The sequence below is a fragment of the Nocardioides sp. genome (assembly GCF_044226765.1).
Taxonomy (GTDB): domain Bacteria; phylum Actinomycetota; class Actinomycetes; order Propionibacteriales; family Nocardioidaceae; genus Nocardioides.
In genome coordinates this window covers 227,386-268,364 of sequence record NZ_JBGAGJ010000006.1, presented here as the reverse complement: position 1 = coordinate 268,364, position 40,979 = coordinate 227,386, and the positions used below count along the sequence as shown (strand labels likewise).

General features: G+C 72.1%; 40 protein-coding genes and 2 tRNA genes (1 of these 42 running past the window's edge). 33 read left to right on the top strand and 9 right to left on the bottom strand.

The genetic code is table 11. The annotated features are described in order from the left end of the window. Positions 1–249: 249 nt before the first annotated feature. From ACILRH_RS14925 to ACILRH_RS14910, 4 genes are all read right to left on the bottom strand, one after another. Positions 250–984: a hypothetical protein gene (locus ACILRH_RS14925; protein ID WP_395694543.1), complete on the bottom strand. Its 735-nt coding sequence runs from the start codon at positions 982–984 to the stop codon at positions 250–252. A gap of 50 nt (positions 985–1,034) precedes the next feature. Beyond that, a complete protein-coding gene (locus tag ACILRH_RS14920) occupies positions 1,035–2,546 on the bottom strand; it encodes a glycosyltransferase family 2 protein (RefSeq protein ID WP_395694541.1) in 1,512 nt (503 codons plus the stop codon). A 137-nt stretch (positions 2,547–2,683) separates the two neighbouring features. Further along, positions 2,684–2,923, bottom strand: coding sequence for an acyl-CoA carboxylase subunit epsilon (locus ACILRH_RS14915; RefSeq protein WP_395694540.1), 240 nt, complete (start codon positions 2,921–2,923; stop codon positions 2,684–2,686). A 90-nt stretch (positions 2,924–3,013) separates the two neighbouring features. After that, on the bottom strand, positions 3,014–4,633 hold the full coding sequence (locus ACILRH_RS14910) for an acyl-CoA carboxylase subunit beta (RefSeq protein ID WP_395694538.1): 1,620 nt from the start codon (positions 4,631–4,633) through the stop codon (positions 3,014–3,016). A gap of 68 nt (positions 4,634–4,701) precedes the next feature. Between ACILRH_RS14910 and ACILRH_RS14905 the strand changes: the two genes are divergently transcribed. From ACILRH_RS14905 to purE, 6 genes are all read left to right on the top strand, one after another. After that, entirely contained in the window at positions 4,702–5,523 is an 822-nt protein-coding gene (locus ACILRH_RS14905; RefSeq protein ID WP_395694536.1) for a biotin--[acetyl-CoA-carboxylase] ligase, read from the top strand. Between the two features lie 48 nt (positions 5,524–5,571). Further along, the gene (locus ACILRH_RS14900) at positions 5,572–6,075 is read left to right on the top strand and encodes a PH domain-containing protein (RefSeq protein WP_395694534.1); all 504 of its coding nucleotides are present in this window, start codon (positions 5,572–5,574) and stop codon (positions 6,073–6,075) included. Continuing rightward, the gene (locus tag ACILRH_RS14895) at positions 6,062–7,069 is read left to right on the top strand and encodes an adenylate/guanylate cyclase domain-containing protein (RefSeq protein ID WP_395694532.1); all 1,008 of its coding nucleotides are present in this window, start codon (positions 6,062–6,064) and stop codon (positions 7,067–7,069) included. Before ACILRH_RS14900 ends, ACILRH_RS14895 begins: the two co-directional genes overlap by 14 nt. A gap of 64 nt (positions 7,070–7,133) precedes the next feature. Further along, positions 7,134–7,445 (top strand): winged helix-turn-helix domain-containing protein, encoded by a 312-nt coding sequence (locus ACILRH_RS14890; RefSeq protein WP_395694531.1) that lies wholly within the window; start codon positions 7,134–7,136, stop codon positions 7,443–7,445. A 49-nt stretch (positions 7,446–7,494) separates the two neighbouring features. Beyond that, complete coding sequence (locus tag ACILRH_RS14885) at positions 7,495–8,649, top strand: 5-(carboxyamino)imidazole ribonucleotide synthase (RefSeq protein ID WP_395694529.1); 1,155 nt, start codon at positions 7,495–7,497, stop codon at positions 8,647–8,649. A gap of 4 nt (positions 8,650–8,653) precedes the next feature. After that, positions 8,654–9,175, top strand: a complete 522-nt coding sequence (purE, locus tag ACILRH_RS14880) for a 5-(carboxyamino)imidazole ribonucleotide mutase (protein ID WP_395694527.1) — start codon at positions 8,654–8,656, stop codon at positions 9,173–9,175. Positions 9,176–9,523: 348 nt separating this feature from the next. Here the strand turns inward: purE and ACILRH_RS14875 are convergent, their stop codons facing one another. Then, positions 9,524–9,898 carry a YrdB family protein gene (locus tag ACILRH_RS14875; RefSeq protein ID WP_395694525.1) on the bottom strand — a complete coding sequence of 125 codons (375 nt, stop codon included), beginning with the start codon at positions 9,896–9,898 and terminating at the stop codon, positions 9,524–9,526. Between the two features lie 135 nt (positions 9,899–10,033). On the opposite strand from ACILRH_RS14875, the gene ACILRH_RS14870 reads away from it, so the two are divergent. The 13 genes from ACILRH_RS14870 (at position 10,034) to ACILRH_RS14810 (ending at position 20,292) form a co-directional block, all read left to right on the top strand. Further along, positions 10,034–10,909, top strand: a complete 876-nt coding sequence (locus ACILRH_RS14870) for an alpha/beta hydrolase (protein WP_395694523.1) — start codon at positions 10,034–10,036, stop codon at positions 10,907–10,909. 26 nt (positions 10,910–10,935) lie between these two features. After that, entirely contained in the window at positions 10,936–11,451 is a 516-nt protein-coding gene (locus ACILRH_RS14865) for a ribose-5-phosphate isomerase (protein ID WP_395694521.1), read from the top strand. Beyond that, positions 11,444–12,292, top strand: coding sequence for an Fpg/Nei family DNA glycosylase (locus ACILRH_RS14860; RefSeq protein WP_395694519.1), 849 nt, complete (start codon positions 11,444–11,446; stop codon positions 12,290–12,292). The genes ACILRH_RS14865 and ACILRH_RS14860 overlap by 8 nt, the downstream gene beginning before the upstream one ends. A gap of 34 nt (positions 12,293–12,326) precedes the next feature. After that, positions 12,327–13,397 (top strand): PP2C family protein-serine/threonine phosphatase, encoded by a 1,071-nt coding sequence (locus ACILRH_RS14855; protein ID WP_395694517.1) that lies wholly within the window; start codon positions 12,327–12,329, stop codon positions 13,395–13,397. Positions 13,398–13,527: 130 nt separating this feature from the next. Continuing rightward, positions 13,528–13,601, top strand: a tRNA-Gly gene (locus ACILRH_RS14850). A gap of 45 nt (positions 13,602–13,646) precedes the next feature. Then, positions 13,647–13,719, top strand: a tRNA-Pro gene (locus tag ACILRH_RS14845). A gap of 35 nt (positions 13,720–13,754) precedes the next feature. Further along, entirely contained in the window at positions 13,755–15,179 is a 1,425-nt protein-coding gene (gene tig / locus ACILRH_RS14840; RefSeq protein ID WP_395694516.1) for a trigger factor, read from the top strand. 55 nt (positions 15,180–15,234) lie between these two features. After that, positions 15,235–16,362: a lipase family alpha/beta hydrolase gene (locus tag ACILRH_RS14835; RefSeq protein ID WP_395694514.1), complete on the top strand. Its 1,128-nt coding sequence runs from the start codon at positions 15,235–15,237 to the stop codon at positions 16,360–16,362. Between the two features lie 5 nt (positions 16,363–16,367). Further along, positions 16,368–16,835: an SRPBCC family protein gene (locus tag ACILRH_RS14830; protein WP_395694512.1), complete on the top strand. Its 468-nt coding sequence runs from the start codon at positions 16,368–16,370 to the stop codon at positions 16,833–16,835. Between the two features lie 121 nt (positions 16,836–16,956). Further along, a complete protein-coding gene (locus ACILRH_RS14825) occupies positions 16,957–17,547 on the top strand; it encodes an ATP-dependent Clp protease proteolytic subunit (protein WP_395694550.1) in 591 nt (196 codons plus the stop codon). Then, a complete protein-coding gene (locus ACILRH_RS14820; RefSeq protein ID WP_395694510.1) occupies positions 17,547–18,179 on the top strand; it encodes an ATP-dependent Clp protease proteolytic subunit in 633 nt (210 codons plus the stop codon). Before ACILRH_RS14825 ends, ACILRH_RS14820 begins: the two co-directional genes overlap by 1 nt. 169 nt (positions 18,180–18,348) lie before the next feature. Then, entirely contained in the window at positions 18,349–19,638 is a 1,290-nt protein-coding gene (gene clpX / locus ACILRH_RS14815) for an ATP-dependent Clp protease ATP-binding subunit ClpX (RefSeq protein ID WP_395694508.1), read from the top strand. Positions 19,639–19,917: 279 nt separating this feature from the next. After that, positions 19,918–20,292 carry a hypothetical protein gene (locus ACILRH_RS14810; RefSeq protein ID WP_395694507.1) on the top strand — a complete coding sequence of 125 codons (375 nt, stop codon included), beginning with the start codon at positions 19,918–19,920 and terminating at the stop codon, positions 20,290–20,292. 134 nt (positions 20,293–20,426) lie between these two features. Here the strand turns inward: ACILRH_RS14810 and valS are convergent, their stop codons facing one another. Next, positions 20,427–23,072 (bottom strand): valine--tRNA ligase, encoded by a 2,646-nt coding sequence (valS, locus tag ACILRH_RS14805; protein WP_395694505.1) that lies wholly within the window; start codon positions 23,070–23,072, stop codon positions 20,427–20,429. 78 nt (positions 23,073–23,150) lie between these two features. Here valS and ACILRH_RS14800 point away from each other — a divergent pair, with 78 nt between their 5' ends. The 4 genes from ACILRH_RS14800 to ACILRH_RS14785 are packed head-to-tail and all read left to right on the top strand — an operon-like array spanning position 23,151 to position 25,848. Beyond that, a complete protein-coding gene (locus ACILRH_RS14800; protein WP_395694503.1) occupies positions 23,151–23,798 on the top strand; it encodes a hypothetical protein in 648 nt (215 codons plus the stop codon). Beyond that, on the top strand, positions 23,789–24,046 hold the full coding sequence (locus ACILRH_RS14795) for a GNAT family N-acetyltransferase (protein ID WP_395694501.1): 258 nt from the start codon (positions 23,789–23,791) through the stop codon (positions 24,044–24,046). The genes ACILRH_RS14800 and ACILRH_RS14795 overlap by 10 nt, the downstream gene beginning before the upstream one ends. A 24-nt stretch (positions 24,047–24,070) precedes the next feature. Then, positions 24,071–25,429 (top strand): bifunctional folylpolyglutamate synthase/dihydrofolate synthase, encoded by a 1,359-nt coding sequence (locus tag ACILRH_RS14790; protein WP_395694500.1) that lies wholly within the window; start codon positions 24,071–24,073, stop codon positions 25,427–25,429. Beyond that, positions 25,426–25,848 (top strand): DUF4233 domain-containing protein, encoded by a 423-nt coding sequence (locus ACILRH_RS14785; RefSeq protein WP_395694498.1) that lies wholly within the window; start codon positions 25,426–25,428, stop codon positions 25,846–25,848. Before ACILRH_RS14790 ends, ACILRH_RS14785 begins: the two co-directional genes overlap by 4 nt. Here ACILRH_RS14785 and ACILRH_RS14780 read toward each other — a convergent pair. Next, positions 25,837–27,162: a PLP-dependent aminotransferase family protein gene (locus tag ACILRH_RS14780; protein WP_395694496.1), complete on the bottom strand. Its 1,326-nt coding sequence runs from the start codon at positions 27,160–27,162 to the stop codon at positions 25,837–25,839. The genes ACILRH_RS14785 and ACILRH_RS14780 overlap by 12 nt on opposite strands. 68 nt (positions 27,163–27,230) lie before the next feature. Between ACILRH_RS14780 and ACILRH_RS14775 the strand changes: the two genes are divergently transcribed. From ACILRH_RS14775 to rodA, 7 genes are all read left to right on the top strand, one after another. Further along, entirely contained in the window at positions 27,231–27,953 is a 723-nt protein-coding gene (locus ACILRH_RS14775; RefSeq protein WP_395694495.1) for a pyridoxamine 5'-phosphate oxidase family protein, read from the top strand. A 9-nt stretch (positions 27,954–27,962) separates the two neighbouring features. Further along, a complete protein-coding gene (ndk, locus tag ACILRH_RS14770; RefSeq protein WP_395694493.1) occupies positions 27,963–28,370 on the top strand; it encodes a nucleoside-diphosphate kinase in 408 nt (135 codons plus the stop codon). A gap of 237 nt (positions 28,371–28,607) precedes the next feature. Continuing rightward, positions 28,608–29,639 carry a rod shape-determining protein gene (locus ACILRH_RS14765; protein WP_395694491.1) on the top strand — a complete coding sequence of 344 codons (1,032 nt, stop codon included), beginning with the start codon at positions 28,608–28,610 and terminating at the stop codon, positions 29,637–29,639. A gap of 10 nt (positions 29,640–29,649) precedes the next feature. Continuing rightward, positions 29,650–30,555 (top strand): rod shape-determining protein MreC, encoded by a 906-nt coding sequence (gene mreC, locus ACILRH_RS14760; RefSeq protein ID WP_395694489.1) that lies wholly within the window; start codon positions 29,650–29,652, stop codon positions 30,553–30,555. Further along, a complete protein-coding gene (gene mreD, locus ACILRH_RS14755) occupies positions 30,552–31,070 on the top strand; it encodes a rod shape-determining protein MreD (protein ID WP_395694488.1) in 519 nt (172 codons plus the stop codon). The genes mreC and mreD overlap by 4 nt, the downstream gene beginning before the upstream one ends. Before the next feature lie 10 nt (positions 31,071–31,080). Then, positions 31,081–33,213 (top strand): penicillin-binding protein 2, encoded by a 2,133-nt coding sequence (mrdA, locus tag ACILRH_RS14750; RefSeq protein WP_395694486.1) that lies wholly within the window; start codon positions 31,081–31,083, stop codon positions 33,211–33,213. A 1-nt stretch (position 33,214) separates the two neighbouring features. Then, complete coding sequence (gene rodA, locus ACILRH_RS14745) at positions 33,215–34,399, top strand: rod shape-determining protein RodA (RefSeq protein WP_395694484.1); 1,185 nt, start codon at positions 33,215–33,217, stop codon at positions 34,397–34,399. Here the strand turns inward: rodA and ACILRH_RS14740 are convergent. Further along, on the bottom strand, positions 34,389–35,513 hold the full coding sequence (locus ACILRH_RS14740; protein ID WP_395694483.1) for a calcium:proton antiporter: 1,125 nt from the start codon (positions 35,511–35,513) through the stop codon (positions 34,389–34,391). The two genes, rodA and ACILRH_RS14740, sit on opposite strands and share 11 nt — an antisense overlap. Positions 35,514–35,576: 63 nt before the next feature. Between ACILRH_RS14740 and ACILRH_RS14735 the strand changes: the two genes are divergently transcribed. Further along, positions 35,577–37,277 carry an MDR family MFS transporter gene (locus ACILRH_RS14735; RefSeq protein ID WP_395694481.1) on the top strand — a complete coding sequence of 567 codons (1,701 nt, stop codon included), beginning with the start codon at positions 35,577–35,579 and terminating at the stop codon, positions 37,275–37,277. 75 nt (positions 37,278–37,352) lie between these two features. Further along, positions 37,353–39,329, top strand: a complete 1,977-nt coding sequence (locus ACILRH_RS14730; protein ID WP_395694479.1) for a TIGR03960 family B12-binding radical SAM protein — start codon at positions 37,353–37,355, stop codon at positions 39,327–39,329. A 95-nt stretch (positions 39,330–39,424) separates the two neighbouring features. Here ACILRH_RS14730 and ACILRH_RS14725 read toward each other — a convergent pair whose 3' ends face one another. Next, positions 39,425–40,612 (bottom strand): MFS transporter, encoded by a 1,188-nt coding sequence (locus ACILRH_RS14725; protein WP_395694477.1) that lies wholly within the window; start codon positions 40,610–40,612, stop codon positions 39,425–39,427. Between the two features lie 61 nt (positions 40,613–40,673). Here ACILRH_RS14725 and ACILRH_RS14720 point away from each other — a divergent pair, with 61 nt between their 5' ends. Beyond that, positions 40,674–40,979, top strand: the beginning of a protein-coding gene (locus tag ACILRH_RS14720; RefSeq protein ID WP_395694476.1) for a winged helix DNA-binding domain-containing protein. The gene runs 879 nt beyond the window's last position; the window shows 306 of its 1,185 coding nt (coding positions 1–306); its start codon is at positions 40,674–40,676; its stop codon lies beyond the right edge, outside the window.

Sequence of the window (40,979 nt, the reverse complement as noted above, 5' to 3'; positions counted from 1 at the left end):
GCAAGCGCCGCGTTCTCGGTCGACAACCCGGCAGCGATCTGCTTCCAGAACTCCCTCTGCTTCTCACGCGGCCAAGGAGGACGACCCATCAAGAACACCTCGATCAGATCAAGGCGTTGCACTCCCGCCTGAGCTCAAGGTCTCACCGCGGTCTCGATACGGCCGTCGCGACCTCCTTCGTCGGTCGCGGGCCTACTCGACCTGGCTGCCGGGTCCCGGCCCTCGCAGGCTCGGCCCGGGGCAGCTCACTCAGTTGGCGTCGACGGGGATCGACTGCGCCTTGGTGGGCTCGTCGCTGGAGAAGATCGCGATCGGCACCTTCTGCTTGATGACCTTCTTGGTGTAGCTGTCCGAGCCCGCGGAGTCCTCGGCGTACACCGTCGCGGTGAAGTGGAGGTCGATGCCCTTCGTGTCCGGCGACGTCGGCCGGATCTTCTGGTTGCGCAGCTCGAAGGCGCCCTTCGGCGAGGTGATCAGCATGCCGTACTTCGTCGACACCGGCTCGGGGTCGAAGGTGACCTTGCGTGCCTCGGCGTCGAGCTTGTAGGGGTGCTCGGTCTTCCCGCCGTCGTAGGTGACGGTGTCGGACTGGACCTGCATCCGGTCGAGGTAGACCTTCCGCTTGGTCGAGAACGGGTCGCGGATCTTCTGGTCCAGGTCGTAGGCCTGGAAGGTGAAGGAGAAGTACTTGTTGCCCTTCGGGTACCACTCGTTCGTCCGCGGCGTCGACTTGGTCGGGTAGAGCGTGTAGACGTAGTCCATCCCGTCGATCTCGATGTGGGACTGGAAGGTGCCGTCCCGGGTGAACTGCGAGGGGTACGGCGTCTCCGACGCGCTCGGGGACGGCGAGGCGCCCTGCGAGGAGCCGTCGGAGCCGGTCAGGCCGTCGATGGCCGAGCAGCCGCTGAGCAGCACGGCGGTCGCGGCCAGGCCGGCGAGGCCCGCTGCTGCCGACGAGAGGCGCGAGCGGGTGCGGGTCGTCATCGGTACTCCTGCGAGAGGTCGGGGCGGGGGACGAGGGGCAGCACGTGGGGTCAGGCCTTGAAGCCGCGGTAGCGCTTCATCGCCTTGATGATCATCCACGCGGTCTGCAGCACGGTGATGACACCGAGGATGGGCCAGCAGACGGCCAGGATGTCGGAGCGCAGGGGGATCGGGAGGAGGAAGACCCAGACGGCGCCGGCCACCACGAAGAAGAGCGCGAAGGACAGGTAGGGGTACATCCAGGCGATGCCCTTGCCGCGCTCCGCCTTGGCCTGGGCGGCCCAGTTGTCGGTCTGCTGCCTGCTGAAGAACTTCAGCCAGGCCCGCACGAAGTGGCCCATCCGGATCACCATGTAGGCCTCGGCCGGGACGACCAGCAGCGCGAACAGGTAGTCGCGTCTGTTCGCGAACTCCATCGACCGCGCGACCCGGTAGTTCAGCCAGACCGCGCCGAGCGGCGGGATCAGCCACCAGGCGCTGAAGACGAAGGCGTGCAGCTGGAGCGAGGCGCAGAGCAGCAGGATGAACATCGAGCGGCTGACGATGTTGATGACCATCGACATGTGCTCGAACCAGCGCAGCCGCAGGTTCGGGTGGAACGGCTGCCCCTTGGTGTCGCCGCGCTGGCCGGGCCACATCAGGTCGATGGCACCGAAGTTCCACTTCACCTGCTGGGCGTCCAGCGAGCGCAGGGTGTCCATGCCGCCGACGTGGGCGCGGGCCCGGGCGCTGATCTTGGTGAGGTAGCCGGCGCTCTTGATCTGCAGCGACAGCAGCGAGTCCTCGACCTCGCTGTCGCTGACCCACGGGGTCCGCTGGTGGCTGTCGCGCAGCACGTCGCGCAGCGCCTGGGTGGAGAAGATCGAGAACTGCCCGCCGAGCACCGCCATGTTGCGACCCTTGAGCAGGTTCTGCATGTTGAACGCCGCGAACTGGGCGCGCTGGCCGGCGATGAGGAACTTGGCCATCCAGCCGTCCAGGGCGCTGTCGTCGATCGAGTAGATCGCCGAGATGCCGCCGATCCGGTCGTCGCTCGCGATCTCGTTGACCAGGTTCTCCACGGCGTCCGGCTCGGGCGTGGTGTCGCCGTCGACGCCGAGGAGGTAGTCCATGTGCTCGACCAGCGAGTAGCCGTAGTTGAGCGCGCCGACCTTCTTCTCGGGGTTCTTGCCGATGTCGTGGACGTAGATGATCGTGCTCTGCTCACCGGTGGGCGTCATCCGCGTGTGCGGCCCGGCGTAGTGGCTGGCGATCTCGACGGAGTCGTCGGAGGTGTTGTTGACGACCAGGTGGATGACGTCGGGCAGCCGGGTCTGCATCAGCAGCGAGTCGAGCACGCCGGCGATGGTCTCGGCCTCGTTGTAGGCCGGGATGATGCAGCCCACGGTGGGTCGGTACGTCGGCAGGTCCTCGACCTCGTCGAGGAACTCGGGCTCGTAGCCTGAGAGGGCCGGGTCCGCGGTGCGGACGTACTGGTTCTCGGCGGCGAGGGCTGGCGCCTGCGGCGGTGCCGCCTGCTGGGCCACCTGGGGGTACCCGTCACCCCACTCGTTCGCGCTCACGACTCTCCCGACTCTGGACTTCCTGCCTCTCCCAGTCTGCGCAAGCGCCCTCAAGGCGCCCATCGAGCAAACTCAAGGTTGGCTCAAGGATAGTGGTCCAGACGGGCCGCGCCGGGATATCGCGGCAATCGCGCCGGTCAGCCGGGCAGGCCGCTGGCCCGCCACCCACCCGGCCCGCGCCGGTGGGTGACCCGCTGGGCTCGGCGCGGGTGGCTCCACTCCGGACGCCGGCGGGGGGGTGCGGGGGCGCCGGCGCGGAGCGAGGCCAGCACCGTCACCAGCGCCGCCACCTCCTCCGGCGTCGCGTCGCCGCGGACGACGCGCAGGAAGGGGGCCTTCGGCTCGACGTCCTCGCTCGGAGTCGGGTTCTCATCCACCTGTCGTCACCCTCGCCTCTCGTGTCACCGTTCGCTGGGCATGCGCCGGGTCGGCGATGTCCCGCTGCTCGAGGGTGCTTCGCACCCCACTCACAGCGGGATGTTCCCGTGCTTCTTCGCCGGCAGGCTCTCGCGCTTGGAGCGCAGCAGCCGGAGCGCCCGGACCACCTCGAGCCGGGTCTGGTGCGGCGCGATGACCGCGTCGATGTACCCGCGCTCGGCGGCGATGTAGGGGTTGGCGAGCGTGGTCTCGTACTCGTCGATCAGCTCGGCGCGCTTCGCCTCGACGTCACCGCCGGCGTCCGCCACCTTCTTCAGGGTCTTGCGGTGCAGGATGTTGGCCGCGCCCTGGGCGCCCATCACCGCGATCTGCGCCGTCGGCCAGGCCAGGTTGATGTCGGCGCCGAGGTGCTTGGACCCCATCACGTCGTACGCGCCGCCGTAGGCCTTGCGGGTGATGACCGTGACCAGCGGGACGGTCGCCTCGGAGTAGGCGTAGATCAGCTTCGCGCCGCGGCGGATGATGCCGTTCCACTCCTGGTCGGTGCCCGGGAGGAAGCCCGGGACGTCGACGAAGGTGAGGACCGGGATGTTGAACGCGTCGCAGAACCGGACGAAGCGGGCGGCCTTCTCGGACGCGTCGATGTCGAGGGTGCCGGCGAACTGCATCGGCTGGTTCGCGACCACCCCGACCGGCTGCCCCTCCACCCGGGCGTAGCCGATCACGAGGTTGGGCGCGAACAGCTCCATGACCTCGAGGAACTCCTCGTCGTCCACGATCGCGGTGATCACGTCGCGCATGTCGTAGGGCTGGTTCGGCGAGTCCGGGATGATGGTGTCGAGCGAGTGGTCGAGGTCGGTCAGCTCCGGCTCGACGACGGTGTCGTAGGACGGCAGCTCGTCGAGGTTGTTCTGCGGCAGGTAGGACAGCAGCGCCTTGACGTACTCGATCGCGTCGTCCTCGTCGGACGCCATGTAGTGGGCGTTGCCGGACTTGGTGTTGTGCGTCCGCGCGCCGCCGAGGTCCTCCATCGTCACGTCCTCGCCGGTGACGGTCTTGATCACGTCGGGCCCGGTGATGAACATGTTGGAGGTCTGGTCGACCATCACAGTGAAGTCGGTGACGGCCGGTGAGTAGACGTGGCCGCCCGCGCACGAGCCCATGATCATGCTGATCTGGGGGATCACGCCGGAGGCGTGCACGTTGCGGCGGAAGATCTCGCCGTAGAGACCCAGGGAGACGACCCCCTCCTGGATCCGCGCGCCGGCGCCCTCGTTGATGCCGATGATCGGGCAGCCGGTCTTGATCGCCAGGTCCATGACCTTGGTGATCTTCTCGCCGTACACCTCGCCGAGGGAGCCGCCGAAGACCGTGAAGTCCTGGGAGAACACGCAGACCTGGCGGCCGTCGACGGTGCCGTAGCCGGTGATGACGCCGTCGCCGTAGGGCCGGTTCTTCTCCAGGCCGAAGGCGGTCGACCGGTGCCGGGCCAGGCCGTCGAGCTCGACGAACGAGCCCTCGTCGAAGAGCAGCTCGATCCGCTCCCGGGCGGTCTTGCGACCCTTCGCGTGCTGCTTCTGGACCGCCTTGGCCGAGCCCGCGTGGAGGGCCTCGTGGTTGCGCCGCTCGAAGTCGGCGAGCTTGCCCTCCGTGGTCCGGACGTCGATGTCCTGCGGCACGTCGGTTCCCTCACCGGGATGGGCACTCATGGTCAACGGCTCCTCACTGGTCCGGGCCTCGTTGGCACTGACGTGGACCGTAGGTCAATCTAGTGCCCGTGACCGCTGCACCGGTGCGACGCCCATCACTCGACGCCGCGAGGCTGTCCGGCCTGGCCCCGGACCTGGTGGTCGAGGTGCTCGACACGGCCACCTCCACCAACGCCGTGGCGGCCGATCGGGCGCGCGCCGGCGCCCCCGAGGGACACGTCGTCGTGGCCGAGCACCAGACCGCCGGACGCGGCCGCCTGGACCGGACCTGGGTCGCCCCGCCGCGCGCCGCCCTCACGTTCTCGATGGTGCTGCGCCCGGGCGTGCCCGCCGCCGCGTGGCCGTGGCTGCCGCTGCTGACCGGCCACACGGTCGCGAAGGTGCTGCGCGCGGCCGGCCACCCGGCGGCCGGGGTGAAGTGGCCCAACGACGTGCTCGTCGGCGAGCGCAAGGTCGCCGGGATCCTGCTGGAGCGGGTCGAGACCCCCGACGGCCCGGCGGCCGTCGTCGGCGTCGGTCTCAACGTCTCCCAGCAGGCCGACGAGATCCCCGTGGACACCGGGACGTCGCTGGCCCTGGAGTCCGGCGAGGAGCCGGACCGCACCCTGCTCCTCGTCGAGCTGCTGACCGGCCTGCGGGAGGCGTACGACGCGTGGCAGGCCGGGGGGGCAGGTGCCGCGGCGCGGCTGCGCTCGTCGTACGCCGCCGCCTGCGTCACCGTCGGCCGCGACGTGCGCGTGCAGCTGCCGTCCGGCGAGACGCTCGAGGGCCGGGCGACGGGCGTCGACGAGTCCGGTCGCCTGGTCGTGGCCGGGCCGGAGGGGGACACCGCCGTCGGTGCGGGCGACGTCGTCCACGTCCGTCCGGCCGCCGGGGACACGTCGTCCTGATGGCGGCGGACCGGCCCCCCGCTGCCGGATCAGTGACATGATCTGCGCGTGGCCATCTCGCAGAAGCTGCTGAACCCGGGTGAGCGGGTCGTCATCGACACCCGGACCCACGTCAAGGCCCTCATCTGGCCGCTGATCGTGCTCGTCGCCCTGCTCGCGCTCGGCACCTACAGCCAGGTCAAGATCTCCAACGGCACGGTGACCCTCGGCGTGTGGGTCGTCCTCCTCGTCGTCATCGTCTGGTTCGTCCTGCGGCCGCTGGCCAACTGGGCGACCGCCACCTACACGTTCACCGACCGGCGGCTGATCACCCGGCACGGCATCGTCGTGCGCCGCGGACACGACATGCCGCTGGCCCGGATCAGCGACATCGCCTACGAGTTCGGGCCGATCGACCGGATGCTCGGCTGCGGGACCCTGGTGATCTCCGACGCGAGCACGCACGGGCAGATCAAGCTGCACGACATCCCCCAGGTCGAGGACGTCCAGCGGACCGTCAACGAGCTGATCGCCGGGCTCCACGGCACCGCGGCGGGACATGACGGCACCTGACCCGTCGGACGGTCCGGGTCCGGCCGGTCCCGTCCCCGAGGACCTCGAGCGGGCCATCCTCGGCGGCCCCCGGTCGTTCAACGCCCCCGAGGTCGCCGAGCAGACCGGGGTGACCCTCGACGAGGTCCGCCGGCTGTGGCGCGCCCTCGGCTTCCCAGAGCACGGCCTGGAGACCGCGTACACCGACGCCGACACCGCGGCGCTCTCGACGTTGATCGACGTCGTGCGCTCCGGCCTCATCGACTTCGACATGGCGGTCAACCTGACTCGTGCCGTGGGGCAGACGATGGCGCGGCTGGCCGACTGGGAGGTGGCCACGCTCGTGCACCGCGTCGAGGAGCTCGAGGCCGGCGACGGCGCCACCGGCAGCCGGCTCGGCTCCGCGCTGCGGCTCATCGAGGAGATCGAGCAGCCCTTCGACGAGCTCCTCGTCTACGTCTGGCGGCGCCACCTCGCGGCCGCGGTCGCCCGGGTCGAGGCGCTCCGGGCGAACGAGGAGGACCTCAACACCGTCCAGCTGACGGTCGGCTTCGCCGACATCGTCAGCTTCACCGCGCTGTCCAACCGCCTGTCGGAGAACCGCATCGGCGACCTGGTCGAGCTCTTCGAGTCGCGGTGCGCCGACGTCGTCGCGGCGCAGGGCGGCCGGGTGATCAAGAGCATCGGCGACTCGGTCCTGTTCGTGAACGACGAGGTGGTCCGCGCCTACGACACGGCCGAGGGCATCATCAACGTCGTCGGGCGCGACAGCCGGATGCCCGACGTGCGGGTCGGCCTCGCGAGCGGACCGGTCGTGATGCGGCTCGGCGACGTGTTCGGGCCGCCGGTCAACCTCGCCTCCCGCCTGACCGCGGTCGCCCGGCGCAACCGGATCATCATCGACGAGGCGACCGCCGAGCTGCTGCCCGAGGACGAGTTCGAGACCCGCGCGCTGCCGGCGCGACCGGTGCGCGGGTTCGGGATCGTCGAGCCCGTCGCCGTACGCCGGAGCTGAGCCGGACGGGGCCTATTTCGTCGTTCCGCGCCCGTCCGCGGTGAGCGGTCCCTACCGTGATCGGATGATCGAGGTGCAAGACGTCCGTCTCGATCCCGTCGCGCGCCGGGCCTGGCACGGCTCGGAGGAGCTGACGCTGTCCCGCAAGGAGTTCGACCTGCTGGCGGCGCTGATGGAGCGCGCGGGGTCGATCGTGTCGCGCGAGGACCTCATGCGCGAGGTGTGGCACACGACGTTCTGGACCTCCTCGAAGACCATCGACGTGCACCTGGGCTGGCTGCGTCGCAAGCTCGGCGACGACGGCCACCACCCGCACCTGATCACCACGATCCGCGGCCGGGGGCTGCGCTTCGAGACCGAGCCCCGGGCGTCCTGACCCCGGGTGCCCGGCCGGGTCGTGGGGGCCCGGGCCCTAGAGTTCGGGTGTGCTCGCCCCGACCCTCGCCGTCATCGGAGGCGGCCAGCTGGCCCGGATGATGGCCGAGCCGGCCGCTGCGCTCGGCCTCCCGCTCCGGCTGCTGGCCGAGGCCGAGGGCGTGTCGGCCGCGCAGGTCATCCCCGACCACCTCGTCGGCGACTACCGCGACCTCGACACGCTGCGGCGCGTCACCGACGGGTGCGCCGTGGTCACCTTCGACCACGAGCACGTCCCGACCGGCCACCTGCACGCCCTCGCCGACGACGGGATCGCGGTCCATCCGGGACCCGAGGCGCTGGTGCACGCCCAGGACAAGGGCGTCATGCGCGAGGCGATGGCGCGGCTCGGCGTCCCGTGCCCCCGCAACGCGCTCGTCGCGAGCACCGCCGAGATCGAGAGGTTCGGGTTCCCCTGCGTGCTGAAGACGACCCGCGGCGGGTACGACGGCAAGGGCGTCTGGTTCGTCCGCTCGGTCGAGGACTGCGCGGAGGCCCTCGCGACCGCCGACGCCACGGGGGTCCGGCTGCTCGCCGAGGAGCTCGTCGACTTCCGGCGCGAGCTCTCCGCGCTCGTGGTCCGCTCCCCGAGCGGGCAGGCGGCGGCGTACCCCGTCGTGGCCTCGACCCAGGTCGACGGCATCTGCCGCGAGGTCGTGGCGCCGGCGCCCGACCTCTCCGAGGAGCTGGCCGGCCAGGCGCAGGAGATCGCGCTGCGCATCGCCGGCGCCCTCGACGTCACCGGGGTCCTGGCCGTCGAGCTGTTCGAGACCGTCGACGGGCGGGTGCTCGTGAACGAGCTGGCCATGCGCCCGCACAACACGGGCCACTGGACCCAGGACGGTGCGGTGACCTCGCAGTTCGAGAACCACCTGCGGGCCGTGCTCGACCTGCCGCTCGGCTCGCCGTCGGCCCGTGCGCCCTGGACGGTGATGGTCAACATCCTCGGCGGGCCGGACGCGTCCGTGGGGCGGCTCTACGACGGGTATCCGCACGCCCTCGCGCGCGACCCGTTCCTCCGCGTCCACCTCTACGGCAAGCAGCTGCGGCCCGGCCGGAAGGTGGGCCACGTCAACGCCTACGGCGACGACCTCGACGACTGCCTCGAGCGGGCGCGGCACGCCGCGGCCTGGTTCCGCGGCGACCTGGGAGACGAGAGTGAGTAGTGCCATGACAGCAACCGGCGCACGTGTCGGCATCGTGATGGGGTCGGACTCGGACTGGCCGGTGATGAAGGCGGCCGGCGAGGCGCTCGCCGAGTTCGACCTGGCCTACGAGGCGGACGTGGTCTCCGCGCACCGGATGCCGCAGGAGATGCTCGACTACGGCCGCGACGCCGCGGGCCGAGGGCTGTCGGTGATCATCGCCGGGGCCGGGGGAGCGGCCCACCTGCCGGGCATGCTCGCGGCCGTGACGCCGCTCCCGGTCATCGGGGTGCCGGTACCGCTGAAGCACCTCGACGGCCTGGACTCCCTGCTCTCGATCGTGCAGATGCCGGCCGGTGTTCCGGTTGCGACCGTCGCCGTCGGCGGCGCCCGCAACGCCGGCCTGCTCGCGGTGCGGATCCTCGCGGCCACCGACCCTGCCCTGCGGGAGCGGATGCTCGCGTTCCAGGCCGACCTCAAGACGACCGCCCAGGAGAAGGGTGCGACCGTCCGCAACGACACCCCGGGCCGCCGCGTGGGGTTCTGAGCGCCCTGCGCCAGGTCGAGTAGCGCACACGCCCGACGGAGGAGGGCGCGACGGTGCGTACCGAGACCCAACCGTGCCCGCTCGCGACCGCTCGGTGCCAGCGGCGACCGGCGCGGTGCAGGTCGGCCGTGGGAGGTGGATGAATCCCCGGTCAGCCGGGGATTCATCCGGGGTTGTCAGGGGGTGCCTGACGTTGTCGGGGGTTGCAACGCCTGACAACGTCATGAAGAGCCTGACCGCCCAGGGCGTCGGCGGTCAGCGATCCGCCCCGGCGAGAGCCCGACCGCCCAGGGCGTCGGCGGTCAGCGATCCGCCCCGGCGAGAGCCTGACAACCCAGGCGTCGGCGGTCAGCGATCCGCCCCGGCGGCCTGCTCGGCCGCCGGCTCGTCCAGCACCCGTGACACCGCCGGCAGCAGCGCGAGTGCGTTGATGGCCGCGGAGAAGACGAGGAAGCCCCCGGCGAGGCCTGGTCGCCCGCCGTCCCAGAGGGCCGCCGACGCGGAGCCGAAGACGAGCACCTTCACCACCGGGCGCCCCAGCCAGTGGCCGAACCGAGCCTTCGGCGACGCGAACCAGAACCACGCCTGTGCTGCCACCAGCGGCAGCAGCCAGACCCAGAGCCATGCGGGGTCCTGGTGCCAGCCCCACCAGCCGAGCGCGACCAGCGCGAGCACCTCGTCGAGGAACACCAGAGCGAGCACGCACCACGCGACGACGACCACACCTGCATCGTGAGGGTGGGGTGGTCAGGGAAAGCGTGCAGACACGCCGATGCCCTCCGGCGTGTCGTGCGCGTTTCACCGGCCGACCGGTGAAACGGACGCCTCCTCGGCCCGCCCACTGGCTACCGTGCGCCCATGCTGTTTCCCGAGGCACGCCGGGCCCTGGCGGCGTCGGCGGACGAGACGCCCGTGTGGACCGAGGGGTACGACGTCGGCGCGGCCCGTGCCGAGGCGCGCCGGCTCGCGGCGGCCGAGCCGCGCGAGGCGGTCGCGGAGGTGGTCGACGTCGACGCCGACGGGGTGCCGTGTCGCCTCTACACCCCGGCGGCGGGCTCGGCGGACCCAGGCACCGTCGTCCACGCGCACGGGGGCGGCTTCGTCTTCCACGACGTCGAGGTCCACGACGCCGGCGCCCGCCGGCTGGCCAACCGGACGGGCCTGCGGGTCCTCAGCGTCGACTACCGGCGTGCGCCCGAGCACCGCTTCCCCGCGGCGGTCGAGGACGTGGGCGCCGCGAGCGGCTGGGCGGCGCGCGTGCTCGACGGTCCGCTGCTCGCCCACGGTGACAGCGCCGGCGGCAACCTCGTGCTGGTCGACGCACTGCGCCACCCGGGTCGGTACGCCGCCGCGGCCCTGGTCTACCCGTTCCTCGACCCGACCGCCGCCCACGAGTCCTACCGCACCGCCGCCGACGGGTTCGACCCGCGCGAGGCCGCCTGGTACTGGCAGCAGTACGCCGCCACGCCCGACGACCTGCGGCACCCCGACCTGGCGCCGCTGCTCTCCGACCGGCTCGGGAGCCTGCCCCCCACGCTGGTGGTCACCGCCGAGCGCGACCCGCTGCGCGACGAGGGGGAGGAGCTGGCGCGTCGGCTCGCCGAGGCCGGTGTCGAGGTGACCGCGACCCGTTACCTCGGTCAGCTGCACGGGTTCTGGCGGCACCCGGCGGTGTTCCCGGCGGCGGAGCCGCTGACCCGGCAGGTGGCCGGGTTCCTGCGCCTGCACGCGTGAGCGGCGCGGCTGACAAGATGACCCGCATGCGCGTGCACCTCGGTTGCGACCATGCCGGACTCGACCTGCGAGACCACCTCGTCCGCTGGCTCACCGACCACGGCTACGAGCCGGTCGACCATGGCCCGACCAGCTACGACGCGCTGGACGACTACCCGGTCTTCTGCCTGCGCGCCGCGGAGGCCGTCGTGCGCGACCGGGACGCCGGGCTCGACAGCCTCGGCGTGGTCATCGGGGGCTCCGGCAACGGCGAGCAGATGGCCGCCAACAAGGTCGCCGGGGTGCGGGCCGCGCTGGTCTGGTCGGAGGAGACGGCCCGGCTCGCGCGCGAGCACAACGACGCCAACGTCGTCTCGGTCGGCGGCCGGATGCACTCCCTGGAGGACATGACCCGGTTCGTCGAGGTCTTCCTCGCCGAGCCGTTCAGCGGCGACGAGCGGCACGTGCGGCGGATCGGCCAGCTCGCGTCCTACGAGCGCACCGGCGAGCTGCCGCCCCTGCCGCCCGCCGATGCCCCCGCCGATGCCCCCACCGATGCCTGAGGGGCACACGCTCCACCGGCTCGCCGACCAGCTCACCACCACCTTCGCGGGGCGGGTCGTGCGCGCGTCGAGCCCCCAGGGCCGGTTCACGGAGTCCGCGGCGCTCGTCGACGGACAGGTCCTCGTGGGCGCCGAGGCCTGGGGCAAGCACCTGTTCGCGGAGTTCCCGGACGAGCGGTTCGTCCACGTCCACCTCGGCCTGTACGGCCGGTTCGACGTGCACCCGCGCGCCGCGACGGTCCCGGCGCCGGTCGGCCAGGTACGCCTGCGCCTGCTGGCGGAGGAGGGCGACGGCTGGTCGTACGCCGACCTGCGCGGCGCGACGACCTGTGACCTGGTCACGCTCGCCGGCCGGGACGCCGTGGTCGAGCGCTCCGGCCCCGACCCGCTGCGCGCCGACGCGGACCCGGAGCGGGCCTGGGCGCGGATCCGGCGCAGCCGCGCCCCGATCGGTGGCCTGCTCATGGACCAGTCGGTCCTGGCCGGCGTCGGCAACGTCTACCGCGCCGAGGTCCTGTTCCGGCACCGGGTGGACCCGATGCGTGCGGGGAGCACGCTGCGCCACGGGCAGTGGCTGGGCATGTGGGACGACCTGGTGGCGCTGATGCGCGAGGGTGTGCGCACGGGCCGGATCGACACCGTCCGCGCCGCCCACCTGCCCGAGGTGATGGGGCGTCCGCCGCGCCAGGACGACCACGGCGGGGAGGTGTACGTCTACCGGCGGGCGGGGCAGCCGTGCCACGTCTGCGGCGCCACGGTGCGCACCACCGAGCTCCAGGGGCGCAACCTGTTCTGGTGCCCTCGCTGCCAGCGCCGGTTCCGCTCCCGGGCACTACAGTGAGGCCCCGCGCCCCCGAGCAGAGGACCCACCCCGCATGACGACTGGCTCGCGCACGCTCCGGCGAGCCCTGCTGCGCGCCTGGCCGCGCCGCAACCGCACCCTCGTCGTGCTCGTGGCCTTCACCGTCATCCTGACCGGTGCGCTGCTCGCCTGGCCGGACCAGGCGCCGCTGACGGCGCTGGTGGTGCCGCTGCTGCTCGGCAGCATCCTGCTCAGCCCCCGGCAGCTGCCGTGGTTCGTCGTCCTCCTCATGGTCATGCTGATGCTGGCGATCGGCCGGCTGCCGGACATCGTGGTGCGTCAGGTGATCGCGATCGCGATCCTCTACCTGCTCTGCTTCATCGTCCTGGTGACGTCGTTCCGGCGCTCGCGCCTCGGCGTCGCCGGGATGCTGGGGGAGTCGATGCTGGTCGACCTGCGCGACCGGATCCAGCAGCAAGGTGGCGTCCCCGACCTCCCCGACGGGTGGCTGGTCGAGACCGCGCTGCGATCGGCCGGGGGGACGCCGTTCGCCGGTGACTTCGTGGTCGCGACGCGGCCGCGCCACAGCAGCCGCCTGGAGGTCGCGGTCGTCGACGTCTCCGGCAAGGGGGAGGAGGCCGGCACGCGCGCCCTGCTGCTCTCGGGCGCGTTCGGCGGGCTGCTCGGGGCGCTGCCACCGGGCGACTTCCTCCCCGCGGCCAACGACTACCTGCTGCGCCAGTCCTGGGACGAGGGGTTCGCGACCGCGGTCCACCTCTCCTTGGACCTCGCCACCGGTGCCTTCGAGGTGCGCACCGCCGGGCACCCGCCCGCCGCCCAGCTGGCCGCGGGTGCGGGACGCTGGACGGTGCACGAGGGCGAGGGTCCCGTGCTGGGCCTGATCGAGGACGCTGGGTTCTCGGTCGTCTCCGGGGTGGTCCGGCCCGGGGACGCCCTCCTGCTCTACACCGACGGGCTGGTCGAGACCCCGCGCCGCGACATCGGGCTGGGCATCGACCGGATGCTGGGCCAGGCCGAGCGACTGCTGCGCGGCACCTTCGAGGACGGTGCCGACCGCCTGGTGGAGGCCCTCGGGTCGGAGAACGACGACCGCGCGCTCGTGCTGGTGCACCGGCGCTCCTGAGCACGCGACGCAGCCGCTTGCGCGTCCGTCGGGAGGCCGGTCCCAGGAGGCGCTGCCGGTTGGGGACGTCGACTCGCGGTGTGGCACGATGACTTCCGCGCTCGGCTCCGGAGAGCCTGACCGAGCGCGCGCGGATGTAGCTCAATGGTAGAGCCCCAGTCTTCCAAACTGGCTACGCGGGTTCGATTCCCGTCATCCGCTCCAAGGGCCTCCGGTCCCGGCCCGACGCCGGAGCCGGCGGGGCCTTGGCGGGGCGTAGCGTAGTGGCTAGCGCGCCTGCTTTGGGAGCAGGAGATCGCAGGTTCGAGTCCTGTCGCCCCGACGCACCACCCATCCCTGAACTGAGGAGAAAGACCTGTGAAGAGCGCCGTCGAGACCTTGAGCCCGACCCGGGCCAAGCTGACCGTCGAGGTGCCCTTCGAGGAGCTCAAGCCGAGCCTCGACGCGGCGTACAAGCAGATCGCCCAGCAGATCAACGTCCCCGGCTTCCGCCGCGGCAAGGTGCCGCCGGCCGTCATCGACCGCCAGATCGGCCGCGGCGCGGTCCTCGACCAGGCGATCAACGACGTCGTGCCGCAGAAGTACATGGAGGCGCTGCAGGCCAACGACCTGACCCCCCTGGCCCAGCCCGAGATCGAGGTCACCAAGTTCGAGGACCACGACGGGCTCGAGTTCACCGCCGAGGTCGACGTCAAGCCCGAGATCGTGCTGCCGTCGTACGACGGCATCGAGGCGCAGGTCGATGACATCGTGCTCAGCGACGAGGACGTCGAGGAGCAGGTCCAGGCGCTGCGCGAGCGCTTCGCCACCCTGATCGACGTCGAGCGCCCGGCCGCCGACGGCGACTTCGTCGTGATGGACCTGGTCGCCACCAAGGACGGTGAGCCGGTCCCCGGCGCCGAGGTCGCCGGCATGTCCTACCGGGTCGGCCGGGGCGGCATGCTCGACGGCCTGGACGAGGCGCTGGTCGGCCTGGCCGCCGGCGACGACACGACCTTCACCTCCGAGCTGGTCGGGGGCGACCTGGTCGGTGAGCAGGTCGACGTCCGGGTCAGCGTCAGCCAGGTGCAGGAGCAGGAGCTGCCCGAGCTCGACGACGAGTTCGCCCAGATGGCCTCGGAGTTCGACACCCTCGACGAGCTGACCGTCGACGTGCGCGAGCGGCTGGGTCGGGGCAAGCGCCTCGAGCAGGCCGCGGCCGCCCGCGACGCGGTGCTCGAGGCGCTGCTGGAGAAGGTCGAGATCCCGCTGCCCGAGACCGTCGTCACCGACGAGCTCAACGCGCGGCGCGGCAACATCGAGCAGCAGCTGGCCTACGCCGGGATCTCGATGGAGAAGTACCTCGAGGACGAGAAGCAGACCCAGGAGGAGTTCGAGGCCGACCTCGACCGCCGGGTCCGTGACGCGGTGGCCGCCCAGTTCGTGCTGGACGAGATCGCCAAGCGCGAGGAGTTCGGGATCGACCAGCAGGAGCTCTCCGAGCACATGGTGCGCCGGGCCCAGCAGTCGGGCCAGGACCCGCAGGAGTTCGCCAACCACATGTTCGAGCACAACCACATCCCCGAGCTCGTGCAGGAGATCCTGCGCGGCAAGGCGCTCGCGCGCCTGGTCGAGTCGGCCCACGTGACCGACGCGTCCGGTGCGGTGGTCGAGCTGAAGAACCTGCGCCCCGACGGCACGATCGGCGAGCCGGAGCCCGAGTCGGCGACGGCGGAGGCCGAGGCGACCGAGGAGACCGAGGAGACCGAGGAGACCGGGGCCGAGGAGCCCGCCCAGGCCTGATCCACCCGATGGCCGCTCGGTGCACAACTGTGCACTGAGCGGCTATCGTGCCGTCATGGCGCCCCCCACCGGCCCGGCCGCCGGCCCCACGTACCTCGACGCGCTGTCGCTGCTCACCGAGGTCGCCGACGAGCTCGTGGTCCGCAGCGTGCGCGACACCCACGACGCCTGGGCGGGCCGGTTCGGGGGCTACCCCGGCCGGGGCATCGCGAGCGCGGTTTGTGCCGGCCTCGGCCTCGGCCTGCGGGCCGCCTCGGCGGGCCTCGGCCGGCTCGCCGACACCGGCCTGGGTGCCCCCCTGGAGGAGACTCCCCGGGGACGGTTCGTGAGCTCCGCCGTCAACGGCCTGATCGGCGACCGCCTGGCCCAGGAGCGGCCGCGGATGGCGATCCGGATGGCGGTCCGCTCGGCGGGACGCGACGTCCCGGTCGACGCGCTCGGCCCGGCGTTCCCCGAGGCGACCGGCCGCGTCGTCGTGTTCCTGCACGGGCTCTGCGAGACCGAGTCCTACTGGGACCGGGGCGAGGGTCCGACGTACGCCGAGGCGCTCGCCGCCCACGGGTGGACGCCGGTGTTCCTCCGCGCGAACACCGGGCTCGGGCTGCGGGCCAACGGGGCCGCGCTGGCCGCGCTCGTGCAGGACCTCGTGGACGGGTGGCCGGTGCAGGTCACCCGGCTCGCGCTGGTCGGCCACTCGATGGGCGGTCTCATCGTGCGGGCGGCGGGCGCGGTCGCCACCGAGGCGGCACGGCCGTGGACCGACCTCGTCTCGGACGTGGTCACCCTCGGCACCCCCCACCTCGGCGCCCCGATCGCGGCCGGTATCGCGCACGGCAGCCGCGGGCTCGCGCGGCTCCCCGAGACGGCGGCGCTCGGCCGGATCCTGGACCTGCGCTCGGTCGGGGTCCACGACCTGGTCGCCGGCCTGGCCCACGACGTGCCGCCGCTGCCGCGCGCCCGGTACCGGCTGGTGGCGGCCACGGTGACGACCGGGGCGCGGCACCCGGTCGGTCACGTGGTCGGCGACCTCCTGGTGCGGGTGCGCTCGGCGTACGGCGAGGGCCTGTTCCCCGACGCGACGCTGCTCCACGTCGGTCGCACCGACCACTTCGGCCTCCTCAACCACCCCGACGTCCACCGGGCCCTGCGGGACTGGCTGTGCGAGACGGCTCTGCGAGACTGACCGGCATGACCGGATCCGCTGACCGCGAGCTGCGCGCCGAGGCCGACGTCGCTGCCCCACCCGAGCGGGTCTGGGCGCTGCTCACCGACTTCTCGCGGATGCCTGAGTGGAGCCCCGAGCTGGTCCGGATGGTGCCGCTCAAGGGCGGCGGGCTGCGGCGGGGACAGTGGTACCTCGGCATCAACCGCCGCAAGGCCGTCGTGTGGCCGACCCGGTCGGTGGTGGCCGAGCTCGACCCCGGTCGGGCCGTGGCCTGGGACACCCGCTCCAGCGGCGCCCGGTGGGTGTGGGAGCTGACGCCGACCGCGACCGGCACCCGGGTCGTCCACCGGCGCCCGGTGCCTCGGGCGCTGACCGGCATGAGCAGGCTCTTCGCCCCGGTCTTCCTCGGCGGGAGCGCGCAGCACGCGGACGAGCTCGAGGCCGGGATGGCCACGACCGTGGCCCGGCTCAAGGCCGCCGCCGAGGCCTGAGGGACGGCGGAAATCCGCTGTCGGCGAACAGCGGGGGATCTGCCGTGGTTCTGTCCGACCTTCGGGCTAGGGTCGCACCGTGACCCAGAACTCCAGCCCCCAGCTCAACGGCGGCGGGGGCATGAACGTCCTCGACGACCACATCTACCAGCGCCTGCTGCGCGAGCGGATCGTGTTCCTCGGCTCCGAGGTCCGCGACCAGAACGCCAACGCGATCTGCGCCCAGCTCCTGCTGCTCTCGGCCGAGGACCCCGAGGCGGACATCTTCCTCCACATCAACTCGCCCGGAGGCTCCGTCGACGCCGGCATGGCGATCTACGACACGATGAACTACATCCCCAACGACGTCGCGACGGTCGGCATGGGCCTGGCTGCGTCGATGGGCCAGTTCCTGCTGTGTGCCGGCACGAAGGGCAAGCGCTACGCCCTGCCGCACGCGCGCATCATGATGCACCAGCCGTCGTCGGGCATGGGTGGCTCCGCCTCGGACATCAAGATCCAGGCGCAGCAGTCGCTGCACATCAAGCAGGTCCTGCTCGACCTGATCGCCGAGCACACCGGCCAGAGCCGCGAGCAGGTCGAGGCCGACGCCGACCGCGACCGCTGGTTCACCGCCGACGAGGCGAAGGAGTACGGCTTGGTCGACCAGGTCATCAAGAGCGCGCGCGAGGCCGCCGACGACGGCCGTCCGGCCCACGCCTCGAAGAACTGATGCAGGAAGCGACAGGGACTGACATGAACTACTACATCCCCCAGTGGGAAGAGCGCACGTCGTACGGCTTCCGCCGGATCGACCCCTACGCGAAGCTCTTCGAGGACCGGATCATCTACCTCGGCACGCCGATCTCCGACGACGTCGCCAACGCGGTCATCGCGCAGCTGCTGTGCCTGCAGTCGATGAACCCCGACCAGGACATCAGCATCTACATCAACTCGCCCGGCGGATCGTTCACCGCGCTCACGGCGATCTACGACACGATGAAGTTCATCAAGCCCGATGTGCAGACCGTCTGCATCGGCCAGGCCGCGTCCGCGGCCGCGATCCTGCTGGCGGCGGGCACCCCCGGCAAGCGGCTGGCGCTGCCCAACAGCCGGATCCTGATCCACCAGCCCTACACCGAGGGCACCTTCGGGCAGACCTCCGACATCGAGATCCAGGCCAACGAGATCCTGCGGATGCGGGAGCTGCTCGAGAAGATGATCAGCGACCACAGCGGCCGGTCGATCGAGGAGGTCAGCCGCGACATCGAGCGCGACAAGATCCTCACGGCCGAGGGCGCGGTCGAGTACGGCCTGATCGACGCCGTGCTCGAGTCGCTCAAGGGCACCCCGGCCCTCACCTGACCACACCCCCGACCTCCCGTGACGAACGCGCGCAGATCGTGTCTCTCCACCCGCTCGGGGGTGGCACGGGGTACGGTCGGAGGGCTGTGCACCACCCTGTTGGACCTATGGGAGCTGGACCTGCAGGTCCCGGACCTGCAGCTGCACCCGAGTCGGAGGATGACCACCCGTGGCACGTATCGGTGACGGAGGCGACCTGCTGAAGTGCTCCTTCTGCGGGAAGAGCCAGAAGCAGGTCAAGAAGCTGATCGCGGGTCCGGGTGTCTACATCTGCGACGAGTGCATCGACCTGTGCAACGAGATCATCGAGGAGGAGCTCAACGAGGGCTCCGAGGTCGGCCTCGACGAGCTGCCCAAGCCCAAGGAGATCTTCGAGTTCCTCAACTCCTACGTCATCGGGCAGGAGCAGGCGAAGAAGTCCCTCGCGGTCGCGGTCTACAACCACTACAAGCGGGTCCAGGCCGGCCTCCAGCCGGGCGCCGGGCCGGGCAAGCACAGCAAGGACGAGGTGGTCGAGGTCGCCAAGTCCAACATCCTGGTCATCGGCCCGACCGGGTGCGGCAAGACCTACCTCGCCCAGACCCTCGCGCGGATGCTCAACGTCCCGTTCGCGATCGCGGACGCGACGGCGCTGACCGAGGCGGGCTACGTCGGTGAGGACGTCGAGAACATCCTGCTCAAGCTGATCCAGGCCGCCGACTACGACGTCAAGAAGGCCGAGACCGGCATCATCTACATCGACGAGATCGACAAGGTCGCGCGGAAGGCGGAGAACCCCTCGATCACCCGGGACGTGTCGGGAGAGGGCGTCCAGCAGGCGCTGCTGAAGATCATCGAGGGCACCACGGCCTCGGTGCCGCCTCAGGGTGGCCGCAAGCACCCCCACCAGGAGTTCATCCAGATCGACACGACGAACATCCTGTTCGTCGTCGGCGGGGCGTTCGCCGGACTCGAGCACATCATCGAGCAGCGGGTCGGCAAGAAGACCCTCGGCTTCACCGCCGAGGTGCGCGGCAAGGCCGAGCGCGAGGCGGAGGACCTGCTGGCCCAGGTCCGTCCCGAGGACCTCACCAAGTTCGGGCTGATCCCCGAGTTCATCGGCCGGCTGCCCCTCATCGCGAGCGTCTCGAAGCTCGACCAGGAAGCACTGGTGCAGATCCTGACCGAGCCGCGCAACGCGCTGGTCAAGCAGTACCAGAAGCTCTTCGAGCTCGACGGGGTGCAGCTGGAGTTCACCCCCGACGCCATCGAGGCCATCGCCGACAAGGCGATGGAGCGAGGCACCGGAGCACGCGGCCTGCGCGCCATCATCGAGGAGGTCCTCCTCCACGTGATGTACGACGTGCCCTCGCGCGGCGACATCGGCAAGGTGATCGTGACCCGCGAGGTCGTCGACGACGACGTGGCACCGACCCTGGTGCCGCGCGAGGCCGAGGCGAAGAAGAAGAAGTCGGCGTGACCGACCCGGCGGAGCCGGGTCGCTGAGCGCCGAGGTCGAGTGGGCGCGCGACCGAGGGACGAGGTCGCGACCGCCTGTACCGAGACCTGACCGACCCGGCGGAGCCGGGTCGCTGAGCGCCGAGGTCGAGTGGGCGCGCGACCGAGACCAGACCGACGTGGGCATTGCCGGGTCACTGAGCGCTGTCTGACCCGATCTGACCAGGCGGTCTAGCCCGATCGGGCCATTCCTGCCCCCAGGTTTGTCCGGGGTGGTCCGGACTACCAGACTCGAGCCGCCATGACCCCCCGCCGCCGGCACCGCCTGTTCCGTGACCACGCGCCACCGCTGGTGGCGTTCGTGGTCGTCATGGTCATGTCGGTCGTGCTGCTCGCCTACATGGTGCGCAGCGACGCGGCTCCCGGATGGATGACCGACGGGTGGCGCGCCGCGCAGCGAGTGGTCGGCGCGACCGCGGTCGAGCGGTCGACACCGGCCGCCGACGCCGACCCGCCGCGACCGGCGACCGTGGTCGCCGACCGTCCGGCGCCCCACCGGCCCGGCGTCGTGCACCCCCCTCGATCCCCGCATCCGGCACCGACGACGCAGGAGCACCCGGTCCGCCCCGCGCACCCGGTCCACCCGGTCCACCCAGCGCACGGGCGTACCCGTTGAGTTGAGGGTCGTGACCGCTCGAGTCGAGGGTCGTGACCGTTCGAGCCGAGGATCGTGACCAGAGGTCAGGTCAGACCCTCAACTCAACGGGTCACCATCCTCACGTCAACGGGTCGCAACCCTCAACTCGACGGTCAGTCGGTGGGCGCGAGCTCGGCGTCGACGCTGATCTCGGTGGACCCCTCGACCACGGTGAAGACCAGGTCGCCGGTGACCTTGCCGGTCTTGCGCAGGTCGTCGGCCGCCTGCTCGGCCGCGCGGACCAGCGCCTCGGGCCCGCGGATCTCGACCCGGGACAGCTCGGCCCGCATCGAGACCTTGGCGGTCGACTTGGCGCCGCGGATGCCGATCAGGGCCGCGGCCACGGCGTCGAGGGTCGACGGGTCGGCGGCGGCCGCCGAGCCGAGCTCGACCACGGTCGGCCACGAGGCGCGGTGGATCGAGCCCTCTCCGACCCGCCACCACGACCAGACCTCCTCGGTGACGTAGGGCAGGAACGGCGCGAGCAGCCGCAGCTGCACGTCGAGGGCGATCGCCAGCGTGGCCTTCGCCGAGGCGGTCGCGGCGCCACCCTGACCCTCGTCCTGGCCGGCGTACGCCCTCTCCTTGACCAGCTCGAGGTAGTCGTCGCAGAACTCCCAGAAGAACTTCTCGACGGTCTCCAGAGCAGTGGTGTAGTCGTAGGCCTCGAAGGCGTCCGTGGCCTTGGTGACCACCTGGGCGAGCCGGCCGAGCAGGGCGCAGTCGACGGGCTCGGAGACCTCGAAGGTGTTGATCCCGGTCGCGCCGACCCCGCCGAGGACGAACTTGGAGGCGTTGAGCACCTTCATCGCCAGCCGTCGGCCGACCTTCATCTGGCTCTCGTCAAAAGGCGAGTCCAGGCCCGGGCGAGCCATCGCGGCGCGCCAGCGGACGGCGTCGGCGCCGTACTTGTCGAGGATCTCGGTGGGGACGACCACGTTGCCCTTGGACTTCGACATCTTCTTGCGGTCGGGGTCGACCACGAAGCCGGAGACCAGGGCGTGGGACCACGGGGCTACGTGGTTCTCGAAGTGCGAGCGCACCACCCGCGAGAAGAGCCAGGTGCGGATGATGTCGTGGGCCTGGGTGCACAGGTCCATCGGGAAGACCCGCTGCCACAGGTCGTCGTCGGACTCCCAGCCGCCGGCGATGTGCGGGGTGAGCGACGACGTCGCCCAGGTGTCCATGACGTCGGGGTCGCCGACGAAGCCGCCGGGCTTGCCGCGCTGGGCCTCGTCGTATCCGCGCGGGGCGTCGTTGGAGGGGTCGACGGGCAGCTCGGCCTCGGTCGGCAGGAGCGGGTGGGCGTAGTCGGGCTCGCCGTCGGCGTCGAGCGGGTACCAGACCGGGAAGGGGATGCCGAAGAAGCGCTGCCGCGAGATGAGCCAGTCGCCGTTGAGGCCGCCGACCCAGTTGTCGTAGCGGTGCCACATGTGCTCGGGCACCCAGGTGATCTCCCGGCCCCGGTCGAGCATCTCCTGGCGCAGGCCCGCGTCGCGACCGCCGTTGGTGATGTACCACTGGCGGGTGGCGACGATCTCGAGCGGCTTGTCGCCCTTCTCGTAGAAGTTCGTCATCCGCTGGGTGGGCTTCGGCTCGCCGTCGAGGTCCCCGGTCTCGCGCAACGCGGCGACCACGGCCTCGCGGGCGGAGAACGCCGTCTTGCCCTTGAGCTCCTCGTACGCCGTCACGGCGGGCTCGTGCGCCAGCCACTCGGGGGTCTCCCGGGACATCCGCCCGTCGCGGCCGATCAGCGTGCGGACGGGGAGGTCGAGCTCGCGCCACCACTGGACGTCGGTGAGGTCACCGAACGTGCAGCACATCGCGATGCCGGCGCCCTTGTCCATCTCGGCCGCGGGGTGCGCGAGCACCGGGATCTCCACGCCGAAGACCGGGCTGGTCACGGTGGTCCCGAACAGCGGCTGGTAGCGCTCGTCGTCGGGATGCGCGATCAGTGCCACGACTGACGGGATCAGCTCGGGTCGGGTCGTCTCGATGAAGACGGGCGTGCCGTCGGGTCGGTGGAAGGCGACGCGGTGGTAGGCGCCGGCGTACTCGCGGGCCTCGAGCTCGGCCTGCGCGACCGCGGTCTGGAAGGTGACGTCCCAGAGGGTCGGCGCCTCCTGCAGGTACGCCTCGCCGCGGGCGAGGTTGCGCAGGAACGCGCGCTGGCTGACGGTCTGAGCGGACCGGCCGATGGTCGTGTAGTGCTGGCTCCAGTCCACCGAGAGCCCGAGCGTGCGCCACAGCTGCTCGAAGACCTGCTCGTCCTCGACGACCAGGCGCTCGCAGAGCTCGACGAAGTTGGGCCGGCTGATCGGGACCTGGCGCTTGGGGTCCGGCTTCTCCGGCGGGGTGAAGTCGGGGTCGTAGTGCAGCGACGGGTCGCAGCGCACGCCGAAGTAGTTCTGCACCCGGCGCTCGGTCGGGAGGCCGTTGTCGTCCCAGCCCATGGGGTAGAAGACCGACTTCCCCCGCATCCGCTGGAAGCGGGCGATCAGGTCGGTGTGGGTGTAGGAGAAGACGTGCCCGACGTGCAGGCTGCCGCTCACCGTGGGCGGCGGGGTGTCGATCGAGTAGACGTTCTCGCGCGGCTGGGTGCGGTCGAAGGCGTAGGTGTCGTCGGCCTTCCACCGCTCGCCCCACCGCGCCTCGAGGCCCTCGAGCGCCGGCTTGTCGGGTACGGCGACGACGCGCGGTGCTGCGGTCTGCGTCGTGTCCACCGTGTCCGGTGCCTGGTGAGCCTGCGTGTCGGTCATGGACGAAATCCTAGGGCGGGCCGGTCCGGGCGGAGAAACCGGTTGTGACGGTCGGCACCGTGGTGGCTGACTGCGGTCATGCACCTGGAGCTGACCACGGACCCTGCCGCCTTCCTGGACGCCGCCGGGGAGCACCTCGCCGCCGACCCGGTCGTGACCACCGTCATGGCGACGGTCACCGCCAGGATCGCCGCCGGCCACGAGTACGCCGGCGCGCCGTACCGCTGGTGGGCGATCGCCCGGGACGACCGCGGCGCGGTGGCGGGCGTGGCGATGCGGACCGCGCCGTTCGAGCCCTTCCCGGCCTACGTGCTGCCGATGCCCGACGCCTGCGCGGCGCAGCTGGCGCGCACGCTGCACGAGCGCGGCGAGCCGCTCGCAGGCGTCAACGGCGCGCTCCCGGCGGCCCGGGTCGTCGCGGAGGAGACCGCGCGGCTCACCGGAGGCGAGGTCCGCGTCCACGAGCACCTGCGGCTCTTCGAGCTCGGCGACCTGGTCGTGCCGCCGAGCCCGGCCGGGACGCTGCGCCCGGCCGAGGTCGGGGACGCCGACCTGGTCCTGGCCTGGTATCTCGACTTCGGCCGGGCGGCCGCCGAGCAGGCCGGACGCGCCGACGCGCACGGGGCACCCGGAGCGGAGACCTTCACGCTCGAGGCGTCACCGAGCGCATCCGGGCCGGGCTGGTGTTCCTCTGGGACGACCCGTCGGGGACCACGGTGCACCTGACCGCGATGAACGCCCCGGCGTACGGCGTCAGCCGGGTCGGGCCCGTCTACACGCCCGCCGAGCACCGGGGCCACGGGTATGCCAGCGCCGCCGTCGCGGAGGTGTCGCGACGGATCCTCGAGGCCGGGGACCGGGCCTGCCTGTTCACCGACCAGGCCAACCCGACGTCGAACAAGATCTACGAGGCGGTGGGCTACCGGGCGGTCGTGGACATGGCCAACCTGCTGGTCGAATCGGCTGCGGGGTGATCGCTCTCTAGACTCGTCGGCGTCATGACCGAGACCCCCCGCCTGGCCGAGACCTTCGAGGAGGCCGAGGACGCCCTGCTGTCCCGCTGGCCCGAGACCCGACTGGAGCCGTCCCTCGACCGGATCCGGGCGCTCACCGAGCTGCTCGGCGACCCGCAGCGCAGCTATCCGGTCATCCAGCTGACCGGCACCAACGGCAAGACCTCGACGTCGCGGATGATCGAGACGCTGCTGCGCGCGCTCGACCTGCGGGCCGGCCGGTTCACCAGTCCGCACCTGGAGCGGATGAGCGAGCGGATCTCGATCGACGGCGAACCCCTGACGGACGAGGCGTTCGTGCGCGCGTTCAACGACGTCGCGCCGTACCTCCAGCTGGTCGACGACAGCCAGGAGCACCCGGTGTCGTTCTTCGAGACCGTGGTCGCGATGGGCTACGCCGCCTTCGCCGACACCCCGGTCGACGTGGCCGTGGTCGAGGTCGGCATGGGCGGGTCGTGGGACGCGACCAGCGTGGCCGACGCCGCGGTCGCCGTGGTCCTGCCGGTGGCGGTCGACCACGCGGCGTACCTGGGTGAGACGCCGGCCGAGATCGCGGTCGAGAAGGCCGGCATCATCAAGCCCGGCTCGGTCGCGGTGCTCGCCCAGCAGACGCCCGACGTCGCCGAGGTCCTGCTGGACCGGGTCGCCGAGGTCGGCGCGACGGTCGCCCGCGAGGGCGTCGAGTTCGGCGTGGTGTCCCGGGTCCCGGCGGTGGGCGGCCAGGTCGTGTCGCTCCAGGGCCTGCGCGCGCGCTACGACGAGGTGCTGCTGCCGCTGCACGGCGCCCACCAGGCCCAGAACGCCGCGGTCGCGCTGGCCGCGGTGGAGGCCTTCGTCGGCGGTGACCCGCTCGACGAGGAGGTGGTGAGAGCGGCGTTCGGGGCGGCGACCTCGCCGGGCCGGCTGGAGGTCGTCCGCCGGAGCCCGACCATCCTGCTCGACGCGGCGCACAACCCGCACGGCGCCGCCGCCACGGTGGCGGCGATCGAGGAGTCGTTCACCTTCTCGCCGCTCGTCGGCGTGCTCGGTGTGATGGCCGACAAGGACCTCGAGGGTCTGCTGACGGCCTTCGAGCCCGTGCTCGCCCACCTGGTGTGCACCCAGAACTCCACCGACCGGGCGCTGCCGGCCGAGCGGGTGGCCGCGGCGGCCCGCGAGATCTACGGCGACGACCGGGTCAGCGTGGCTCCGCGTCTGTCCGACGCCATCGACCAGGCGGCGGCCCTCGCCGAGGCCGGTGAGGCGTTCGGCGACCCGCTCGGGTCCGGCGCCGTCCTGGTCACGGGCTCGGTCGTCACCGTCGGTGAGGCGCGGTCGCTGCTGGTCCGGGAGGAGCGGCGATGACCGACGAGCCCCTCCAGACGCCCCCGCGGGCGCCTCAGGACGAGCGCGAGCGCTCGCCGCGCCGCGGGATGTGTGCCGCAGTACTCAGCCTCGAGGCGGTCACGCTGGGCCTGACCACCCCGGTCCTCATCAGCGTCGCCGGCGTCGACACGTCCACCGCGCTGTGGATCGGTCTCGGCCTGGCCGTCGCCTGCCTCCTGCTGGCCGGGATGCTGCGGGCGGAGTGGGCCTACGGGGTGGGGTGGCTGATCCAGGGGGCCGCGGTCGGCCTGGGCTTCGTCATCCCGCTGATGTTCGTCCTCGGTGGCATCTTCGCGCTGCTGTGGGGTGGGGCCTACGTGCTGGGTCGCAAGATCGAGCGCGAGCGTGCCGAGGCCTACGCGGCGTACGACGCGGGCCCTCCCGCCTCACAGGGCTGACGTCAGGGCCGCCAGCGCGCGGTCCAGCTCCTCGTCGGTGACCCCGCCGAAGCCGACGACGAGCCCGGTGAGTGCGGCGGTCCGGCAGTAGCCGGAGAGCAGCGGCACCCAGAAGCCCGCGCGGCGGGCGGCCTCCTGCGCCCGCCGCGCGTCGTGCTCGGGGAGGAGCCAGGTGGAGTACATCCCGGCCACCGGGCCGGCAGCCGTCGCGTGCGGCGCCAGTGCCGCGGCGACCCGGGGCGCCCGCTCCCCATAGACCCGACGCGCGGTGCGGACCACCTGGTCGACGTACCCGTCGCGGAGCAGCGCGAGGAAGGCGCGCTGCACCGGCCAGGGCGCCGCGTCGTGGGTGACGACCCGCCGGGCGTCGATGCGCTCCTGCAGGGGTGCGGGTGCGACCAGCCAGCCGAGCCGGAGGGACGGGGCCACGGCTTTCGCGGCGGTGCCGAGGTAGGCCACGCTGCTGCGGTCGAGGCTGGCGAGCGCGGGCACCGGTGCGACGTCGTAGCGGAACTCCGAGTCGTAGTCGTCCTCGACGACGAGCGTCCCGGCTGCCGCGGCGGCGTCGAGGAGGGCGATGCGCTCGGGCCCGGGCAGCACCCGGCCGAGCGGGTGCTGGTGGGCAGGGGTCACGTAGGTGGCGACCAGGCCGTGCAGGTCGGTCACCGGCTCCAGGGCGGGGTGGTCGACCACGGCCCGACCGAGGCTGCGCACCGTCTCCACCGCGGCCCGGTAGCCGGGGTCCTCGACGGCCACGGGCCCGGGATCGAGGGCACCGAGGAGGTGGCGCAGCCCGTCGGTGGTGCCCGAGGTGACGACCAGCTCGTCCGGATCGACGAGCAGGCCGCGGGTGCGCGCCAGCCGGTCCGCGAGCAGGGCCCGCAGCTCGGGCAGTCCGCGTGGGTCGTCGTACCCGCGCGGCGGCCGGGCGGCCGACACCTCGCGCCAGGCGCGCCGCCAGCCGGCGGAGTGCCGCGGGTCGATCCACGGCGTCCCGGCGTCCAGGCGCACCAGCGGTGGCTCGTTCACCGCCGGCCGGCGGGGGAGGGCACCGGCGCGGCCCGCGCCGCTCGCCGCGACGAACGTGCCCGAGCCGTGCCGGGTCTCCAGCCACCCCTCGGCGAGCAGCTGCTCGTAGGCCTGCTCGGTCACCGAGCGGCTGACGCCCAGGTCGGCGGCCAGGCCGCGGCTGCTGGGCAGCCGGTCGCCGCGGGCCAGCGTCCCGTCCAGGACGAGGCGCCGGATCCGGGTCGCCAGCTGCAGGCCCCAGGGCCCGGGTGCCGAGCGGTCGAGCGTGACGGGCAGGGTGGGCATGAGTGTCCTGTTCGAGTGGTGCCGAATTGGCCCGTGCGAGCAGGCCACTCCTGCGCCAGCCTAGGACCGTGACCGCCGATCGACCAGCCCCGTACTCCCCAGCCCCGCACTCCCCAGCCCCGCTGTCCCCGTCCCCGCGCACCACCGTCGGCCGGGGCCGCAACCGCATGGTGACGGACCGGGCGGTCCTGCACGAGCTGCTGGCCGACGCACTGGTCGCCCACCTCGGAGTCGTGGTCGACGGTCACCCGGTCGTGCTGCCGACGGCGTTCGCGGCCGACGTCGACGGCCCGGACCCCGACGGCACCCTCTACGTGCACGGCTCGGTGGCCGCCGGCTGGCTGCGGGCCGCCACCGACCGGACCGTCTGCGTGACGGTGACCGAGCTCGACGGCCTCGTCGCGGGCCGGTCGACGTTCCACCACTCGATGAACTACCGGTCGGCGGTGGTCATCGGTCGCGCCCGGGTGGTCGACGACCCGCGCGAGCGCGGCCGGGCCCTCGACCTGATCGTCGACCACATGATCCCGGGGCGCTCGGCCACGCTGCGGCCGAGCACCCGCAAGGAGCTGGCTGCCACCGCGGTGCTGGCCGTGCCGCTGCACGAGGCCTCGGTGAAGGTCCGCACCGGCGGACCGGTCGACGAGCCGGAGGACGTCGCGGCTGGCACGTGGGGCGGTCACGTCCCGCTCCGCCGGGTGGCCGGCGCGCCCGTGCCGGACCAGGACGCCCCCGGCCCGGTCCCCGCAGAGGTGGTGGCTCGCGCCGCGGAGCTGTCCGCCGGTCGGTAGTCTCCCGCCATGTCACAGCGCACGCTCGTCCTGCTCAAGCCCGACGCCGTCCGTCGGGGCCTGGTCGGCCAGCTCCTGTCCCGCTACGAGGCCAAGGGCCTGCGGATCGTGGCGATGGAGCAGCGGACGGCCGACGCCGCCACCGCGGACCGGCACTACGCCGAGCACGTCGAGAAGGAGTTCTACCCGCCGCTGCGCGAGTTCGTGACCGGCGGCCCCCTGGTCGCGCTCGTGCTCGAGGGCGACGCGGCGGTCGAGGTGGTCCGCGCGATCAACGGCGCGACCGACGGCCGCAAGGCCGCGCCCGGCTCGATCCGCGGTGACTTCTCGCTGTCCAACCGGGAGAACCTCGTGCACGGCTCGGACTCCGAGGAGTCGGCCGCCCGCGAGATCGCCATCTGGTTCCCCGCCCTCTGAGCCGAGTCGGCGCCACTGCCGGGTCCTGAGCCGTCGAGTCGGCGCTACTGCCGGGCAGGCAGCGGCAGTAGCGCCGACTCGGGCCCGGTCCGGGCGGCAGTAGCGCCGACTCGGGCCCGGCCGCAGATTCGCAGGTCAGGCCGCGTGTCCTGCCGGTGCCGCGCGCTCGCACTTCGTAGCCTGGGGTTCGTCACTTCTTCCCCACGCACCTCAGGTGCACCAGCGACAGGGCGACGCATGGCGAACAGCTTCATCGGCCGCGACATGGCCGTGGACCTCGGCACCGCCAACACGCTGGTGTACGTCCGCGGCCGCGGGGTTCTGCTCGACGAGCCCAGCGTCGTCGCGCTCAACGACACCACCGGTGACATCCTGGCCGTCGGCCACGAGGCCAAGCGGATGATCGGGCGGACGCCCGACAACATCACCGCGATCCGACCGCTCCAAGACGGCGTCATCGCGGACTTCGACGCCACCGAGCAGATGCTGCGCTACTTCATCGCCCAGGTGCACCGGCGCCGCTACTTCGCCAAGCCCCGGATGGTCATCTGCGTGCCCAGCGGCATCACGGCCGTGGAGCAGCGCGCGGTCAAGGAGGCCGGCTACCAGGCCGGCGCCCGCCGGGTCTACATCGTCGAGGAGCCGATGGCCGCCGCGATCGGCGCTGGGCTGCCGGTCCACCAGGCGACCGGCAACATGGTCGTCGACGTCGGCGGAGGGACCACCGAGGTCGCGGTCATCTCCCTGGGGGGCATCGTCACCAGCCTGTCCGTGCGCACCGCCGGCGACGACCTGGACCAGGCCATCGTCGCCTGGATGAAGAAGGAGCACGGGCTGATGCTCGGCGAGCGCACCGCCGAGGAGGTCAAGATGACCCTCGGCTCCGCGTTCCCGCTGCCCGACGAGCCGGAGGCCGAGATCCGGGGCCGCGACATGGTCTCCGGGCTGCCGCGCACCGTCGTTGTGTCCAGCGCCGAGGTGCGCCAGGCGCTCGAGGAGCCGCTGCACGCCGTCGTCGACGCGGTCCGCACGACCTTGGACCAGACCCCGCCGGAGCTGGCCGGCGACATCATGGACCGCGGCATCGTGCTCACCGGCGGCGGCGCTCTCCTGCGCGGGCTGGACGAGCGCCTGCGCCACGAGACCGGGATGCCGGTCCACGTCGCCGAGGACCCGCTCACGTCGGTGGCGCTGGGCGCGGGCAAGTGCGTGGAGGAGTTCGAGGCGCTCCAGCAGGTCCTCGTCAGCGACCAGAGGCGGTCCGCATGAGGGTGGTGCGATGAAGGAGCGGCGCTGGCGCGGCCCGGACGGCCGCCCGTCGTCACCGGCGTTGCTGGTGGCGCTGGTGCTGGCCTGCCTGTGCCTCATGGCCCTCGACGCGAAGGGCGGCGACGGCTCCCCGGTGGAGTCCGCGCGGCGGGCCGTGGGTGACGTGTTCGGACCCGTGGAGGCCACCACCACCGCGGCGGTCCGGCCACTGACCGCCGCGCCCCACTGGTTCCGGTCGCGCGACGCCATGCAGCAGGACCTGCTCGACCTGCAGGCGGAGAACTCCCGGCTGCGCTCGGACCTCGCCACCGCCGACTACGACCGCAACCGGCTGGCCGAGTACGACGGCCTGACCGCCGCCGCGCACAGCCTCGGCACCACCTTGGTGCCGTCGCGCGTCGTCGGACTGGGCCCCTCGCAGTCCTTCTCCCGGACGGTCACCATCGACGCCGGTGCGGACGCGGGGGTGCGGCCCGACCAGACGGTCGTCAACAACGACGGCCTGGTGGGCCGGGTCCTGCGGGTCACCCGTTCGACCGCCACCGTGCTCCTCATCGTCGACGCCGACTCGGTGGTCGGCGCCCGGGTGGGCCGCAGCATGCAGGTCGGCCTGCTCCACGGCCGGGGGGTCCTGGGCGCCGACGGGAGGCTCGACCTCGAGCTGGTCGACGAGTCCGCCGTCCCGGCCCGGGGCGACGAGGTGGTCACCTGGGGGAGCGAGGCCGGCGGGCCGTACGTCTCGGGCGTGCCGGTCGGCCAGGTCACCCAGGTCTACAGCAGCGTGCGGGAGTCGGCCCAGCGCGCGGTCATCGACCCGTACGTCGACTTCGGCTCGCTCGACCTGGTCGGCGTGGTCGTGCCGTCCGGGACGGCCAGCGACCGGTCGGTCATCGAGGCGGACGGGAGCCTGCGGTGACCTGGGTCCGCGCGCTCGTCGCGCTCGTCGCCGTCTCGGTCGCCCTGGTCCTCCAGGTGTCGGTCTTCCCGCACCTGGCCTGGCACGGGATCGTGCCGAACCTGTGCCTGCTCGTGGTCGTGGGCGCCGGGCTGGTCCGCGGGCCGCAGTTCGCCGCGGTGCTCGGCTTCGTCGCCGGCGTCGTCCTCGACCTGGCCCCACCGGCCGACCACCTCGCGGGCCGGTGGGCCCTCGCGCTCGTGCTGGTCGGCTACCTCGCGGGCCGGGTCCGGCAGAGCGGTCGTCTCGACGCCCGGCCGTCCGCGACGACGGTCCTGGCCACGGTCGCCGCGGCGTCGTTCGTGGGCACCTCGGTCTTCGCGCTCAGCGGCGTGGTCCTCGGTGACCCGATCGCCGTCCCGGAGTTGCTGGAGGTCGTCGTCGTCGCGCTCGCCTGGGACCTGCTGCTGACCCCGCTGGTGCTCCCGCCGGTGATGACCCTGTTCCGCCGGCTCGATCCCGCGCTGGCCACATGAGGGGCCCGGCGTGAGGAGCCCGGCCGGGGCGGCGACCCGCTCGGGTCGGCTCCGGCTGGTCGTCATCCAGGCCCTGGTGTTCTCGCTGTTCGCCACGCTGGGCGTGCGCCTGTACTACCTGCAGGTCGTCAGCGGTGACCGCTACCACGCCCAGGCCGCGTCCCAGTCCGTGCGCGACATCGTGGTCCAGCCCCAGCGCGGGCTGATCGTCGACGACATGGGCCGTCCACTGGTGGCCAACCGCACCTCGTGGGTGGTCTCGGTCGACCGCACCGTGCTGGGCAAGCTGACCGACCACCAGCGCGAGGTGCTGCTCGACCGGGTGGCCGGAGTGGTCGGCGTGCGGGCCGCGGCGATCGACAAGAAGCTGGTCACCTGCGGCGACCCGGGCAGCGTGCCCGGGGTCTGCTGGAACGGCTCGCCCTACCAGGCCGTCCCGGTGGCCTCGGACGTCGAGCAGTCGGTCGCGCTGCGGATCCTCGAGCAGCCCGAGGACTACCCCGGCGTGGTCGCGGAGCAGCAGAGCGTCCGCGCCTACCCGCGCCCCTACGGCGTCAACCTCGCTCACGTCCTGGGCTACCTCAGCCCGATCACGAAGGGCGAGTACGACCAGGCGCAGGAGGACGGCGACCGGTCTGTCAACGCCGCCTCGTCCGTCGGTCGGGCGGGCGTCGAGAAGGAGTACGACCGCTGGCTGCGCGGCATGCCCGGCTACAAGAGCGTGGCCGTCGACTCGATGGGCAGGGTGCTCGGCGACGACAGCGAGGTCGCGGGACAGCCGGGCGACACGCTGGTGACCACGATCGACGCCAAGGTCCAAGGCGTCGTGGAGAAGCAGCTCGCCCAGACCATCCGCACCGCTCGGCAGACCTACGACGAGGTCACGCACAAGAACTACGTGGCCGACTCCGGCGCGGTGGTGGTGATGGAGGCGCGCACCGGCCGGATCGTGGCGATGGCCAGCCAGCCGACCTACGACCCCGGGGTCTGGGTGGGCGGCATCACCAAGTCGCAGCTGGCGCGCCTCTACTCGGCCAAGGCCGGCGACCCGCTGCTCGGCCGGGCCACGCAGGGTCAGTTCGCCCCGGGGTCGACCTGGAAGCCGATCATGACCGTCGGCGCACTCAACAACGGCTACTCGTCCGGGGACCACCTCGACTGCTCCTCGGGGCTGCAGGTCGGCAACCGGTGGTTCAAGAACTACGAGTCCGCGTCCTACGGCCCCCTCACCTTCGCCCAGGCGCTGCAGCTGTCCTGCGACACGTTCTTCTACCGGGTCGGCCTGCACTACTGGCAGAAGTACGGCTCGGACCCGCAGGACGTGCACGCCAAGGACCCGCTGGTCGCCGAGGCGAAGAACTTCGGGTTCGGCAGCGAGACCGGCGTCGACCTCCCCGGCGAGGCGAGCGGCCGGGTCGCCGACCGCGCCTGGAAGCTCTCGTACTGGAAGGCGATGAAGGGCTACTACTGCTCGATGGACGAGAAGGGCACGGCCCCCTCCCCGTTCCTGAAGCTGTTCGCCCACGAGTTCTGCCTCGAGGGCAGCTACTACCGTGCCGGCGACGCGGTCAACTTCGCCATCGGGCAGGGCGACACGATGGTCACCCCGCTCCAGCTCGCGCGGGCGTACGCCGCCCTCTCCAACGGGGGCACGCTCTACGCCCCGCGTGTCGCCAAGGCGATCGTCAGCCCCGGCGGGACCGTGCTCAAGCGGTTCGCGCCCGCCGTGGAGGGCAAGGTCGACGCCTCGAAGGCCAGCCTGCGGTACGTCGACACCGCGTTGCAGGGCACCCCGAAGGTGGGCACCCTGGCGTGGCGGTTCGGCGGGTTCCCCCTCGACCAGGTCCAGATCCGCGGCAAGACCGGGTCCGCCGAGGTCTACGGCAAGCAGTCGACGTCCTGGGTCGCCTCCTACACCAAGGACTACGTCGTGGTGATGATGGTCAGCCAGGCCGGCACCGGCTCGGGCACGTCCGGGCCGGCCGTGCGCAAGATCTGGGAGGCGCTCTACGGGATCGACGGGATGAAGGTCGACCCGTCCAGGGCGGCGATCCCCGGGACCACCCCGCCGCACGGCCTGCCGGAGTTCATGAAGGACGGCTCGATCCTGCCGCCGGGCCGGACGCCGGAGAAGGAGGACTGAGATGGTGCGGACCCCGCGCCTGGACTGGGTGCTGCTGGTGGCGGTGCTCGCCCTCCTCACCCTCGGCACGCTGCTGGTCTGGTCGGCCACCAGCCACCGCGAGGACCTCACCGGCGGCGACCCCACGGCGTACCTGCGCAAGCAGCTGGTCAACGTGGCGATCGGGCTCGTCCTCATGGTCGTCGTGACCGCCACCGACCACCGCTGGGTGCGCATCGTGGCGCCTCTGGTCTACCTCGCCTCGGTCTGCGGGCTCGTGCTCGTCCTGGCCACCGGCTCGACGGTCAACGGCTCGAGGTCCTGGCTGCAGCTGGGCGGGATGTCGGTGCAGCCCTCCGAGCTCGCCAAGCTGGCGGTCGTCATCGGGATGGCGCTGTGGGTGGCCGAGCGCGCCGACGTCCGCAAGCAGCGGGTCGCCACCGGCGGGGACGGGTTCGGCGACGTCGCCGGCATGCTGGTGATCGCCGGGATCCCGGCCGCGCTCATCATGCTGCAGCCCGACCTGGGCACGATGCTGGTCCTCTCCGCCACGGTGTTCGGAGTGATCGCGGTGTCCGGCGCGCCACGCCGCTGGCTCGCGCTGCTGGCCGCCGGTGGCGTCACGGCCGCAGCCGGCGCCGTCGCCTCGGGGTTCCTCGAGCAGTACCAGGTCGACCGGTTCCTCGCGTTCACCGACCCGGGGCTCGACCCCCGCGGAGCCGGCTACAACGTCGAGCAGGCGCGGATCGCCATCGGCAACGGCGGCCTGTTCGGCCAGGGCCTGTTCCAGGGGTCGCAGACCCGCTCGGGCTTCGTGCCGGAGCAGCACACCGACTTCGTCTTCACGGTGGCGGGGGAGGAGCTCGGCCTGGTCGGGGCAGGCGTCCTCATCGCGCTGCTCGCGGTGGTGATCTGGCGCGCCCTGCGGATCGCCGTCCACACCGACGACGTCTTCGGCCGCCTGGCGGCGGCGGGGATCGCGTGCTGGTTCGGCTTCCAGGCCTTCCAGAACCTGGGCATGTGCCTGGGGATCATGCCGGTCACCGGCGTCCCGCTGCCGTTCGTGTCGTACGGCGGCAGCTCGATGTTCGCCGGCCTGCTCGCCGTCGGCCTGCTGCAGAACATCCACCTGCGCTCGCACGCCACGGTCCCCAACCGGTTCGACCGGTCCACCCGCACACCGGCGCGCGCCGGTGTCAGGGGCTGATCGCCAGGAACACGAAGGCCGCCAGCAGGACCAGGTGCACCCAGCCCTGCAGCGACTTCGACCGGCCCGGCACGACGGTCAGCACGCCGGCGACCACGGTCACCAGCAGGAGCACCATCTGGGTCGGCTCCAGCCCCAGGACCAGCGGACCGTCCAGCCAGATCGAGGCGACCGCGATCGCGGGGATGGTGAGCCCGATGCTCGCCATCGCCGAGCCGTAGGCGAGGTTGAGGCTGATCTGCACCCGGTTGCGGGCGGCGGCCCGGCCGGCGGCGATCGACTCCGGCAGCAGCACCAGGAGGGCGATCACCACGCCGACGAACGAGGTCGGGAAGCCGACCGCGTCGACGGCGTCCTCGATCGGGTAGGACTCGACCTTGGCCAGGCCGACCACGGCGACCAGGCCCAGCAGCAGCAGGATGAGGCTGGCCAGCGCGGCGCGGTCGCTCGGCGGGTCGGCGTGCCCGTCGCCGTCCAGGTCGACCGGCCCCTCCGCAGGCCGCTCGACCTGGCCCGAGGCCGCCCCGGTCTCGACCGGCAGGAAGAAGTCACGGTGCCGGACGGTCTGGGTGAAGACGAAGATCGCGTAGAGCACCAGGGACGCGACGGCGGCGAACGCGAGCTGGTCGGAGGAGAACTCCGGGCCCGGTGCGGTGGTGGTGAACCGGGGGAGCACGAGGGTGAGCGTGGCGAGCACCGCGACCGTCATCAGGGCCGAGCCGCTCCCCTCGGGGTTGAACACCGCCATCCGGTAGCGGACCGCCCCGATGAGCAGCGACAGGCCGGCGATGCCGTTGAGGGTGATCATCACCGCGGCGAAGACGGTGTCCCGGGCGAGGGCGGAGGTGTCGCCCTTGCCGGTCACCATGAGCGTCACGATGAGTGCCACCTCGATCACCGTGACGGCGGCCGCGAGCAGGAGCGACCCGAACGGCTCGCCCACGCGGTGGGCGACCACCTCCGCGTGGTGGACGGCCGACAGCACCGCGCCGACGAGGAACACGCCGATCGCGACCGCCGCCAGCGTTCCGGGGTGGTGTCCCCAGGCGAGCGCCAGCACCACCAGGGCGGCGACGGGGGCGAGGGTCGTCCAGGACGGGCGGCGCCAGGTCATGGCTGAACCCTACGGAGGCGACCCGCGGCGAAGTGAGCGAGAACGCGTTCTAGGCTGGTGCCGATGACCGAGAAGGCAGCCCCGGTGCGAGGCGCGGACCAGCCGGGGGAGTACACCCACCGGCAGGTGCTCACCATCCTCTCGGGGCTGATGCTCGGCATGTTCCTCGGTGCCCTCGACCAGACCATCGTGAGCACGTCGATCCGCACCATCGCCGACGACCTGCACGGCCTGTCGGTGCAGGCCTGGGTGACGACCGCCTACCTGATCACCGCCACGATCACCACCCCGATCTACGGCAAGCTCGGCGACCTCTACGGCCGCAAGAAGCTGTTCATGACCGCGATCACGATCTTCGTGGTCGGCTCGGCACTCTGCTCGTTCGCGACCTCGATGTACCAGCTCGCGGCCTTCCGTGCGGTCCAGGGCATCGGTGCCGGCGGGCTCTTCACGCTCGTGCTCGCGATCATCGGCGACATCGTCTCCCCGCGTGAGCGAGCCCGCTACAGCGGCTACTTCATGGCGATGTTCGGCACGTCGAGCGTGCTCGGCCCGCTCATCGGCGGCTTCTTCGCCGGCCAGGCCACCATCCTCGGCATCGCCGGCTGGCGGTGGGTCTTCCTCGTCAACGTCCCGATCGGCATCGCGGCGCTCCTCGTCGTGCAGGCCACCCTCCACGTCCACTCGGTCTCGGCCGCCGACCGGGCCCGGATCCGCATCGACTGGTGGGGTGCCGCCGCCCTCGTCGTCGCACTCGTGCCGCTGCTGACGGTCGCCGAGCAGGGCTACCAGTGGGGGTGGGGCTCGCCGCGCAGCATCACGTGCTTCGTCGTCGGGTCGGTCGGCCTCGTCGCGTTCGTCGTCGCCGAGCGGGCGATGGGCGACGCGGCGCTGATCCCCCTGCGGATCTTCCGGATCCGGGCCGCGTCGGTGACGATCGCGGCCAGCGTGATCGTCGGGATGGCCATGTTCGGCGGGATCATGCTGCTGCCGCTCTACATGCAGATCGTGCACGGTGCCTCGCCGACCGAGTCCGGACTGCTGATGCTGCCGATGGTGGTCGGGATGATGGCCTCCTCGATCGGCTCCGGCCAGATCATCTCCCGCACCGGGCACGTCCGGATCTTCCCGATCGTCGGCTCGGCGCTGATGGCCCTCGGGCTCTGGCTGCTGTCGCTGTGCGGCGCCGACACGGCGCTGCCGTGGGTCAGCGGGGCGATGTTCGTGCTCGGGGTCGGGCTCGGCAACTGCATGCAGCCGCTGCTCCTGATCGTCCAGAGCGCCGTGCCGCCCACCGAGATCGGGGTCGCGACCAGCTCGGCGACGTTCTTCCGGCAGATCGGCGGCACCCTCGGCGTCGCGATCTTCCTCTCCGTGCTGTTCAGCAGCGTCGGAGGCAACATCGCCGACGCGATCGCGATCGACGCGCACACCCCGCAGTGGCAGCAGACCGTCACCGACCCCCAGGTCCTCGCGAACCCGCTCGACCGCGCGGTCGTCACCGAGCTCGCCCATCCCTCCCCGGACGGCGGCGTGCTCGCCCAGGTGCAGGACGACTCCTCGATCATCGACCGGATGCACCCGGTGCTGGCCCACCCGTTCAAGGTCGGCTTCGCGACCTCGATGGACCTGGTCTTCTCGCTGGCCGCCGGAGTCGGTGCGCTCGCCTTCTTCATCCTGCTGCTCCTGCCGCCGGTCGAGCTGCGGGCCACCTCGGCCCGGGTCGCCGCCCAGCAGCAGGCGGCACCCGAGCCGCCGCTGTAGCGCGGAGGTTCGCGGGCCGGTGCGGTCCCGGCGTACCCTGGGCCGTTCCCACCCCCCGTCTCGTGAGGTCCGTGCATGTCCGCGCCGCAGAGCGCCCCCGAGTCCCTGTTCGCCCGGCTCGAGCCCCGGCTCCCGTCGGTCTCCAAGCCGATCCAGTACGTCGGCGGCGAGCTCAACTCCACGGTCAAGGACTGGGACGCGGCCCCTGAGGGCGAGACCGTCCGGTGGGCGCTGATGTACCCCGACGCCTACGAGGTCGGCCTGCCCAACCAGGGCGTGCAGATCCTCTACGAGGTGCTCAACGAGCGGGACTGGATCCTCGCCGAGCGCACCTACGCGGTGTGGCCGGACATGGAGGAGGTGATGCGTGCTGGTGACGAGCAGGGCCCGATCCCGCAGTTCACCGTCGACGGCCACCGGCCGGTCCGCGCGTTCGACCTCTTCGGGGTCAGCTTCTCCACCGAGCTCGGGTACACCAACCTGCTCAACGCCCTCGACCTCGCGGGCATCCCGCTGCACGCCGTGGACCGCGGCGACGACGACCCCGTCGTGATCGCGGGGGGCCACGCGGCGTTCAACCCCGAGCCGATCGCCGACTTCGTGGACGCGGCGGTCCTCGGCGACGGCGAGGAGGTCGTGCTCGCGATCTCCGAGGTCGTGCGCGAGTGGAAGGGCGAGGGACGTCCCGGTGGCCGCGACGAGCTGCTGCGCCGGCTGGCCGTCGGCGGCACCGTCTACGTGCCGCGCTTCTACGACGTCGTCTACACCGAGGACGGGACCATCGAGGCCGTCGTGCCCAACCGGCCGGGCATCCCGTTCCGGGTCCGCAAGCACACGCTGATGGACCTCGACCAGTGGCCCTACCCGGCGAAGCCGCTGGTCCCGCTGGCCGAGACCGTCCACGAGCGGTTCTCGGTGGAGATCTTCCGCGGCTGCACGCGCGGCTGCCGGTTCTGCCAGGCCGGCATGATCACCCGGCCGGTGCGTGAGCGCTCGATCCGCACCATCGGCGACATGGTGGAGAACGGGATCCGCACGTCGGGCTTCGAGGAGGTCGGCCTGCTGTCGCTCTCGAGCGCCGACCACACCGAGATCGGGGACATCGCGACCGGGCTCGCGGACCGCTACGAGGGGTCGAACGTCTCGCTCTCGCTGCCGTCGACCCGCGTGGACGCCTTCAACATCACCCTGGCCAACGAGTTCTCCCGCAACGGCCGCCGCTCCGGGCTCACCTTCGCGCCCGAGGGCGGCAGCGAGCGGATGCGGAAGGTGATCAACAAGATGGTCACCGAGGAGGACCTGATCCGCACCGTCGCGACGGCGTACTCCCACGGCTGGCGACAGGTGAAGCTCTACTTCATGTGCGGCCTCCCGACCGAGACCGACGAGGACGTGCTGGCGATCGCCGACCTCGCCAAGCAGGTGATCGCCAAGGGCCGCGAGGTCTCCGGGCGCAACGACATCCGGTGCACGGTCTCCATCGGGGGGTTCGTGCCCAAGCCGCACACGCCGTTCCAGTGGGCGGCGCAGCTCGACCACGAGACGACCGACGACCGCCTCCGGCGCCTGCGTGAGGTGGTCCGTGCGGACAAGCGGTTCGGCCGGGCCATCGGCTTCCGCTACCACGACGGCAAGCCCGGCACGATCGAGGGACTGCTCTCGCGCGGTGACCGCCGGGTCGGTCGGGTGATCGAGGCGGTCTGGCGCGACGGCGGGCGGTTCGACGGCTGGAGCGAGCACTTCTCCTACGACCGGTGGACGGCGTGCGCGGACGCGGCGCTCGCCGGCACCGGCGTGGACGTGGCCTGGTACACCACCCGCGAGCGGGAGTACGACGAGGTGCTGCCCTGGGACCACCTGGACTCCGGGCTGGACAAGGACTGGCTGTGGGCGGACTGGGAGGACGCGCTCGCTGCCGCCGACGGCGCCGACATCGAGGTCGAGGACTGCCGCTGGACGCCGTGCTACGACTGCGGCGTCTGCCCCGAGATGGGCACCGAGATCCAGGTGGGCCCCACCGGCCAGCAGCTGCTGCCTCTCTCCATCGTCTGACCCCACCGTCGAGCTGGGCCCCGTCACCGTTCAGCTCGGCCGAAGTCCCTGGTCGGCGGGAGTCCGGCCTAGCTCGGGGGTGACCCCTGCCCGGCTCAACGGGCGAGCTGGTCCTCCAACAGCACCGGCCGCGAGACGTAGGCGGCCAGTGGGAACAGCGGCAGGGACAGCGCCAGCAGCAGGACGAGCGGCCAGGTCCAGCCGCCGGTGGCGTCGTGGACCACCCCGACGAGGAAGGGTCCGAGCGCGGCGAGCAGGTAGCCGGTCGACTGGGTGAACGCCGACAGCGCGGCGGTGCCCTCCGGCGTCCGCGCGCGCAGGCCGATGAGGGTGAGGATCAGCGGGAAGGTGGCGGTGGCGGCGCCGACCACGAGCGCCCAGGCGAGGGCGAGCGAGTAGGGGGCGACCATCAGGCCGACGTACCCGACCGGGTACGCCACGATCACCGCGAACAGCAGCCACCGGGGATCGGAGCTGCGGGCCAGGACGTTGGGCAGCACCAGCGAGAGCGGGATCGCCGCAGCGGCCAGGATGCCGGCCAGGACGCCGGCGACGGTCGCGGAGTAGCCGCTGTCGCGCCAGAGCTGGGCGAACCAGCCGAAGATCGCGTACGCCTGGAGCGACTGCAGCCCGAAGAAGAGCGCCATCGCTTGACCGAGCCGCGTGCCGGCGACCTGACGATAGGTGACCGTCCGCGGCGACTGCTCGAGGTGGCGGTCGTGGGCGACGAGCGCCACCCACGGGACGGCCGCCAGCACGGCCAGCAGGGCCCAGGTGCCCAGGCCCCACCGCCAGCCACCCAGGGCGTCGGAGAGCGGCACGGTCAGCGTGAGTGCCGCCGTCAGGCCGATCGACAAGGCGGTGGTGTAGACGGCCGTGACCTGGCCGATCCGGTCGGGGAAGTGCAGCTTCACCAGCGACGGCAGCAGCACGTTGGCCATGGCCATGCCGCCCAGCGCGAGCAGCGACAGCAGGAGGAACAGGGCCTCGCTCCCGGTGGTCGCCCGGCCCACCAGCCCGGCGACCGCGGCGAGGATCGCCAGCAGCGTCACCCGGTGCAGGCCGACCCGCTGGGCCGCAGCGGGCGCGAGGGCGCCGAAGACGGCGAACGCCACCACCGGCAGGGAGGTCAGCAGGCCGGCGACCGCGCCGGACATGTCGAACGTGGCCCGGACCTCGGCCAGCACCGGGCCGACGCTCACCGCGGCGGGCCGCAGGTTGAACGAGAGCAGGACGATGCCGACCAGGACCAGGACCGTGGCCCGGCGGGTGTGGGTGCGCACCCTTCCCATCCTCGGTCATCGTGGTGGGAGCCGTGTCGGCGCCCTCGGGCAGGATGACGCCATGCGGCACGTGACGGACCCGGAGCGGCGAGTCCGACTGGGACGGCGCCACGCCCTGGCGCCAGGGCACCGAGCGCCCGACCCGGTGGCGGCCACGAGGGCGATGACGGTGCTGCACGCGACCGAGGCCCCGTCGGTCTATCTCTCGCTGTGGGCCCGTGTCGACGGGCTCACCGTCGACACGGTCGACCGGGCGCTCTACGACGAGCGCAGCCTGGTCAAGCAGCTCGCGATGCGCCGGACCCTGTTCGTCTTCCCGCGCGACCTGCTGCCGGCCGCCTGGGGCAGCGTCTCAGCGCGGGTGGCC

Coding starts and splice junctions, on each gene's coding strand:
- ACILRH_RS14825 (WP_395694550.1), top strand. CDS start 16,957: ATGAACGTCCTCGACGACCACATCTACCAGCGCCTGCTGCGCGAGCGG.
- ACILRH_RS14780 (WP_395694496.1), bottom strand. CDS start 27,162: ATGCCCACCCTGCCCGTCACGCTCGACCGCTCGGCACCCGGGCCCTGG.
- rodA (WP_395694484.1), top strand. CDS start 33,215: ATGGTGCGGACCCCGCGCCTGGACTGGGTGCTGCTGGTGGCGGTGCTC.
- ACILRH_RS14820 (WP_395694510.1), top strand. CDS start 17,547: ATGCAGGAAGCGACAGGGACTGACATGAACTACTACATCCCCCAGTGG.
- ACILRH_RS14790 (WP_395694500.1), top strand. CDS start 24,071: ATGACCGAGACCCCCCGCCTGGCCGAGACCTTCGAGGAGGCCGAGGAC.
- ACILRH_RS14910 (WP_395694538.1), bottom strand. CDS start 4,633: ATGAGTGCCCATCCCGGTGAGGGAACCGACGTGCCGCAGGACATCGAC.
- ndk (WP_395694493.1), top strand. CDS start 27,963: ATGTCACAGCGCACGCTCGTCCTGCTCAAGCCCGACGCCGTCCGTCGG.
- ACILRH_RS14830 (WP_395694512.1), top strand. CDS start 16,368: ATGACCGGATCCGCTGACCGCGAGCTGCGCGCCGAGGCCGACGTCGCT.
- ACILRH_RS14765 (WP_395694491.1), top strand. CDS start 28,608: ATGGCGAACAGCTTCATCGGCCGCGACATGGCCGTGGACCTCGGCACC.
- ACILRH_RS14735 (WP_395694481.1), top strand. CDS start 35,577: ATGACCGAGAAGGCAGCCCCGGTGCGAGGCGCGGACCAGCCGGGGGAG.
- ACILRH_RS14785 (WP_395694498.1), top strand. CDS start 25,426: ATGACCGACGAGCCCCTCCAGACGCCCCCGCGGGCGCCTCAGGACGAG.
- ACILRH_RS14730 (WP_395694479.1), top strand. CDS start 37,353: ATGTCCGCGCCGCAGAGCGCCCCCGAGTCCCTGTTCGCCCGGCTCGAG.
- mreC (WP_395694489.1), top strand. CDS start 29,650: ATGAAGGAGCGGCGCTGGCGCGGCCCGGACGGCCGCCCGTCGTCACCG.
- valS (WP_395694505.1), bottom strand. CDS start 23,072: ATGACCGACACGCAGGCTCACCAGGCACCGGACACGGTGGACACGACG.
- ACILRH_RS14740 (WP_395694483.1), bottom strand. CDS start 35,513: ATGACCTGGCGCCGCCCGTCCTGGACGACCCTCGCCCCCGTCGCCGCC.
- ACILRH_RS14890 (WP_395694531.1), top strand. CDS start 7,134: ATGATCGAGGTGCAAGACGTCCGTCTCGATCCCGTCGCGCGCCGGGCC.
- ACILRH_RS14925 (WP_395694543.1), bottom strand. CDS start 984: ATGACGACCCGCACCCGCTCGCGCCTCTCGTCGGCAGCAGCGGGCCTC.
- purE (WP_395694527.1), top strand. CDS start 8,654: ATGACAGCAACCGGCGCACGTGTCGGCATCGTGATGGGGTCGGACTCG.
- ACILRH_RS14835 (WP_395694514.1), top strand. CDS start 15,235: ATGGCGCCCCCCACCGGCCCGGCCGCCGGCCCCACGTACCTCGACGCG.
- ACILRH_RS14800 (WP_395694503.1), top strand. CDS start 23,151: ATGCACCTGGAGCTGACCACGGACCCTGCCGCCTTCCTGGACGCCGCC.
- ACILRH_RS14895 (WP_395694532.1), top strand. CDS start 6,062: ATGACGGCACCTGACCCGTCGGACGGTCCGGGTCCGGCCGGTCCCGTC.
- ACILRH_RS14865 (WP_395694521.1), top strand. CDS start 10,936: ATGCGCGTGCACCTCGGTTGCGACCATGCCGGACTCGACCTGCGAGAC.
- ACILRH_RS14870 (WP_395694523.1), top strand. CDS start 10,034: ATGCTGTTTCCCGAGGCACGCCGGGCCCTGGCGGCGTCGGCGGACGAG.
- ACILRH_RS14855 (WP_395694517.1), top strand. CDS start 12,327: ATGACGACTGGCTCGCGCACGCTCCGGCGAGCCCTGCTGCGCGCCTGG.
- ACILRH_RS14810 (WP_395694507.1), top strand. CDS start 19,918: ATGACCCCCCGCCGCCGGCACCGCCTGTTCCGTGACCACGCGCCACCG.
- ACILRH_RS14860 (WP_395694519.1), top strand. CDS start 11,444: ATGCCTGAGGGGCACACGCTCCACCGGCTCGCCGACCAGCTCACCACC.